Annotated in this window: 44 protein-coding genes (1 of these 44 running past the window's edge); 33 read left to right on the top strand and 11 right to left on the bottom strand. The window is 37.2% G+C overall.

Going from position 1 to position 57671, the window contains the following annotated elements; translation table 11 throughout:
- The 17 genes from K5G00_RS22925 to cbiD form a co-directional block, all read left to right on the top strand.
- Window positions 1-919, top strand: the 3' portion of a protein-coding gene (locus tag K5G00_RS22925; protein WP_238768803.1) for an ABC transporter ATP-binding protein. It extends 119 nt beyond the left edge of the window; the window shows 919 of its 1038 coding nt (coding positions 120-1038); its start codon lies off the left edge, out of view; the stop codon is at window positions 917-919.
- Window positions 920-1028: 109 nt separating this feature from the next.
- Window positions 1029-1847 carry a nitrilase-related carbon-nitrogen hydrolase gene (locus K5G00_RS22920; RefSeq protein ID WP_238768802.1) on the top strand — a complete coding sequence of 273 codons (819 nt, stop codon included), beginning with the start codon at window positions 1029-1031 and terminating at the stop codon, window positions 1845-1847.
- 120 nt (window positions 1848-1967) lie between these two features.
- Window positions 1968-3443 (top strand): cobyric acid synthase, encoded by a 1476-nt coding sequence (locus K5G00_RS22915; RefSeq protein WP_238768801.1) that lies wholly within the window; start codon window positions 1968-1970, stop codon window positions 3441-3443.
- Window positions 3440-4453 carry a threonine-phosphate decarboxylase gene (locus K5G00_RS22910; protein ID WP_238768800.1) on the top strand — a complete coding sequence of 338 codons (1014 nt, stop codon included), beginning with the start codon at window positions 3440-3442 and terminating at the stop codon, window positions 4451-4453. The genes K5G00_RS22915 and K5G00_RS22910 overlap by 4 nt, the downstream gene beginning before the upstream one ends.
- On the top strand, window positions 4441-5379 hold the full coding sequence (cbiB, locus tag K5G00_RS22905) for an adenosylcobinamide-phosphate synthase CbiB (protein ID WP_238768799.1): 939 nt from the start codon (window positions 4441-4443) through the stop codon (window positions 5377-5379). Before K5G00_RS22910 ends, cbiB begins: the two co-directional genes overlap by 13 nt.
- A gap of 98 nt (window positions 5380-5477) precedes the next feature.
- Window positions 5478-6530: a nicotinate-nucleotide--dimethylbenzimidazole phosphoribosyltransferase gene (gene cobT / locus K5G00_RS22900; protein WP_238768798.1), complete on the top strand. Its 1053-nt coding sequence runs from the start codon at window positions 5478-5480 to the stop codon at window positions 6528-6530.
- Between the two features lies 1 nt (window position 6531).
- Window positions 6532-7302 (top strand): adenosylcobinamide-GDP ribazoletransferase, encoded by a 771-nt coding sequence (locus tag K5G00_RS22895; RefSeq protein ID WP_238768797.1) that lies wholly within the window; start codon window positions 6532-6534, stop codon window positions 7300-7302.
- A complete protein-coding gene (gene cobC / locus K5G00_RS22890; RefSeq protein WP_238768796.1) occupies window positions 7302-7889 on the top strand; it encodes an alpha-ribazole phosphatase in 588 nt (195 codons plus the stop codon). The genes K5G00_RS22895 and cobC overlap by 1 nt, the downstream gene beginning before the upstream one ends.
- A 90-nt stretch (window positions 7890-7979) precedes the next feature.
- Complete coding sequence (locus K5G00_RS22885) at window positions 7980-8498, top strand: bifunctional adenosylcobinamide kinase/adenosylcobinamide-phosphate guanylyltransferase (protein WP_238768795.1); 519 nt, start codon at window positions 7980-7982, stop codon at window positions 8496-8498.
- Window positions 8499-8565: 67 nt separating this feature from the next.
- On the top strand, window positions 8566-9147 hold the full coding sequence (locus K5G00_RS22880) for a cob(I)yrinic acid a,c-diamide adenosyltransferase (RefSeq protein WP_238768794.1): 582 nt from the start codon (window positions 8566-8568) through the stop codon (window positions 9145-9147).
- Window positions 9134-10474 carry a cobyrinate a,c-diamide synthase gene (locus tag K5G00_RS22875; protein WP_238768793.1) on the top strand — a complete coding sequence of 447 codons (1341 nt, stop codon included), beginning with the start codon at window positions 9134-9136 and terminating at the stop codon, window positions 10472-10474. Before K5G00_RS22880 ends, K5G00_RS22875 begins: the two co-directional genes overlap by 14 nt.
- Window positions 10475-10497: 23 nt before the next feature.
- Entirely contained in the window at window positions 10498-11196 is a 699-nt protein-coding gene (locus K5G00_RS22870; RefSeq protein WP_238768792.1) for a precorrin-2 C(20)-methyltransferase, read from the top strand.
- A 63-nt stretch (window positions 11197-11259) separates the two neighbouring features.
- Window positions 11260-12663 carry a precorrin-3B C(17)-methyltransferase gene (gene cobJ, locus K5G00_RS22865; protein ID WP_238768791.1) on the top strand — a complete coding sequence of 468 codons (1404 nt, stop codon included), beginning with the start codon at window positions 11260-11262 and terminating at the stop codon, window positions 12661-12663.
- 210 nt (window positions 12664-12873) lie between these two features.
- Window positions 12874-13329 carry a transposase gene (locus K5G00_RS22860; RefSeq protein ID WP_238768790.1) on the top strand — a complete coding sequence of 152 codons (456 nt, stop codon included), beginning with the start codon at window positions 12874-12876 and terminating at the stop codon, window positions 13327-13329.
- Between the two features lie 137 nt (window positions 13330-13466).
- Window positions 13467-14648: a precorrin-6y C5,15-methyltransferase (decarboxylating) subunit CbiE gene (cbiE, locus tag K5G00_RS22855; protein WP_238768789.1), complete on the top strand. Its 1182-nt coding sequence runs from the start codon at window positions 13467-13469 to the stop codon at window positions 14646-14648.
- Window positions 14649-14702: 54 nt separating this feature from the next.
- On the top strand, window positions 14703-16472 hold the full coding sequence (cobM, locus tag K5G00_RS22850; RefSeq protein WP_238768788.1) for a precorrin-4 C(11)-methyltransferase: 1770 nt from the start codon (window positions 14703-14705) through the stop codon (window positions 16470-16472).
- Between the two features lie 81 nt (window positions 16473-16553).
- Complete coding sequence (gene cbiD, locus K5G00_RS22845; protein WP_238768787.1) at window positions 16554-18404, top strand: cobalt-precorrin-5B (C(1))-methyltransferase CbiD; 1851 nt, start codon at window positions 16554-16556, stop codon at window positions 18402-18404.
- A 158-nt stretch (window positions 18405-18562) separates the two neighbouring features.
- Here the strand turns inward: cbiD and K5G00_RS29855 are convergent, their stop codons facing one another.
- Window positions 18563-18694 carry a hypothetical protein gene (locus tag K5G00_RS29855; RefSeq protein WP_262921424.1) on the bottom strand — a complete coding sequence of 44 codons (132 nt, stop codon included), beginning with the start codon at window positions 18692-18694 and terminating at the stop codon, window positions 18563-18565.
- A 533-nt stretch (window positions 18695-19227) separates the two neighbouring features.
- Here K5G00_RS29855 and K5G00_RS22840 point away from each other — a divergent pair.
- Window positions 19228-20517, top strand: a complete 1290-nt coding sequence (locus K5G00_RS22840; protein WP_238768786.1) for a lactate racemase domain-containing protein — start codon at window positions 19228-19230, stop codon at window positions 20515-20517.
- Between the two features lie 10 nt (window positions 20518-20527).
- Here the strand turns inward: K5G00_RS22840 and K5G00_RS22835 are convergent, their stop codons facing one another.
- The 5 genes from K5G00_RS22835 to K5G00_RS22815 form a co-directional block, all read right to left on the bottom strand.
- On the bottom strand, window positions 20528-21130 hold the full coding sequence (locus K5G00_RS22835) for a hypothetical protein (protein ID WP_238768785.1): 603 nt from the start codon (window positions 21128-21130) through the stop codon (window positions 20528-20530).
- Between the two features lie 222 nt (window positions 21131-21352).
- Entirely contained in the window at window positions 21353-22462 is a 1110-nt protein-coding gene (locus tag K5G00_RS22830) for a GTP-binding protein (RefSeq protein WP_238768784.1), read from the bottom strand.
- Window positions 22463-22577: 115 nt separating this feature from the next.
- On the bottom strand, window positions 22578-23507 hold the full coding sequence (locus tag K5G00_RS22825; protein WP_238768783.1) for a biotin synthase BioB: 930 nt from the start codon (window positions 23505-23507) through the stop codon (window positions 22578-22580).
- 36 nt (window positions 23508-23543) lie between these two features.
- The gene (locus tag K5G00_RS22820; protein ID WP_238768782.1) at window positions 23544-23882 is read right to left on the bottom strand and encodes an ArsR/SmtB family transcription factor; all 339 of its coding nucleotides are present in this window, start codon (window positions 23880-23882) and stop codon (window positions 23544-23546) included.
- A gap of 114 nt (window positions 23883-23996) precedes the next feature.
- Window positions 23997-24983 carry an AraC family transcriptional regulator gene (locus K5G00_RS22815; RefSeq protein ID WP_238768781.1) on the bottom strand — a complete coding sequence of 329 codons (987 nt, stop codon included), beginning with the start codon at window positions 24981-24983 and terminating at the stop codon, window positions 23997-23999.
- A gap of 458 nt (window positions 24984-25441) precedes the next feature.
- On the opposite strand from K5G00_RS22815, the gene K5G00_RS22810 reads away from it, so the two are divergent.
- The 13 genes from K5G00_RS22810 (at window position 25442) to K5G00_RS22750 (ending at window position 46659) form a co-directional block, all read left to right on the top strand.
- On the top strand, window positions 25442-27796 hold the full coding sequence (locus tag K5G00_RS22810) for a TonB-dependent receptor (protein WP_238768780.1): 2355 nt from the start codon (window positions 25442-25444) through the stop codon (window positions 27794-27796).
- Between the two features lie 26 nt (window positions 27797-27822).
- Window positions 27823-29028: a hypothetical protein gene (locus K5G00_RS22805; protein ID WP_238768779.1), complete on the top strand. Its 1206-nt coding sequence runs from the start codon at window positions 27823-27825 to the stop codon at window positions 29026-29028.
- A gap of 41 nt (window positions 29029-29069) precedes the next feature.
- On the top strand, window positions 29070-29411 hold the full coding sequence (locus tag K5G00_RS22800; RefSeq protein ID WP_238768778.1) for a DUF6686 family protein: 342 nt from the start codon (window positions 29070-29072) through the stop codon (window positions 29409-29411).
- A gap of 1 nt (window position 29412) precedes the next feature.
- Complete coding sequence (locus tag K5G00_RS22795) at window positions 29413-29910, top strand: flavodoxin (protein ID WP_238768777.1); 498 nt, start codon at window positions 29413-29415, stop codon at window positions 29908-29910.
- 33 nt (window positions 29911-29943) lie between these two features.
- Window positions 29944-30297, top strand: a complete 354-nt coding sequence (locus K5G00_RS22790) for a carboxymuconolactone decarboxylase family protein (protein ID WP_238768776.1) — start codon at window positions 29944-29946, stop codon at window positions 30295-30297.
- Window positions 30298-30409: 112 nt separating this feature from the next.
- The gene (locus K5G00_RS22785) at window positions 30410-31045 is read left to right on the top strand and encodes a TetR/AcrR family transcriptional regulator (RefSeq protein ID WP_238768775.1); all 636 of its coding nucleotides are present in this window, start codon (window positions 30410-30412) and stop codon (window positions 31043-31045) included.
- Window positions 31046-31090: 45 nt separating this feature from the next.
- Window positions 31091-32863, top strand: a complete 1773-nt coding sequence (locus K5G00_RS22780) for an ABC transporter ATP-binding protein (RefSeq protein ID WP_238768774.1) — start codon at window positions 31091-31093, stop codon at window positions 32861-32863.
- A complete protein-coding gene (locus K5G00_RS22775) occupies window positions 32856-34598 on the top strand; it encodes an ABC transporter ATP-binding protein (RefSeq protein WP_238768773.1) in 1743 nt (580 codons plus the stop codon). Before K5G00_RS22780 ends, K5G00_RS22775 begins: the two co-directional genes overlap by 8 nt.
- A 674-nt stretch (window positions 34599-35272) precedes the next feature.
- Complete coding sequence (locus tag K5G00_RS22770; RefSeq protein WP_158871784.1) at window positions 35273-35545, top strand: HU family DNA-binding protein; 273 nt, start codon at window positions 35273-35275, stop codon at window positions 35543-35545.
- Window positions 35546-36156: 611 nt separating this feature from the next.
- Window positions 36157-40581: a chemotaxis protein CheB gene (locus K5G00_RS22765; RefSeq protein ID WP_238768772.1), complete on the top strand. Its 4425-nt coding sequence runs from the start codon at window positions 36157-36159 to the stop codon at window positions 40579-40581.
- A 269-nt stretch (window positions 40582-40850) separates the two neighbouring features.
- Window positions 40851-41150 (top strand): ABC transporter permease, encoded by a 300-nt coding sequence (locus K5G00_RS22760; protein ID WP_238768771.1) that lies wholly within the window; start codon window positions 40851-40853, stop codon window positions 41148-41150.
- Window positions 41151-41719: 569 nt separating this feature from the next.
- Window positions 41720-45565 carry a CHASE domain-containing protein gene (locus tag K5G00_RS22755; protein ID WP_238768770.1) on the top strand — a complete coding sequence of 1282 codons (3846 nt, stop codon included), beginning with the start codon at window positions 41720-41722 and terminating at the stop codon, window positions 45563-45565.
- The gene (locus tag K5G00_RS22750) at window positions 45562-46659 is read left to right on the top strand and encodes a hybrid sensor histidine kinase/response regulator (RefSeq protein WP_238768769.1); all 1098 of its coding nucleotides are present in this window, start codon (window positions 45562-45564) and stop codon (window positions 46657-46659) included. Before K5G00_RS22755 ends, K5G00_RS22750 begins: the two co-directional genes overlap by 4 nt.
- A 188-nt stretch (window positions 46660-46847) precedes the next feature.
- Here the strand turns inward: K5G00_RS22750 and K5G00_RS22745 are convergent, their stop codons facing one another.
- The 5 genes from K5G00_RS22745 to K5G00_RS22725 form a co-directional block, all read right to left on the bottom strand.
- Window positions 46848-46985 carry a transposase domain-containing protein gene (locus K5G00_RS22745; RefSeq protein ID WP_394800876.1) on the bottom strand — a complete coding sequence of 46 codons (138 nt, stop codon included), beginning with the start codon at window positions 46983-46985 and terminating at the stop codon, window positions 46848-46850.
- A 173-nt stretch (window positions 46986-47158) separates the two neighbouring features.
- Window positions 47159-48358, bottom strand: coding sequence for a hybrid sensor histidine kinase/response regulator (locus tag K5G00_RS22740; protein ID WP_238768768.1), 1200 nt, complete (start codon window positions 48356-48358; stop codon window positions 47159-47161).
- An 11-nt stretch (window positions 48359-48369) separates the two neighbouring features.
- Entirely contained in the window at window positions 48370-52089 is a 3720-nt protein-coding gene (locus K5G00_RS22735; RefSeq protein WP_238768767.1) for a PAS domain S-box protein, read from the bottom strand.
- A gap of 114 nt (window positions 52090-52203) precedes the next feature.
- Window positions 52204-53274: a histidine kinase dimerization/phospho-acceptor domain-containing protein gene (locus K5G00_RS22730; protein WP_238768766.1), complete on the bottom strand. Its 1071-nt coding sequence runs from the start codon at window positions 53272-53274 to the stop codon at window positions 52204-52206.
- Window positions 53271-53618 (bottom strand): hypothetical protein, encoded by a 348-nt coding sequence (locus K5G00_RS22725; RefSeq protein WP_158871671.1) that lies wholly within the window; start codon window positions 53616-53618, stop codon window positions 53271-53273. Before K5G00_RS22725 ends, K5G00_RS22730 begins: the two co-directional genes overlap by 4 nt.
- Window positions 53619-54753: 1135 nt before the next feature.
- Here K5G00_RS22725 and K5G00_RS22720 point away from each other — a divergent pair.
- Together K5G00_RS22720 and K5G00_RS22715 are read left to right on the top strand one after the other, a co-directional pair.
- Window positions 54754-55875 (top strand): PAS domain-containing sensor histidine kinase, encoded by a 1122-nt coding sequence (locus K5G00_RS22720; RefSeq protein WP_238768765.1) that lies wholly within the window; start codon window positions 54754-54756, stop codon window positions 55873-55875.
- Window positions 55876-56713: 838 nt separating this feature from the next.
- The gene (locus tag K5G00_RS22715) at window positions 56714-57040 is read left to right on the top strand and encodes a transposase (protein ID WP_238768764.1); all 327 of its coding nucleotides are present in this window, start codon (window positions 56714-56716) and stop codon (window positions 57038-57040) included.
- Window positions 57041-57671 lie beyond the last annotated feature (631 nt).

Here is a 57671-nt window from a genome sequence, read left to right as displayed (position 1 = left end):
TCTGCTCGGCTCAAACGGAGCAGGTAAAAGTACGCTGATGCGCACGCTTTGTGGTTTTCAACCTTTTTTTGATGGGCAAATCAGCATTCTCGGAAAAACCATTGGCATCCTTACTGAAAGAGAAATTTCCCGCCTGGTGAGTGTTGTCCTTACCGACCGCATTGTGGTTCCAAATGCAACTGTTTCAGAATTGGTATCGTACGGAAGAAGTCCTTATACCGGAATTTTGGGGCGCACGAATAAAAAGGATCTGCAATTTATAGAACGCGCTATTGAACAATGCGGAATTGCGCACAAAAAAGATGCGCTACTTTCGTCAATTAGTGATGGTGAACGGCAAAAAGCTTTTATTGCCAAAGCTCTGGCACAGGACACTCCTGTTATTTTACTGGATGAACCTACTGCTTTCTTGGATTTGCCCGCGCGCGTTGAAATTATCCAGCTATTGCGACGGATTTCCTCCGAATCGGGAAAGTCGGTTTTGTTGTCAACACACGACCTCGACCTGGCTTTACAAATGGCCGACCGCCTCTGGCTTTTGCACAACAACGGGCCGCTAATTACCGGAAGCCCGGAAGATTTGTTATTGCAAAATGCATTTCAACGACTGTTTCAAAATAAAGGAATTGAATTCGACACAAAAACCGGATTGTTCCGGGTGGAATACGAACATTTTCACGAATTACCTATAAAAGGCCATGGTTTTGAATATGTATTGCTTCGCCGTGCTTTTGCCCGAAGAGGCATAAAAACCACCGGAATGCGAGAGAACCCGGAATGGTGGATTGAGATCGGGAAAAACGGGCAAAGCACTTTTCATCTGTATAAAAATGAAAAACAATTAATATCTGAGAGCTCGGTGGAAATGATAGTAAAACAAACGATGAATTGTATGGATTTGAAAATTAATAACAAATAAATATTTCACGCAGATACAGCAGATGTAAGATCGCAGATTTACGCAGAATCATCTGTGCAAATCCGTGAAAAAATCAGCGTCAATATGCGAGAAAACGAAATAAGATAAAATGAAAATAGCAGCCGCATATCATAACACAGAACCGGGCAATATTTCCGCCAACCTTCAGGAAACGTTGAAAATGCTTTCTTGTTTGGAGAAAGAACAGGTTCGTTTTGCCTTGTTTCCCGAGTTGAATTTGTCTGGGTATATTACTTCAAAACAAGAAATTAAAGAGTTGCTAAAATACCAAACTGAAGCTTTTGACGAGTTGCGACAATTTTCAAAAAGCACACAAATCGCTTTTGCTGTTGGCTTCCCTGAAGAGGAAAACGAAAAATATTACATAACTCATTTCATTTTTGAAGGAGGTGAAATAATGGGGAAACATAGAAAAACGCATCTTGGGCCGACAGAAAAAAGTGTGTTTACAGCAGGAGATCAAATACAGATCTTCAAGGTTGGGGGATTAGCAATTGGAATGCAACTGTGTTTTGAAACGCATTTTCCCGAAATTAGTTATGCGCAGGCCAAACAAGGTGTAAATTTACTGGCTTTGGGATTTGCCTCACCCAAAGAAACGGCAGACGAAAAACTCGAACGCTTCAAACGCTATTTGTGCGCTCGGGCATACGACAATGCGTGTTATGCAATGGTTTGTAACCAAAACGGAACAACTTCGCGCGGATCTGTTCTCCCCGGACTGGCAATGATTCTTGATCCAAAAGGGAAAGTACTGGCAGAAGAAACCCAAACAGGTAGCGGCTACTGTATTGCCAATTTTGATTCCGAAACAATTACGCGAATTCACCAATCAAAAATGGCGTGGTTTAACCATTTCAAACGAAATGAAATGTTGAGACAGTTTTATGAAAAAGGTAATGTATGAGAAGAGATAAAAATATATTTAGCAGATATTTTTATGTTGTTTTTCTGCATATATCCGCGAAAAAATCAGCGCAAATCTGCGAGAAAGAAACAAAAGCAATGAAAAAATACAGTTGTTTTTATGAATAGAAAAATAAACCGCCCAATTATGTTTGTGGGCACAGGATCCGATGTGGGGAAAAGTGTGCTGGCTGCTGCTTTTTGCCGTATTTTTAGGGAGGATGGATTTTTTCCCGCGCCGTTTAAATCGCAGAACATGTCGCTTAATAGTTTTGTGACAGCCAACGGCGGCGAAATTGGTCGTGCTCAGGCAGTTCAGGCAGAAGCTTGTGGAATTGACTGTCATACCGATATGAACCCGGTGTTGCTAAAACCCAGCTCCGATAAAACTGCTCAAGTCATCCTTAACGGGAAAGTATTTGGTAACTATTCAGCCGGCAGTTATTTCCGGGGCGAAATAAAAGAACAACTTTTTGCAGAAGCAATAAAAGCGTTTCAGCGGCTCTCTAAAAAATATAATCCAATGGTATTGGAAGGGGCCGGAAGTATTTCAGAGTTAAACCTGAAAGAAAATGACATTGCCAATATGCGCGTGGCGGTTGCCACTAACGCCGCAACAATTCTGGTGGCAGACATTGAACGCGGTGGTGTTTTTGCCAGTGTTTACGGCTCCATCCAATTGCTTTTGCCCGAAGAGCGGAAACAGATAAAAGGCATCATAATCAATAAATTTCGTGGCGATATTAGTTTGTTTGACGAAGGGCGGAAAATCATAAAAGAAATTACCGGTGTTCCGGTTCTGGGTGTTATCCCGGCATTTAATCATATTCAAATTGAAGAAGAAGATTCGGTGTCGCTCGAACGAAAAGCTACTTTTGCCAACGACAATAAAATTAATGTCGCGGTGGTTTTGCTGCGCCGGATTTCCAACTTCACTGATTTTAACCGGCTGGAACACGATGAGCGTGTGCATTTGTATTACACAAACAATCAGGCGGAGCTTCAAAAGGCGGATATTATCATTTTGCCCGGTTCAAAAAATACCATTGCCGATATTATCGAACTCCGGCGAAACGGAGTGGCTGCTGAAGTTTCAAAATTAGCACGCGCCGGAAAAACGGTTATCGGAATTTGCGGCGGCTACCAAATGATGGGACAACGCATTAAAGATCCGCACGGCGTGGAAGGCGATGTGGTAGCAGTACCAGGACTCAATATTTTGCCAACTACAACCATTTTAGAGGCGGAAAAGCAAACCATTCGCAGTTCGTTCTATTTCAAAAATTACGAAACACGGTGTTCGGGCTACGAAATTCACATGGGGAAAACAACTTTTGCCGAAAATGCAAAACCTTTGAACCGCTTGACTGAAGGAAAAAACGAAGGTTGCTGCACAAATGAAAATTGTTGGGGAACTTACATGCACGGCATTCTTGATAATCCGGTGGTGATAGATGATTTGCTGGCACCTTTTGCAAAAGAACAACGCGCCACCGAAGATTACAACGAATTTAAACAAAAACAATACGATTTACTGGCTGCGCATGTTCGCGAAAATATGGATATGGATGCGGTGTATAAAATGCTACAGGAATGATTCACGGGCACGGCGACGATACATATAACTTCAAAACTATTCGGATAAATTTTAGTTCGAATGTAAATCCGCAGGGAATCAATCCAGGTTTGCAGGAACATCTGAAATCCTGCATCAACAAATTGGATGCTTACCCGGAACCATTGGCTGAAAATCTGGCTCGTCGAATCGAGCAACAAAAGAATCTGGTTCCCGGAAGTGTATTGATTACCAACGGCGCTGTGGAAGCTTTTTATTTGCTGGCATCGTTGTTTCAAAATAAAAAGTCGCTGATTTACACGCCTTCATTTTCTGAATACGAAGATGCCTGCAAAATGTACAGCCACAATATTGAGTTTTGCAGTAACTCACTTTTTTCAGAAAAAGATGAAAAGCAGTTTGATATCGTATGGATTTGTAATCCGAATAATCCGGACGGGAAAATTTTTGATAAAGAAATTATAAAGGAAAAAATTCAGCGAAACCCCGGTACTTTATTCGTTTTAGATGAAGCTTATATTGAATTTCTAAACAAAGACATTTCGTTGGAAAATGAAGCTGCAAATTTTCAGAATTTGGTTGTTGTCCGATCGCTTACCAAACGATTTTCCATCCCCGGATTGCGTTTGGGATATCTGGTTTGTACTCCGCAGTTGATATCAAAATTAAAAGAAAAATTAATGCCGTGGCGAATCAATACTCTGGCTTTGGAAGCCGGATTATATTGTTTTTCGAAAGAATATACCGACAAATTTAATGTAGCTGAAATATTAGCGGAATCTCAACGGTTTCAAATAGAAATTGCCAAGATAAAGGGGTTTGAAGTTGTACCTTCCAAAACTTCATTTTTTCTGGTGAAAGCTCCTGAAAATGCAGACGAAATTAAAAAACAACTAGCTGAAAAATACGGAATACTCATTCGGGATGCCTCAAATTTCAGAGGTTTGTCTGAATTTCATTTTCGGCTCTCCACGCAATCAATCGATAAAAACAACGAGTTAATAAAAGTGCTGATAACATGGAGTTTCTAGTTTACCATAGTATTGCATTGTGGGCAGGTTTTCTGCTTGATAAACTACTGGGAGACCCGCTGTGGTTGCCCCATCCGATTGTAATTTTCGGAAGAAGTATTTCATTTTTTACGAAAAAATTTAATCACGGAAATTACAGGATTTTGAAAGGCGCTGTAATTGCAATAGTGCTAATCGCCACAACTTTTATTTTCTTTTTCTTTCTGATAAAATATTCTTATCAGGTTTCGTCAATTTTGGGAGTTGTAGTGGAAGCCCTGTTTGTGTTTTTTGGATTGGCAGGAACGACATTGGTAAAAGAAGGGAAAGCTGTTTTTCGGGCTTTAGAAGAAAGTCTGGAAGCCGGAAGAAAACAAGTTGGAAGAATTGTAGGGCGCGATACCAGAGAACTCAGTGAAAATGAAATAAGAGCAGCAACCCTTGAAACCCTGGCGGAAAACCTCAGCGATGGTGTTATTGCCCCGCTTTTCTGGTTTGCGTTGGCCGGAGTTCCGGGAATGATGACCTATAAAATGATCAACACGCTCGACTCAATGATTGGCTACAAAAATGAAAAGTATTTGTTGTTTGGTCGTGTCGCTGCCCGTATCGATGATTTTGTCAATTTTATTCCCGCGCGAATAACGGCGTTTCTAATGGCGGCTTGCAGCCAAAGTAAACGTGCTTTTCATTTTATATTCAAATTTGGAAATGCACATAGCAGCCCCAATGCAGGATACCCGGAAGCTGCGTTGGCCGGGGCGTTGAATGTTACTTTTGGCGGCGCCCATCTTTATTTTGGAGAATGGGTTCCGAAGCCTGCAATTGGAGAAACAAAAAGAGATTTTAATAAAAACGATTTAATCAATACGATAAAAATAGTGCAGCGAACGGAAGCTTTTTTTGTGCTTTTGCTTACGCTGATTTTTGTCGTTTTAAACTTATGATGAAGGTTATTGATATGAAAAAGTTTTCGCAGAGAAATATTTCAGCGGACATCAGCGAAAAAATCCGCAAGAATCTGCGAGAAAGAACATAATAAATTATGAAAGCATTAGAAAATTTAGAAATCGTCCCCATCAAAAATGAAGAGTTGCAACAACTGCTTCAGTATAACATCGACCAAAAAACAAAACCGCTGGGTTCGCTCGGGCAATTGGAGGAACTGGCTATGCAAATTGGGTTAGTACAACAAACAACGCAACCGTCGCTTAATAAACCGGTGATGCTGACAGTTGCTTCTGACCATGAAATTACAGATGAAAAAGTGAGTCCGGTGCCAACGGAAATTACCTGGCAGCAATGCCTGAATTTTTTGAATGGCGGTGGCGGAATTGGTTTTTTATGTAACCATTTTGGTTTTGATCTGTATGTGGTGGATGCAGGTGTAAATTATGATTTTGAAACGCATCCCAAACTTATCCAAAAGAAAGTACGCAAAGCCAGCCGCAACTTTCTTTACGAACCGGCCATGACACTGGAAGAGTGTAATCAGGCACTGCAAAATGGCCGTGACGTTGTAGCTGATTTTGCAGAAAAAGGAACCAATGTTATTGGCTTTGGAGAAATGGGAATTGGTAATTCTTCTCCGGCAACAGCACTGCTTTCGGTTTACGCAGGAATTCCGGTTGAGACTTGCACCGGCCCGGGTTGTGGATTGGAACCGGACGGAGTTAGTCACAAAGCACAGGTATTAAAACAAGCCATCGAAAAAATGGGAGTTGCCGATACCCCGGAAGAAAATTTGGCGCGTTTTGGCGGACTGGAAATTGCAACTATTGCAGGAGGAATGCTGGAAGCAGCCCGCCGGAGAATGTTGATTTTAGTGGATGGTTTTATTACGACTTCCGGATTTTTAGCTGCTTATGCAATTAATCCTACAGTAAAAGATTATGCCATCTTTTCACATTGTTCGCACGAACCGGGACACATTAAAATGCTCGATTCTGTTGGGGGAAAACCGGTGCTCGATTTGCAACTCCGGCTGGGAGAAGGAACCGGCTCGGTTTTGGCTTACCCAATTGTTGAGGCGAGCGTGGCTATGCTTAATAAAATGACTTCATTTACAGAAGCAAAAGTGTATAACGTAGTACAGTAAAATGGTTAAACGCGAACTAAATATTATTTTGTCAGCTTTTCTGTTTTTTACGCGGGTGCGTCTGCCGTTTCATGTAGATTATAAAAAGGAAAATCAGCAGTTCATTTTAACGTGGTTCCCGTTGATTGGAATTTTTGTTGGCGGTGTTGGCGCCTTGAGTTACTATTTGTCAGCTTTTGTTTTTCCGCAGTTGGTTTGTGTTGTTCTGGCACTTGGAGCAATGGTTTTAACCACTGGCGCGTTGCACGAAGACGGCTGGGGTGATGTGTGCGATGCTTTTGGCGGTGGCTACAGCAAGGAACAGATTCTGAATATCATGAAAGATTCGCGGGTGGGAGCTTATGCAGCTATTGGGTTGATTTTTTTGTTTGCCATAAAAATAGCGGCGTTAAATGGCGTAACAGAAAGCAAAATTCCGACACTGTTTATTGCGGCTCAGTCACTTAGCAGGTGGCCGGTTTTATTGTTACCGAAATTTTGGGAAAATGCGCGGCAAACAGGCGCTTCCAAATCGCGTGATTCCAGTAGTCCGCTTTCATGGGCACGTATTTTACTCGCCCTACTAATTACACTTTTACCATTGTTGCTTTTCCCGTGGATCGTGTTTGCCATTGTTCCGGTGACAGTTATAGCAACTTTACTTGCAGGAAAATATTTTGAAAAACACATTGGCGGCTACACTGGCGATTGTTTGGGCGTGGCACAGCAAATCAACGAAGTACTGATTTTTCTTTTTTTCTGTTTCTTAAGTTTTAAAGGATTTTTACTCTGATGACAACAAACAGCTCTTATAAAAATATTTATCTGATCCGGCACCCTAAAACAGAAGCTCCGGATGGAGTATGTTATGGAAATTCGGATGTTTTTCCAGGTGAAAGTTCATTGATGGAAGCGACAGAAAAAGTGAGGTCAAAATTAAACGAAGTTGATTTGGATGCGTGCTATTCGAGTCCTTTATCACGCTGCCGCTTGCTTGCTGAAAGATTGGTTGGAGCAAAAAATGTAGATACAAATGAATTACTCCGGGAAATTGATTTTGCATCGTGGGAAATGAAACCCTGGAGCGAGATTCCGCAGGAACAGCAAAAAGAATGGGGCGATGATTTTATCAATTGCAAAATACATGGTGGCGAGAATTTTTTTGATGTACAAAAGCGGATTGTTGAATTTTGGGAGCAGGTCACTCGAACTGCAACCAGGGAAATTCTGGTGGTTTCTCATGCTGGATTATTGCGGGCTTTGCTGGCTCATTTACTGGACGCATCGCCACGAAAAATATTTGCCATTGAAGTTGATTACGGGGATGTCATTCAAGTAAAATGGAGCAACAAAAGTTATTATAAAATAAAGTTTTTATGAGGAATCGTTTCTCGCAGATTTACACAGAAAATATTCAGCGCTCATCAGCGAATAAATCCGCGCCAATCAGCGAGAAAAAAATAAGGATAAATGAAAAACACAACCATCCACTTTATTACAGGAGGACAACGCTCAGGGAAAAGCCGTTTTGCGCAGGAACTGGCGTTTTCAAAAAGTGACACTCCGGTTTACCTGGCCACTGCACGTATCTGGGACGATGATTTTAAAGAACGTGTGCAGCGCCACCAAAATGATCGGGGCAATAACTGGACAACGTTGGAAATTCCGGTAAAAATTTCTCAGGCAGAAGTAGAAGGAAAAGTAGTGGTACTCGACTGTATAACCTTGTGGCTGACCAATCTTTATTTTGATAATCAGAATTTACATATTGATGAAATACTGGAATTGGCAAAAAAGGAGCTAAATGAGTTGTTTGAGAAAAACTGCACTTTGTTTATCATCTCCAACGAAATAGGAATGGGCGGGCATGCTGAAAATGCGTTGGCTCGGAAATTTGCCGATTTACAGGGCTGGGTAAATCAGTTCATAGCAAGCGTTGCCAACGAGGTAACTTTAATGGTTTCAGGGCTTCCACTAAAAATAAAATAACAAAACCATCTGCGAAAATTAGCGAAAAAAATCCGCGTAAATCTGCGAGAAACAAAAGCAAATAATTATGGCAATAACAACAAAAACAGGAGACACCGGGCAAACTTCCCTTTTCGGGGGAAGCAGGGTAAACAAAAACCACATTCGTATTCGTTGCAACGGATTGATTGATGAAGTGAATGTTCGGATTGGAATGTTGCTGTCCGAATTGTCCGACAACCATAAATGGGAAAGTCGTTTATTGAGCATTCAGCGCGATATTATGCTGATGATGTCGCACATTGCAACACCGGCAAATTCTTCAAAACCAAATAAAAAACCACATGCCGAAAAAGGCTTGGTTGCTTGTGAAACATGGATTGAAGAGTTAAACGATTTTCTAAAAGATGAAAAGCTGGCGTTTGTTCTGCCAGGCGGAAATAAAGTGGCCTCGTTGTGCCATTTTGCGCGCACCGGAATACGCACCGCCGAACGGGAATTGGTGGAGTTAAATCAGACAGAGCCGGTTGCTGATTATATCCTGCAATATTTTAACCGGATGAGCGATTTATTCTATTTGCTGGCCATTGTTGAATTAAAACAAAGCAAGGTGAAAGTGGAGAAATTTATGCTCTTACCTTCCCAAAAATCAAAAGATGGGAAACAATAAAACATCAGCATTTTTAATTGCTGCGCCCAAAAGTAATTCAGGCAAAACCATGGTTTCCCTGGCATTGATGAAAGCCCTAGTAAATCGGGGAATAACCGTGCAACCCTTTAAATGCGGCCCCGATTATATCGACCCGATGTACCATACAAAAATCGCAGGTCGTACTTCGTATAATTTAGATTCGTGGATGGCGTCGGATGAGCATGTTCGTACCGTTTTTGAAAGGAATTTACCACAATCCGGAGTGGCAGTTGTTGAAGGTGTTATGGGCTTGTTTGATGGCGCTCAAAAAGACAAAGGAAGTTCAGCTGAAATTGCCAGATTATTAAATATTCCGGTAATTCTGGTAGTTGATGCAGCGAGCATGGCATATTCAGCGGCCCCGCTTCTGTTTGGGTTTAAAAACTTCAATAAAGCAATAACCATTGCCGGAGTTATTTTTAACAAAGTCAGTGGCGAGTCGCATTACCGTTTTTTAAAAGAAGCAGCTAAAGATGCCGGTGTTGAACCGCTGGGCTATCTTCCTGACGACGGACGTTTGGCGGTAAAATCGCGTCACCTCGGATTGCACCTTCCGGGAGAAAACAAACAGGAAATATTTGATATTGCGGCAGAATTGATTGAGCAAAATATTGATATTGACTTTTTACTGGAGTTGACAAAAAGACCTGAAAAAACAAAATATACAAAGCCGCCAAAGTCTGAAAAAAAGCTCAAAATTGCATTGGCATACGACGAAGCTTTTAACTTTTCCTACGCCGCCAATTTAGATGCAATGCAGCGTGTGGGAACGGTTGTTCGTTTTAGTCCGATTCATGATAAAGAGGTGCCTGCTGCCGATTTGCTCTGGCTTCCCGGCGGTTATCCTGAGCTTTTTGCACGGCAACTGGCTGAGAATAAAACCTTGCAAGAATCGATAAAAACATTTATTGAGAACGAGAAGATGGTGATTGCTGAATGCGGTGGAATGATGTATCTCGGAAAGGAGATTATTGACGAAAATGGTGAAAGCAGTTCAATGTGTGGCGTTTTCAATATCTGCACCAGTTTTGAAAATAAAAAATTGCATTTGGGTTATCGGCAAATCAAACACAAGGAATTTGAATTAAAAGGGCACGAATTTCATTATTCAAATTTAATTCAACATGAACCCGAAACAACGAATATTGAAGTAAAAAATGCACGTGGAATTCCGGTTGAAATGCCAGTGCTTCGTTATAAAAATTGCTGGGCATCGTATATGCATCTATACTTGGGCGAAGAAGGAAAGTTAGAAGAATTTCTCTCTGGAAAATTCAGCGAAAATCTGCGAAAAAATCCACGTTAATCTGCGAGAAAAAGAAAGAAAATATGAATAAAGGAACATTTACAGGAGTTGGATTAGGTCCCGGAGAACCGGAGCTGATAACCTTAAAAGGCTTTCGGGCATTGCAGGCCGCCGACATCATTTTTTATCCTGTCTCTTCATTGGAAAACGGGCAACATCGTTCGTTTTCAGCAAACATTTTAGACGGCCTGGAAATTAATAAGCCTTGCGAGCCACTTCTGTTTCCTATGAAAGGAAAGGAGACCCAGAAATTTTACAACGAAGCTTTTCTTCGAATAAAAGACGAATACGAAAACGGGAAAAATGTGGTGTTGGTAAGCGAAGGCGATTTATTTTTTTACAGCACCTTTGGTTATGTTTTTAAACTGGCAAAAGAGGCAAAAATCCCCTGCCGGTTAATTCCCGGGATTCCGGCTTTTATTGCCGCTTCTGCTTTGGGAGAACAACCGCTGGTAGAAAAAACAACCGGGCTGGAAGTGATGGCCAAACCCGAAAGTTTTGATGCAATTTCAGAAGCTCTGAAACGGCAGTCAACCTTCGTTATTATGAAAATGAGTGTGTTGGATGGATGGCATTCATTTCTGAAAAATTGTGGCCGTTCATTTTTATATGCCGAGCGCGTGGGAACCGGAAATGAGTTTTTTACCAGCAATGCCGATGAGTTGGAATTCCGACGGATTCCTTATTTCTCATTGCTTATTGTTTATCCTGAAAATGAATGAATTTGGTAATTATGATTTTATTTGCGTCATCTGCGAAAAAATCAGTATAAATCAGCGAGAAAAATGAAAATTTACTGTATCGGAATAGGCCCCGGCGATGAAAAATATTTGACACCGGAGGCCACACAAGCCATCAAAAACTCGGATGTTTTGGTAGGCTACAAATATTATATGAGCTATGTTGAGCATCTGACCGAGGGAAAAGAGCAAATTAGCACGGGCATGAAAAAAGAACAGGAACGTGCCGAAGCCGCTTTTTCTGAAGCTGAAAAAGGAAAGACGGTAGCTGTAATAAGCAGTGGTGATGCCGGTGTGTATGGAATGGCTCCCTTGCTTTGGGAATTAAAGCAGAAAAATAATTCGGCGGTTGAGATTGAAGTAGTTCCCGGAATAAGTGCGATGTTTGCCGCAGCTGCAAAATTAGGAGCGCCACTGGGACATGATTTTTGTTCCATTTCCATGTCGGATTTACTTACCCCCTGGGAAAAAATTGAAAAGCGGATTAAAGCTGCTGCCGAAGCCGATTTTATCACTGCCATTTATAATCCGGTAAGTCGTGGCCGTTTTTGGCAACTAATGCGGCTAAAGGAATTGTTTCTGAAAGTCCGTTCCCCGGAAACGCCTGTTGGGATTGCTCGTCAGGTTGGACGGGAAGAGGAAAGCACAGAAGTAATTTACCTAAAAGATTTGGATGCTTCCATGGCCGACATGTTTACGGTGATTATCATTGGGAACAGTCAAACACGGAAATTTGGCGACCAAATGATAACGCCACGTGGTTATTTGTCGCGGCAAACCGAAAATAAATCTAACGATAAAGTGGGGCGGCAAATTATGAATGAGAGTTTTCGCACCATTTTGCAGGAAGTTAATTTTGCAGGGAAGTCGTTGGAACATATTTGGGTTGCTTTGCACTGTATTCACACCACAGCCGATTTTCAATTAAATGATTTTATCGAATTAAAAAACAATGTGGTTTCTGCGCTGTACGAAAAATTTCATTCAGGAAAACCACCGGTAATTGTCACTGATGTATCAATGGTTACCCGTGGAATTCGCAGTGCTGTTGCTGAGAAATTAGGTTTGAAAATTAAATGTTATTTGGATGACGAGCGTGTTAAAACATTGGCAGAAGAAAAAGGAATAACGCGAACTCAGGCCGGAATTCGTTTGGCGGTAGAAGAGCACCCCGATGCCGTTTTTGCTTTTGGAAATGCTCCAACAGCATTAATTGAATTGGTTAAACTGGTGCGTAATGGAAAGGCAAATCCAGCCGGAGTAATTGCGGCTCCTGTGGGTTTTGTGAATGTTCAGGAAAGCAAGTGGCAGCTAAAATACGGGTGTCCCCATATTCCTGCAGTGTTTGTAAATGGTCGGCGCGGGGGCAGCAATGTGGCAGCTACCATCATCAATGCCATTTTAAGCTGGAACGAGGCCAAGGCAATGCATCCGGGAGAGGGACTATGAATTATTTCTCCTGATTTATGATAAAATGTTTGTAAAGATATGATACTGGTAAAATGTAGAATATTTATAAATTGAAGGATGGTAATTTGGAATTTTAAATTTGTGATGAACGTCCTGAAAGGACAAATTATTTTAGCCCAAGGCAACGCCTTCGGGTATAATATAAAATATTAACCCCGCCCTGAAAGGGCAACTTAATACAACTTAATTATGTCACAATCATTATCTCAACTATTTGTACATATTATTTTTCATGTTAAGAGAAATTCGTGCTTGATTCGCCCCCGAGAAAAGGATGAATTATATGCGTATATGGGAAGTATAATAAAGGATAATGATTCAATCCCAATCATTATTAATGGCGTGGGAGACCATATTCATATTTTGTGCGTAATGTCTAAAAATATAACGTTGGCTAAATTGGTTGAAGAGATAAAACGTCACAGCAGTCGATGGATAAAAACGAAAGACACTTATTATTTGAATTTTGCCTGGCAGGCAGGTTATGGAGCTTTTTCTATTAGTCCGTCGCTACACGAAAAAACAAAGCGTTACATCGAAAATCAGGAACAACATCATACAAAGATGACATTTGAGGAAGAATATTTATTGTTTTTAAAAGAATATGGCATCGACTATAATGAAAAATATTTGTGGACAGATTAAGCTGCCCTTTCAGGGCGAACAAAATTCGAGTTTTTATTCCCGAGGCGTTGCCGTCGGATTAAAGTAATCAAGGCTTTCAGCCTAAAGTATTTCAAATAGAGAAAAACATTCACCTGCGAGAAAAAATTAGAAACAAATTGAAAATAACAATAATAGGAATATACGATAAACAACCGGAGTTTACGGAGGAGCAACAAAAAACAATTTCGGAATCACAATATTTTGCAGGAGGGAAACGGCACTATGAATTGGTAAGAAAGCAACTTCCTAAAAATGCGAAATGGACGTTTATTACTGCTCCGTTAACAACTTTGTTTGATGAGATAAAAAATACACAAACAAACTGGCTGATTTTTGCCTCGGGCGACCCCTTGTTTTTTGGAATTGGAAATACTTTAAAACGCGAATTCCCCAATGCAGAATTTAAAATATTTCCTGTTTTTAATTCGCTACAACTGCTGGCTCACCGCTTTCGAATAAATTATGGCGAGTTCAAAACCGTTTCGCTTACCGGCCGCGATTGGCACGAGTTTGATAAAGCGCTCCTTCAGGACGAAAAACGTTTGGCCATTTTAACCGATCGCAAAAATACACCAGCTACCATTGTTGCCCGAATGTTGGATTTCGGCTACAATAATTATCATATGTTATACGGCGAATGTTTGGGTGGCAATGACGAACGAACAGCAGAATTTTCAATTCAAAAGGCAGCTGATTTTAAATTTTCTCATCCCAACTGTTTTTTTCTGGAAATGACTGATGAACGAGTTCCACGTAAAGGAATTCCGGAAACTGAATTTGAAATTCTGGAAGGCCGCCCTAAAATGATTACCAAAATGGCTGCGCGTTTAACTACGATTGCGGCCTTGGAATTACACACTAAAAAAGTGTTCTGGGACATTGGCGCCTGCACCGGAAGTGTTTCTATTGAGGTGCGTTTGCAATATCCACACTTAAAAGTGACTGCTTTTGAAAGACGGGAAGAGTCGCGGGTACTTATTGAAAAAAACACAAAGAAATTTCAAACGCCCGGAATTGAGCTTTTTATTGGCGACTACATGGAAGTTGAGAAAGAAAACATGGAACAACCCGATGCTGTATTTTTAGGCGGTTACGGTGGAAAAATGGACGTTATTCTTGATGATGTACACCAACATTTAACGGATGAAGGAATTATCGTTTTTAATTCTGTAAGCGAAAAAAGTGAAAATAACTTCCTAAACTGGGGCGAACGAAATAATTACAAACTTCAATTAAAACAAAAACTGGCGGTTGACGAACATAATCCAATTACCATATTGGCAATTAAAAAACAATAGAATAAGCGATAATCTGCGTAATAAATCAGCGAACATCAGCGAGAAAAATAAGATATGATTTCAATAATAACACATTCAGAAAAAGGGAAAATACTGGCCGAAAAATTACTGGCAAAAGAATCCGAAGCAGAACTGGTTCAAAAACCTATTGACTATAAAAAATTATGGCAGTCGGGCAATGCACTGGTTTTTATTGGCGCGCTCGGAATTTGTGTCCGCGAGATTGCTCCGTTTCTAAAAAATAAGAAAACCGACCCGGCGGTAATTAACATTGATGCCAATGGTCAATTTGTACAGCCGGTGGTTTCCGGGCATGTTGGCGGTGCAAACGAGTTGGCTAAAAAACTGGCCAACTTACTAGGCGCTGTTCCGATAATTACAACTGTTAGCGATACTTCAAAACTCTGGCCGCTGGATGTTTTGCCGCGGCAATTTAACTGGAAAATGGAATGTGCCGGGAATCTCACCCGTTTGATGGGACGTTTTGTAAACCGAAAAAAAACTGCTTTGCTGCTGGAAGCCCGTGATAAAGGAACCTTGTTTCTTGAATCTGATTGTCCCGATTTTGTTGATGTGTTTTTCGCAGCAAAAGATATTGGAATAGAAAATTACGAACTGATTTTGGCAGTCACTCCATTTTTATATGATTTTGATGAAAAAGCTATTTTTTACCGTCCGCCAATGGTGCATTTAGGATTGGGATGTCAGCGGGGAATTCCGTCCAACGAATTTCAAGAAATGCTGGAAATAAGTTTAAAAGAGCAGCGTATTTCGCAATTATCAATTACTTCTTTGGGGACAGCCGAACTCAAAAAAGATGAAGATGCTTTTCTGCATCTAGGCGAAAAATGGAATCTTCCGTTGCAGAATTTTGCCGGAGATGTTCTTTCAAAATATGAAGTTCCGAATCCTTCTGAAAAAGTGGAAACGGTTACTGGGAGCGCTGGTGTGGCCGAAGCAGCAGCCATGCACTTGTCGCAAAATAATTTATTGGTTGAAAAAACAAAACTGAAAGCAGGCGATAAATATTTTACCTGGGCAGCTGCCCTGGATGCTCAAAAAGAACGCAAAGGGTTTGTGGAATTTGTAGGAGCCGGTCCCGGCGACCCGGAATTGGTTTCGGTAAAGGGAAAACGTTTGTTGCAAACGGCTGACTATATTTTGTATGCCGGAAGCCTTGTTCCGCGAGAGCTAACTGAATACGCAAAATCGGGTTGTGTGGTAGAAAGTTCTGCCGGAATGGATTTACAAACTCAACTTGATAGTATGAAACGCTTTTACGATCGCGGATTGTCCATTGTGCGACTTCACACGGGCGACCCATGTATTTACGGCGCTATTCAGGAACAAATGGCGATTATGGATGAGTGGGGCTGGAATTATCATATTACGCCGGGCATTTCTTCTTTTCAGGCAGCGGCGGCAGCTTTGCGCTCACAGTTCACCATTCCGGAAGAAGTACAAACCATCATTCTTACCCGTGGCGAAGGACGCACTCCCATGCCCGAAAAAGAGCAACTGCATAAACTGGCGCAGTCGCAAAGTACCATGTGTATTTATTTGAGTGCGGCAATTGCAGAAAAAGTACAAAGCGAATTAATGGCGCATTATCCGGCGGAAACGCCGGTGGCTGTGTGCTACAAATTAACCTGGCAGGATGAGAAAATTTATCGGTGTACCCTGGAAACGCTTGCGCAAACCGTAAAAGAAAACAAGCTAAAAATGACAACGCTGATTGTGGTTGGAAAAGCTATTGATAACCGCTCGGGCGAATCAAAATTATACGGCCGAAAGTTTGCCCATGCTTTTCGGAAAGGGAAGTAAATATTTTTTTCTCGCTGATATTCGCAGATTTCTGCGAATATCAGCGAGAACATCAGCAAAAATCAGCGGGAAAAGATTGATATGGTTTTAGTTTTCGGCGGCACAACAGAAGGGAAAAAAACAGCAGAAATTCTCGATTTTATTGAGGAACCCTATTTTTATTCTACAAAAACTGACGTTCATTCTGAATGGAAAGGAAAATCAATTTCAGGCGAAATGGACGTAATGAAAATAGTGGAATTTTCCCTTCAAAATAAAATTCGCTTGCTAATTGATGCTGCTCATCCTTTTGCACTTCAACTGCACAGAAATATTTATGAAGCTGCCAAACAATTAGATGTTCCGATTTTGCGGTACGAAAGGGAATATGAAGAATTACAAAAAATAAAAAACGTTACTTTTTTTGATTCTTACGAACATCTTTCCATTGAAATTCTCAAAAGTAATTTCCAACGAATATTATCATTAACTGGAGTTCAGACAATTCTGTTATTGAAAAAAATATGGGAAAACCGAACCTGTTTTTTTCGTATTCTGGATACGGAGCTAAGCCTGCAAAAAGCAGCACAAACAGGTATTCCTGAAGAATGGATTATTCCGATGACTCCATCCGACAATGCAGATGAGTTACTTCAATTGGCAAAAAGAACAGGAGCCGAGATTTTGCTGAGTAAAGAAAGCGGGGCTTCCGGTTTTATGGATAGTAAAATAGTGGTTGCAAATCAGTTAAATATTCCGCTGTGGATTGTAAAACGGCCTGCGTTGCCCAACTTCGATTTTACTGTGTATTCAGAAAAACAACTGCTTCAGCAAATTTATGTTTTACGAAAAAGCGTTTTAAAAAAGGAAGGCGAATTGCGCTCCGGTTTTACCACCGGAACTTGTGTTACGGCAGCAGTAAAAGCCTGTTTTATGGCTTTGGCAGAAGGAGCTTTCCCAAAATCAGTAGAAGTTTTTTTGCCCGATGGAGAGCAAACAAGTTTTTTAGTCTTCCCGGAATCGCTGTCTGAAAAGTCTGCCACCTGCACTGTTATTAAAAATGGCGGCGACGACCCCGATGTAACCCATGGAAAAGAAATTGGTTGTGAATTGATTTTATCGGAACAACAGGGCATCCGTTTTTTGCAGGGCAAAGGCGTTGGAAAAGTTACTTTACCTGGTTTGCAGCTTCCTGTGGGTGAGCCGGCAATTAATCCGGTTCCTCGAAAGATGATTACGGAAGCACTGGAAACATTGGCCGATGAATATGATATGGATGCTGGTTTTGATGTAAAACCATTTGTGCCGGAAGGAGAGGAGTTGGCCAAACAGACTTTTAATCCGCGAGTGGGTGTTGTGGGCGGAGTTTCAATTATTGGGACTACCGGCAAAGTAAAACCATATTCAAACGAAGCTTTTTTAGCGACCATTAAATATCAACTGTCGGTAGCATATAAGTTAGGACTTGACGAGGTTGTTTTTACCTCGGGAAAACGAAGTGAAAATCAGCTTCGTTCTGAGTTCCCACACTTGCCAGACACGGCTTTTATCCATTTTGGCAATCTGGTGGGCGATTCAATAAAATTAGCTGTTCAGCAAAACATAAAAAAAATTAATCTGGCTCTTATGTTTGGGAAAGCTATAAAACTTGCTGGAGGCAACTTGGATACACACAGTAAAAACGTTCGTTTCAATCCGACTTTTCTTGCGGGAATTGCGCGAGATTGTGGATATCAGGATAATGTTATTCTTCAAATTGAAAATTTACAAATAGCTAATGCTATTTTTTCTATTTTACCTATCGGTGAGAATAAAAGTTTTTATAAAAAAATAGCAAAAAAATGTTTTGGTGTGTGCAATTCTGCACTCCCTCAAGGCTACTTACTTGGTTTTATTCTTCTTTTAAGCGGAGAAAACAACATAGAAGTAAATAGTTTTTGCAAGAAAACATGATTAATACATTACTCCCGTTTTAAAGCAGTCCCTAACGATTTTTATCAGAATTTCTTAATTCTTAAAACTTCGAAAATTTAATCTTCTCATGCTTTTATCAAAAAAGCAAATATTTTTAATGAAATAATCCGGCATTTTTTTGGAGATAGTTTCTTAAATCAGTTTAGCATATTCCCAACTTTTATCCCAAGATAAACAGTACGAGGCAACGTCGATCCGTATATATATCCCGGATCACGGTCAATTCCTTCATCGAAGTCATTTTGATAGGAATTGAATATGTTTTTCATTCTACCAAAAATCCGTAAAGTAGCACCATTAAGTTTAAAATCCGGATCGTTTGTACGGACAACCTGTTGGGAACCGGAAGTTTCAATATTAAGGTCCTCATCAAAAATTTGAGTGGCCTTATATCACTGTGAATAGCTTAAGCGCCCTTGAAAATTGCTTTAGCTGATTTTATTAATTTATTCATCTTGCATTTTATTGATCTGCAAAACAAAGCAATATTTTTGTTAAATAGAATCCATGCTTATGAGGTTTTTGAAACAAATCTGGATAAAAATGAGATCCAATACTATACCTTTTTTGATGATAAATAGGGATATTATGCAATGAACGTTGCCAAAAAGATTGAACTCAAAAGTGCTATTAACAATTAGTTTTTTGTATTTGATCGAGGAATAAAATTACATTTCATTCTTTATTTTTGCATCATTCAATTTTATTATGAAAAGTACATACCCTGAATCCATAATTTAATATCTTTACAGGGTGTTACGTTTTTGTAAAAAAGTGTTACTATTGTTATAAAAATAAAAATATGGCCTGGTTTTTTGAAAGAAAAGATGAAATTCCCCCTGAGCAGCTTGAATTGCTGGTAAAAAAAAGTGCCCAAGAATGTTTGGCTCGTATTAATTCATCACCGAAAAAAATTTTATTACTACCTCCTGATATTACTCGCAGGCATTCGGGGGCTGGAAAAATAACCAACCTCTTGTATCATTTTTTTGCTTCATCGGCTGACGTGTATGTGATGCCTACACTGGGACAACACCTTCCCCATACACCTGAACAAAACCGGTGGATGTTTGGCGATATTCCTGAAAAAAAAATAATAAAACACGACTGGATAAAAGATGGGAAGCATTTGGGATTTATTTCTGCTGCATATGTTGAAAAAATAACCGATGGAAAAGCCAACTGGGAAATCCCGGTTAATATTAACCGACTTATTATAGAAGAAAAATGGGACATCATTCTTAATATTGGCCATGTTGTGCCCCACGAAGTGCTGGGCTTTGCCAATCACAACAAAAACTATTTTATCGGTCTGGGCGGAAAAGAGATGATCTGTGCCTCTCACATGGCCGCGGCCTGTTATGGCATTGAAAACAATCTGGGCAATCTGGTAACTCCATTGCGCCATTGTTTTAACAAAGCGGAATCGGAATATTTCAGTGAACTTCCTGATGCTTATATTCAGGTGGTAATGAAATATAATCAGCAGGGGAAACTGGTTCACAGTGGTTTTTATTGTGGCGACGATGTTGATACCTATTTGATGGCTGCCGAGCAATCGAAGGCTGAAAATATTACCATTGTGCCCCCGCTGAAAAAAGTTGTAGCCGTTATGCAGGGCGACGAATTTTTTAGCACATGGGTGGCCAACAAAGCTATTTACCGCACCAGAAAGGCGATGGCCGACGGCGGTGAACTGATTATAATTGCTCCCGGGCTGAAACGATTTGGCGAGCAGGATGAGGTAGACCAGATTATCCGCAAATATGGCTATTCGGGAACACCTGCAGTTATGAAAGCCTGGAATGAAAATTACGAGTTACAGGATCTTACCCATGCAACTGCTCACTTAATCCATGGTTCGTCGGAAGGACGGTTTAAAATTACCTATGCACCGGGTCATCTTTCGAAAGATGAAATAGAAAGTGTAAATTTCAATTATCTCCACTATCAAAAGGCAATGGAACTTTATGACCCGGCAAAAATGAAGGATGGCTTTAACACCCTTCCCAATGGTGAAGAAATTTATTTTATCAGCACACCATCGGCCGGATTATGGACAACAAAGGATAAACTAAATGATAAGAATTAATATATAGAAATCATTTCAAATATTTCCCTATCCATCGTTCAAAAACAGAACGGTGAACAATGCGGTAATGTGGATGATAAGTTTCCTCGTAATATTTACTATGGTGCATAACTACATCGCCTTTTGAGAATAACTGGTCTATGAGTTTTTCATCGGATTCTATTCCGGGAACATTGGGTTTTACTTTTTTGATAATAGCAAGAACTTCGTTCCACTCTTTTTCCCAGCTTTCCAAATCAGGGTTCCGGGCTAGTATTGCGCTTTCAATCATTGCCAGTAGCAATGTATCGCGTGGAATAGTTCCGTTTTTTACCAACTGAAGATTAATGCGGTAATAATCGTGGTTAATTCCCAATGCCTGATATGGTAAGGTATCTGTCCATCCAGGCTGTTTTAGTTCCCAATCGAGATATTTTCCGGCTTGTGTCGTGTCTGGTATCAGGTGTCCAGAGCCATAAGCATCCTGAAAATAATTTTTGTATAAATCGGCCAATCGTGCACCGGGATAATATTTCAGCTCATCATTAATAAACTGTTTAATTCTTTTCTCTCGGTCATCTGCAAATATGGTCATTGATAAAAACAAAAGAATAAATACAAGTGAGATCTTCATAGTAGCGATTTTAAAAAATCAAAAATAATGATTTAAAAATCAATAGATTTAAAAATATTACACCTATGTTTAAACAGAACCTTAAAAATCAAGTCAGATTTTCCACAAATTTTCTTTGGCTAAAAAGGTTTTGTCCCATGTCTACAAATCTTTTTCCCAAAGCTTTTTATATGATGAAAGAAAGATGAAATTCGGGCTTGAAATATATGCAATTATTAACAACTAAAAATTTCCTCCACTTGCAACCACATAATCAAAACGATAGGTTGGATTAGGGCGTCCTGGACTGAAGCTCTTCATTACGATAATCCGGGACTTTAAATTATCATTTGTGTGGAAAGAAAGCGTATCCCGTACTATTCTTTCCAAGGTTTCCGGGCTCATTTCAACACGGGCATTTAATGTCAATCTTGCCTGTTCGCTTTCTCCTGCTGAACCTTTGAAACTCAAAGTTTCTTCTTTTCCTGTGAGGTTTCCGGTAACAAAACGATTTCCAGACTCCAAAATAAGTTTAACATGGCCTACCGATGTATCTAGGTTGTCAAATTTTTTACTTAAACCGCATAAAAGATTTCGCGCAAAAATATCCCAGTCAATAGATTTCCCGCTTAACTCAATGGTGCTGTTTAGCCAGCCCAGGACAGCTTCGCCTTCGGCATAAACATTGTAATCTACTTCTATCAGCCGTTTCCCTGCATCACTGCGGCTCAATACTTCGTTTAACCAGCTTTCTATTCCATCTCCTGTAACAACACCGATAGTTTTAACCTCAGCACCGGGATAACTGATTTTTGTCTTTTCTGTTAACAGGGTCAGTTCATCTGCAGACAATAAATCTGTTTTACTGATGAGAATAATGTCGCTTTCTTCCAGTTGTTTTTTGAAAATGTAAGCCGCACTTGGGTGCAGGCCTGCATGTCCGCCATTCAGGATATCAGCCAGACGAACAGGATCTGCCAGAACCGTAAGCGGACTAACCAGCAGTTCACCTTTCAGGTTTTGTTTAAGTGGTTGTAAAATTGTAGCCGACAGGTCGGTACAACTTCCCACCGGTTCAGCAATAATTACATCTGCTTCGGCTTCTTTTTTCAATTTCTTTGTGGCATCAATCAGACTGGGAAAATTGCAGCAGAAGCAACTCCCATTCACTTCAGCAACTTTTACTTCATCGCGCAATAAAATGGCTGTATCAACCAGTTCGGAAGCCTGGTCGTTGGTTATCAGACCAACACGTTGTCCCTTTTTCATAAGGATTTGGGCTGCCTCCCATAATAGTGTTGTTTTCCCTGCCCCCAGAAAGCCTCCTATCAATATCAATCTTGTTGTTTTCACCGATGAAATTTAATTATTATATTATCAACCGCTATTATTTCTAACCAAATAAAACCAGTAAAAAAGTGCCAGGCACATCTCCTTTAAATTCTTTTGTTAGCTGCATGCGCCACATTTAGTTACTATTTCCCGGAAAATAACCTGCTTCTTCCAGCATTTGCCAGGCCATTGTTGGTGTAAATCCCCGCCCATCTTTTGTATCTGGGTTGGTATCCCTTGGATTGGCGCCTACTTCGGCATACAATTGATTGACACCTGCCAGCAGGCTCATCTGGGTAGGTTCGTGAACATTCATAGAACGGGAAGGTTTGATGACCAGGTTTGTCACAGCAACTATTTTTGTCAATTCCATAGCGTTGATTTGCCCGTGGTTAAACAGTGGGGTTCCCTGTACTGGAATTCTTCTCATGACAGCCATTGCATCTATGGGGAACTGACTGGCAAAATAAATTGAGTCCAGAATTTCTTCGTAGCTGTGTTCCGGCCCTATCGGCTCAATGCAATAATAAAGTTCAAGTCCTGCTTTAACAATGTTCTCAATTGTTTTTTCCCTGAGCTGAGGCTCAATTAGAGTATCAATACCTTCTCTTAATCGCTTAATATGATAAGCTCCCGTTATTCCAATGGCTTTTAATTCTTTGGCTGTTTCAAGGTCAAAATCACCCACGTTGGCAACAAAGCGCACCTCTTCCGGGAGTAACGTTCGAACTTCGGTAGCAATTTTGATAAACTTTTTAATGGAATAGTCGGCTGTTGCCATCAGGAAAAAATCGTCCATCCCTTCGCTTAAAAGTTGTTGAATTTCAGGTTTTAAATCCTCAACCCCTTTTTGCCACCTTTCACCAATAGAATAATGGCTCATTCCCAGGGAACAGAATTTACAATCTTTGGAACACGGTTCTGCATTCATCCCGATTTGTGCAAAAACATATCCCCTGTTTCCGAATTGTTTCCGACTTTGTTGGTTCGATAAGTCAATCATCTGATAGAATTCACTGGATTTGTTATCCACGTTTAGCCAGTATAATGCTGCATCTCTATTCATGATATTTTGATTAGTTGATTTGATAATTATTTTGAATTATAAATTACAACAGAAATCAGCAGGCAAGTGCATTTCTTCGAGAAAGTTGCCCAGAATTTCTTCCAGTTCATTTATTTTTTCAAGGTCAAGACAATAGACAATTTTAGCACCTTCCATATGTCCGTATATCAGTCCTGCATTTTTTAATTCCTTCATGTGTTGGTTTACCGTTGCTCGGGTGAGAGGAAAATTTTCCGAGATATCCCCGGTGAGACATTTCCTTGTTTGGGCAAGAAATTGAAGAATTTGCAATCGTGCCGGGTGCGAGAGCGCTTTGAACAGATTGGCTCTTTTTTGGAGTTCTTCACCAAATTGGTCAGTTTTAGCAGCTACCATTTTTCTATTATTTTAGTTTTGATGTAAACATACATCAAAATAATGTACCAGTAGATATTTATTTTGTTAATAATAAGTTAAGAGTAAAGACATATCTACTTGCAGTTATACTTTCTAAAAACACGCTTTTCTTCTATATTCTAAGGGCGTTACACCAAACTTCCGTTTAAAAGCGGTACAAAAATGTGTATGGTGTTCATAGCCGATTTGTTCAGCTATTTCCGAAATATTTAGATTCTTATTATGTATTAAAAGATTAGAGGCTTTATTCATCCGAAATTCAAAAAGATAGCCAAACACAGTGTTATCAAACATTTTCTTGAAATAATGCTTTAAGGCAGTATCGCATATTCCAATTTGAAGTGCCAACTCGTGAATACCTGGAGGATTAACATAACTGTTTTCCAAAATAAATTTAGCTTCAATAATCTTATTTCTTAAATTTTCAGGGATATAATTATAAGGAACATTTGATTTTTGACTTAACAGTCGTGCAAAAAGTTCCAGCGTTTTTGATTCAATATACAGTTCGGCCGTATTACCCAAAAGGTGAGCTTCGTTTATTTGTTGTAATATTGACAAAATCTCCTGGCTAAAAAAAGGACTGTTTTCGTACAACATAAAGTTTTTTTTCATCGAATATTGCCGGTGTAAATTTTCAAAAATGTGCGGATATTTGTTTGTCAGGGTATCAAAATAAGTTTTGGATATTATTATATCAGTAGATTCATTTTGTTTGCCTTTACTTAAAAAGTTGGTGTAATTATTAATACCTGAAAAACAGAAAAGATTGAAAGAATTTTGTTTTAGTTCATAATTGTCTCCTCTGTTATACGAAAAGTGTGAATTCCCTTTTTTCATAAAAGTCAGGCATAACATTTCGCCGCAGGTTTCCCCAATTAGTTTAACGTCTTTGAGAATATTATACCTGCAGTTGCTAATACAAATATTCGGCAGATGAGTTTCGGTCAATCTGAAGTTTCCAAAATGCTCATTAATCTTCTTTTCGTTTCCCAGATAATTTGCGGTTTTGTCCAACTTATGAAAATTTTCGGTCCGGATAATTTCATTTAATTCACCATCATACATCGCGTAAATCATTTCAATTTGTCTTTAGGTTAAAGAAATTTGTCTTTTCACGTAAGCCCCGCCAAAAGTTACCGTGTATTTTTGCTATGACTTTATTTAGACTTATTTAAAACAAGAGTGTAAAAATAAGGTAATACGGGATGGATCACAATCCCTAAATATTAGGATATGAAGCATCGTTTGGTTTTAACAATAGTTCATTTGAAATTAGTTGATACAGAAAATAGAAAGATGCAGATGTTAAATGTGTATTGATGAAAAAATAGTATGGATAAAAACTTTTATGTCTGCCTGTTAGCCATTTTGTGGTAGTAATAACAAAGTGTTTTTTCTAAAAAGGCCATGTTATTTATTAAAAACTGCGGCTTTATTTCACTGTAATTCATCTGTTTTATTTATCGACGAATTAAATAAAATTAAAAACATCATATTACCATGCTTCCAATCCATTAGTTAATAAAAGGATTAAAATGCAAAATAAACAAATGAATAAATACAATTTATTCCTACCGCTTATAACAATCCTGTCGTTATTTCCAGCGATGATTTCGGCTCAAACTATATTTACAGGTATTGTTCGCGATGCACGAACAAAGGAACCGCTCCCGGGGGTAAATATTGTTGTAAAAGAATCGTGGCAAGGAACGGTAACAGACCAGGAAGGGCAATATCAAATTACCTTTTCCGGCGAAACCTGTACAATCCTGTTTTCTTCTATTGGCTATGAAAGTGTTAGTAAAGAGGTAAGTGACACACAAGATAAAACTACGCTCAATGTTTTATTGAAAGAGTTAGTTACAGAGATTAACGAAGTGAAAGTAACCGGGAAATCCAAGGCACGCGAAATTAGGGAACAGGCTATGCCAATTTCGGTAATAACGATGCACGAACTGCAAGGTACGGTTAGTGATGTTAGCGATGTACTTTCAAAAACATCAGGAGTTCAAATTCGCTCTTCGGGAGGAGAAGGAAGTACCTCTCGAATATCTGTTCGTGGCTTAGAAGGAAAACGCATAGGATTTTTTATCGATGAAACTCCTTTAAACGACCAAACAGATTTTCTTGACCTGAATGATATCCCCATTGACCTTATTGACAGGGTAGAAATTTACAAGGGTATTGTACCGGCAAAATTTGGCGGTTCTGCCGTTGGGGGCGCTGTAAACATTGTCCTGAAAGAATATCCGCCAAGTTATCTTGATGCCAGTTATTCCCTTCAATCCTTTAATACACACAAAGCGAGTACCATTTTTAAACGAAATAAGAACGGTTACGAATTTGGCCTCGGCGGGTTTTATACCTATTCCGACAACAACTATGAAATGGAACTTCCTTTACAGCCGGGCAAATATGTAACCAGGGACCACGATAAATTTAGAAAATTAACTATTGGAGGAGGTTTTACTTCCAGAAGGTGGTGGTTTGATGAAGTGGTATTCGAACCGGCCGTGATTTTTACAAAAAAAGAAATTCAGGGTATTGAATATAATATCCAGGAGGCAACAAGTTTTGCAGATGCCTATGTACTTGCAAACCATAGCGAGAAGACAAATTTTTTTATCGAAGGATTGGATTTGGATTTTAGCAATGCTTATGCTTACACAATTTATTGCTTTCAGGACAAAGCCAAGCAACGTTATTCATGGGATGGAGAAATCAGGCCGCCAGTTACTGATTATGGTGGTGAAATCGGGGTTCAACCTAATGATGTTTATAACCAGAAACATACATTCTTGCAAAAAACGAACCTGAACTACCTTATGGACGGGCGTAATTCCATCAACTTTAATTCACAGTATAATTTTGCCAGGGGGATTCCCAGCGATACACTTCTGGACAAGGTTATCGGTTATAAAACACTTTTTAACAGCAGCATGAATAGTTGGGTAACCGGGTTATCTCATGAATTCAATTCAACAAACAAAAAGTTTACCAATGCTTTTACCATTAAATACTACTACTATTCCATGCAAACCAGATTGGTTGATTTGTATAGGGCGAGCACTACAACGGTTCCCGAAGATATTGATATGAAAAATCATGACTTTGGAATCAGTAATGCGATAAGATACAGAATTAGCCCGGATTTTTTGGTAAAATCCTCTATGGCTCATGATGTGAGGCTACCTGCCGAAAATGAACTGTTAGGCGATGGTTTTATAATTGCCCCTTCCGGTAATCTCGAACCCGAACGTAATACAAGTTTCAACCTTGGTTTTATGTACGATTTAACCGGGATAAATAGCAATCGTTTCCAGGTTGAATTAAACGGATTTTACATGCATTTGGAGGATATGATACGTTTTACCGGCGGCCCGTTACAAAGTAAATATGAGAATTTTGGAGAGATGAGGACTTTGGGGGCTGAAATTGAAGCGAAATGGGATGTCACGAACTGGTTATACATTTGGGGCAACACAACATACCAGGATTTAAGGGATACCCGCGAATACGAACCTGGTTCATCGGTACCAAACCCTACAAAAGGCGACCGCATTCCTAATATACCTTATTTCTTTGCCAATGCGGGTATCGAATTACATGCAGCTAATTTGTTTGGAGGCACAGGGCAAAATACCCGTTGGTTTACCGATGGTTCTTTTGTCGAGGAATATTTTTACGATTTTGAACAAAGCATCTATCAGGAACGCCGGATTCCCAGAACTTTTACCATTAATTCAGGCATAGAACACAGTCTGAAAAATCAAAGTGTTTTTATTAGCCTCCAGGCAAATAACCTGACCAATGCAAAAGTATTGTCAGAGTTTAACCGCCCCTTACCAGGCCTGAATTTTGGAATGAAAGTGCGATATGTTTGGAAATAAACATTAATAAAAAATATATGAAAATAATGAAAATCAAATCGATAGCTATTGTTTTAAGCCTTGTGGCGATTGCTTTTATATCATGCGAAAAAGATAACGATGATAAGCCGTTGGTTGAAAATGGTAAAATATTGGTATCAACGATGTTACCAAATCCTGACGGGTGGTCGGGTTCTACATATATGCAATTAATGGCAAACATGGAGCCAAAAGCTTTAACCAATGCAACTGCACTGCCTCTTTCATACAGTAGTGTGCCAATTGTATGTGGCAACGACGTCTATGCATTGCCGGGATGGGGCGGCGAAACGGATATCCTGACAAAATATTCCAGGATAGACGGTGAATTGGTAGAACAAGGAGAGTGTCCTTTACCGGAGCAATCATGGGCAACCAATGTTGTTACAAAAGGAAATTCTGCGTATATATCATGCCCCGGTAACGGAAAAATCCTGGTTTTAAACCACCAAACCATGGAGTTAATAACAGAGATTGACCTAAGTTCTTATGGAGCAGGAGACCAGAATCCTGACCCATCATCAATGCTTATCAGGGATAATCTTTTGTTTGTGGGGTTAATACAAATGGTTGGAGGATATTATCCTGCCCCTGAACGCCCTTATTCTGACATATTGATTATTAATACCGATGACAATGAGATTGTTAAAATGATAACACAAAGCACAGCCGGAATTTCATACCCGACAAGGGCAATTGACCCATTTTCAATATTTATGGACGAAAACAATGATATTTATATTGTAGGGCTTGGTTGTTTTGGCGCAATGCACAATTCCGGTGTGCTCAGGATTAAAGCCGGTGAAACCGAATTTGATGATAGCTACCAGTTTATTTTTAACACAACTGCTATTGAAGGAGAAAGTAATCCGACAGATTATATGCATGCGGTAAATTATTATGGAAATGGAAAAATGTATGCAACAGCCGACATCCCGGCATATTATAGCGACCCGATGAATTACATTGAAGACAGGGCTGTTGTTCCTGTTGAAATTGATTTGAACGCAAGAACCATTAAAGCTCTTGGATTTCCACGGAGCAATGCTTTTGGTGTTTCAGTTGGAATTTTCGAGGACCAGGTTGTTTTTGGCCTTGCTACTGAATCATCCAACGGGTTCTTTACTTACAATCCGTCAACCGGTACAACAAGTACTTCGGCGGTTATCACTACAGAGGGTTATCCTTATTCATTTGTCGCATTTGAAGACTAAAAACTTTAAACAGTGAATTCATAAGGTTTAAGCTCAGTAACATGAAACTGATAAACAAAACATTAAACGGCCAAATAACATTCTGTCCCGAGAGTGATGTATTTCATCTGGAATTTGGCAATGTTCTTTTGACCCTCACATTAGATGAACTGCGTAGTTTTAAAGAATATGTTTATTCAATTGATCCACATTATTACTTGCATCATAACAGAAACGCTTTTAATAACCGCAAGTTGCTGTTAAAAGTTGATAATAGTAGAATCATGTTTTGTGTTTACAAAAGCGAATTTTTTGAATTAAAACTTTTACTGTCGATGCAAAAAGAGACCTGGATGTTAAATCCGGGGAAAGTATATTTTAATAACATATTAATATTTAATTAAGATGAAAAATACAGTAGTTCTTTATGGTTCAACAACCGGAAATACTGAAACAATTGCCAAAACAATTGCCAGAGAATTGGATGCAGCTATTTTTGATGTAGCTACACAACCCACCTCCGAAATACATAAATATCAAAATTTAGTATTGGGAACATCAACGCTTGGGATAGGCGATTTGCAGGATGACTGGGATGCTTTTCTTCCAGCTTTCAAAAAAACAGAACTGGCAGGGAAGAAAATTGCTCTTTTCGGACTTGGTGACGCTGATATGTACCCCGACTCATTTGTTGATGGCATGGGGATAATTTACAAAGCAATTAGAGATAAAGGCTGCATTATAATTGGCCAGACGGACATTGATGGCTATGATTTTGACGATTCGTCTGCTTTAGTTGACGGTAAATTTGTCGGCCTACCACTGGATGAAGACAACCAGAGCGATTTAACAGATGAACGTATTGAATCATGGGTGGAGCAAATTAAAAGGGAATTTGATTAAAAAAACAGGGTGTTAAATTTTAAATAAACAAAAATGGAAACACATTATTATGACATTTATAAAAAAGTTTATTCAGGGATGGGTGAATTGGCCAAAGAGAACCCTGAACTAATGAAAGGATTTGGGATGCTTCATAAAACCAATTCTTCAGATGGAGCTTTAACTAAGAAAGAGAAAGAATTACTGGCTGTTGCCATTGCTATAGTCGTGCATTGCGAAGGATGTATAGCCTGTCATGTTAAAGATGCTCTTCAGTCCGGTGCAACTCACAACCAGATAGTGGAGGCTATTGGGGTAGCTATCCTCATGGGTGGTGGCCCGGCGTTGGTTTACGGAACAATGGCACTGGATGCCTTAAAAGAATTTGAAGGAATGGAGAATAATTAACTTGTTTTAAAAAGGGCAAAGCAAATTACAATTTCCATCTCTCTAATTTATCACAAATTGGAGTTACAAAAGACACTTTTATGTTTCCCATGTAAACGACCAGGCTTCATTTATGCAAATACAAAAAGAAGATATTCGAAAAATTATTCTGAAGGCAGCACGCAAAGAATTCATAGAAAATGGATTTAAAGATGCTTCCATGAGGAGTATTGCAAAAAATGCGGGAGTAGGACTAAGTAATATTTATAACTACTTCAGAAATAAAGATGAAATATTCCGTGAAGTTCTATCCGGATTACTACATGCGATAGATTCTGCAATGAAAGAACATAACAATCCTGATTATATCAGCATTGATATTTTCAGCTCAGAAGAATATATGCGTAGACAGATTGATATGTTCGTTGAATTGATTGAAAATCATAAAGAAGATTTCAACCTGTTACTGTTTAAAGCGTCAGGTTCTTCGCTTGAAAATTTTCGTAATGAGATAATTGATACTCATACCGAGACCGGAATTGAATATATCGCCCTGATGAAACAAAAGTATCCGGAAATTAACAGTAGAGTATCGAACTTTTTTATTCATATCATGAGTTCTTGGTGGATAAGCATAGTAGCCGAACTGGTAATGCATGATTTGTCTCATAATGAATTAGAAGAATTCATTCGTGAATACATGGAATTTGGCACTGCTGGATGGAAAAAAGTAATGCGGGTAGAAAATTATTTTTTTGAACAAATATGAACATTGTTCTTTTTTGAACGGGTTTAGTAAAAATAAAAATCAAAAATGAGTACATTATCAAAATTACAAAGATACATGACGGGGAGGAAAGCGCTCCTGCCTGTATCGTTATTCTTATCAGCGATGAGTGCGCTTGCAGGAATGGCGCCCTATATACTTGTGTGGTTTATCATCCGCGAGTTTATTACAACAGGGGCAGGTTCCTCTCCCGCAATTGTTCAAAAATATGCCTGGTGGGCAGCGGCCTTGGCGATAGGAAGTATTGCTATTTACTTTTTGGCCTTATCAGCATCTCACCTTGCAGCATTTCGTGTCGAATGCAATATGCGCCGTTCTGCCATGAACAAATTAGTGCGTTTGCCCCTCGGCTTTTTCGACAATAACACCACAGGTCGTATCCGTAAAATTATTGACGAGAATGCTGGCATTACTCATGGTTTCCTGGCACACCAAATGCCCGACCTTGCCGGAAGTGTGGTAATGCCTTTTGCTGCCATCGTTCTAATATTTGTTTTTGATTGGCGGTTGGGGCTTGCCTGTATTATCCCACTTATTATTTCCATGCTTTTAATGGGTTATATGATGGGGACAAGCAGCCGTACTTTTATGCAAGCCTATATGAATTCGTTGGAAGAAATGAATTCAGAAGCCGTAGAATATGTGCGTGGAATTCCCGTAGTTAAGGTCTTCCAACAAACCGTTTTTTCATTTAAAAATTTTCACGACAGTATTGTGAAATACCGGGAAATGGTAATAAAATACACCAAAATATGGAAGATACCAATGTCTGTCTATACAGTTGTTATTAATGGGTTTACTTTCTTTTTAGTACCCGCTGCCATTTTATTGACTGGAAATAGCGGGAATTATGCTATGCCCATCCTCAACATGTTTTTATACATTCTTATCACACCGGTTTTCTCGCAAAGCATCATGAAAAGTATGTATATAACCCAGGCGCTCGGGCAAGCAAAAGAAGCTATCGACCGGCTGGAAAATCTTACCTCGGCCGGACAATTGGCTGAACCTGCCAATCCGCAAAAAATTAAAAGCCATGATATTCAATTTAAAAATGTTTCGTTCAGTTACCCCGGGGCGAATAAAAAAGCGGTTGATAATGTCAGTTTTACCATTCCGGGAGGAAAAACAGTTGCTTTGGTTGGCGCATCCGGCGGAGGAAAAACAACCATTGCCCGCCTTGTCCCACGTTTTTGGGATGTTGATGAAGGTGAGGTTTGTATTGGCAACGTTAATGTTAAAGATATTGCCCACGAGGATTTGATGAATCATGTTTCGTTTGTTTTTCAGAATACCAGGTTATTCAAAACAACCTTGCTTGAAAATATCAAATACGGTAATCCCAATGCCACGATGGAAGAAGTAAACCGTGCCGTTGATTTAGCCCAATGCCGCGAAATAATAAATAGTCTGCCGGATGGTTTAAATACGAAAATCGGTACGGAAGGAACCTATTTATCCGGCGGTGAGCAACAACGTATCGCTTTGGCAAGGGCTTTTCTTAAAAATGCCCCCATTGTGCTGCTCGACGAGGCAACTGCTTTTACTGACCCTGAAAACGAACATCTTATCCAACAGGCATTGAAAAAACTTGCCAAAGGCAAAACTGTACTGATGATTGCCCACCGCCTTACCAGCGTGATGAATGCAGACAATATCCTCGTCATCAGCGAAGGAAAAATTGCAGAACAGGGTACGCATCAGAAATTATTGCAAAAACAGGGAATCTACACAAATATGTGGAATGAATATCAACAATCGGTGAACTGGACAATAGGAAAGGAGGTTAACCATGCTTAATACAATTCAAGAACATTTAGCACTTTCAGAAAAAGGGGCAAAAGACTTTATAAAAGGTACAATTTTCACCACCTTGCTTGACATTTCATTGATGTTGCCAGCCGTTTTTATGTTCTTCTTTTTGAACGAATACTTAAACAAAGTACTTAATCCCGCATCATCAATTGAGCATGCCATCTGGTACTACATTTTGCTTGCAATAGGCTTTATGCTTATAATGTTTGTCATTGCGGTTCTCCAATACAAAAGCACGTATGAGACCATCTACGACGAAAGCGCCAACCGCCGCATTTCTCTTGCTGAGAAACTCCGTAAACTGCCGCTGGCTTTCTTTGGCGAGAAAAACCTTTCCGACCTTACTGCTACCATTATGGAAGATAATACAGCATTAGAACATACTTTTTCGCACGCCGTACCACAATTGTTTGCTTCGGTAATCAGTATTTCCATGATAGCCATAGGTTTGTTTACCTACAACTGGCAATTGTCGCTGGCATTGTTCTGGGTCGTACCTTTTGCTGCTACAATATTGCTTATTGCTAAAAGAAAAATTGACAAGGAAAACAAAATCGGCTATCAAAACAAGCGGGATGTAACAGAGAAAATTCAGGAGGGGCTTGATACTGTTCAGGAAATAAAATCATACAACCAGGAAGATGCCTATGTTAAGGAGCTAAATGCAACGGTCAACGAGTATGAGAAACATTTAATTAGTGGCGAATTATTAACTGGTATATTTGTTAATTCTTCCGCAGCCTTTCTAAAACTTGGGTTGGCAAGTGTCATTATTGTTGGGGCAGGAATGGTTGCTGCCGGGACAACAAATTTGTTTGTTTATTTTATCTATTTGATGATATCAGCAAGTATTTATAACCCTCTCAATGAAGTATTCAATAACCTTGCAGCCCTGCTATATCTCAATGTCCGCATCAACCGGATGAACGAAATGCAGGCAATGCCTGTTCAACAGGGAAAAGCAGAATCTACACCGGTAAACTATGATATCGAATTCAGAAATGTTGACTTCTCGTATGAAGAAGGAAAACAAGTATTACATAATGTTTCTTTTATTGCAAAACAAGGCGAAATAACCGCTTTGGTTGGTCCGTCTGGTGGAGGGAAAAGTACATCGGCTAAACTGGCGGCCCGTTTCTGGGATGTTCAAAACGGGAAAATTACGCTGGGCAGCAAGGACATCAGCAAAATAGAACCGGAAACCCTTTTGAGAAACTATTCCATTGTTTTCCAGGATGTGGTTCTGTTTAACACTTCGATAATAGATAACATCCGTATTGGCAAACGTGGCGCGACTGACAAGGAGGTACTACATGTAGCAAAACTGGCGCAATGCGATGATTTTGTCAGTAAAATGTCCGACGGCTATAAAACGATTATTGGCGAAAACGGCGAAACCCTCTCCGGCGGTGAACGCCAACGCATCTCCATTGCCCGTGCTTTATTGAAAGATGCGCCTATCGTTTTACTTGACGAAGCTACCGCCTCGCTCGATGTAGAAAATGAAACCAAAATACAGGCAGGTATCTCAGCATTAATCCGGAACAAAACCGTATTAATCATTGCCCACCGGATGCGCACCGTTGCTAATGCAGATAAAATTGTAGTGCTGGAAAATGGCCGGGTTGCAGAAAGTGGTTCACCTGAAGAATTAAAAGCGAAAAAAGGAATTTTTGCAAAAATGGTGGAGCGGCAGATGCAACAACCAACTTTGAATTAATAAAAAGAAACTGAATAAAATTTTAAAAATAACCTACTAAAGCTCTAATACAAGGTGTTGAGAAAACCAATAACCACAGAGACACGAAAACGCAAAGAAGAAACTTAGTGTCTTTGCGCTTTTACGGTGAAAAAACGAGCAACTTATAAACTTTTTTTAAAGATTACAGAATAAGAATTTCTACCATGAAGACCTTTAACCGGAATTGTAGCTTTTGTTATCGTATTGAGACGGACGTTTCCGACAGTCTGTTGGTGGTGGTATGAGGTCGTGGCAGTCAGACGAGAGTCTGAACAGTCCGACCGAAACTGAGATTTGGACGAGATTCGACAAGTCGAATCCGCACAAACCAAGACACAAGAATTATTTTTTGGCTGAAAACAAACGAATTGCATTAATATTTCTCTTGACAGGTAACGATTTAGAAACGAGTGAACTTCCGTTTTTTTCTTCTTTTTGCACAAAAATACAAAGTGCGATTTTTATTAGAAGTGAAGATACAATTTTTTTGTTTCTTTTTCTGTTTTTTGCAAATGCTGACAAGTTAGTTCAACATTGCAAAATATTAGTCGTTTGCAAAATATGTTATTAAAATTATTTGGTATATTTGAAACATAAGAAGACGCTTAAATAAAAATAACATCAAAGAATTTTTTACTACTAAAAAGACCATTATGACAAAAGCAGATATTGTAAATCAAATTGCTATAAGAACTCATATTGATAAAAGAATAGTTTTGGAAACCGTAGAATCTTTTATGGAGGTTGTAAAAGATTCATTAGCTAATGGTGAAAATGTTTATCTGAGAGGATTTGGAAGTATTATCATTAAGGAAAGAGCTGAAAAGAAAGCGAGGAACATTTCAAAAAATACAATTATTACCATTCCAGCCCATAAAATCCCATTCTTCAAACCTGCGAAAGAATTTCTTACAAAGGTTAAATAATTTCAAGTAAATAAAATAGATTACAAAATAGGCTACATTTGAATCGCAGTCCACAGGAAACTCTTTTATCAATGCTCTCCTGATAAAAATTAATTTTAGTTTAAATTAATTTAAACTAAAATTAATTTTTACTTATATATCTTTATAATATAAAATTGCCTCTTGCCCCACATCAGTAATTGAATTGAAAAATACTGTAACCCCTTGTTTAGCTTACCGGCTGTTGCTGGAACACCAAAAAGGGTTACCCCCAGGGTTAGCCCTTTTTTCATTCAATGAATACATTTTTTTGAATATGCAAATCGATATCTATAATGTACTGAATGCTTAAACAAATTTCTATCTCTCTTTATTGTTTTAGATAAAAGTATTTTTATATCTTTTAAATTTTTAATAAATTAGTAATTGTTTGTAACCATTTTTGAAATGCTTACAAGCGAACTTAAACCTGATAGTAAAATCTTTGACCCTGAAATAGACAAAATTATAAGTACTCATTTACCGATCATAAAGAAAATAAAAAACAGGTTTTAATATACCCAGTCTTCTTTTTCATCTAAAGAGTCAAGACATGTATTAATTTAATAATTGGATTATAGAAATTAATGATTATGAGTAATAAAAAAAATCTCTGGGTAGTAGGGATAGGTGCTTCAGCTGGGGGACTTGATGCCATCCAACAACTTTTCGATAAAATACCCAACGATACTGGAAGTGCATTTATAATTATTCAACATCTTTCTCCCGATTTTAAAAGTTTGATGCCTGAGTTACTGGCCAAACATACAAAAATGAAAATTTTTACCGCTGAAGACAAACAGACCATAGCTGCCAATTGTATTTATTTTAACCGGCGTGGTAAAAATCTTCAAATAAAAGGCAATAAACTGTATCTGTTTGACAAGGAACCCAAAAAAAATCTCAATCTGCCGATAGACATTTTTTTTCACTCGTTGGGGGAAGAATACAGAGAAAAGTCAATTGGAGTAATCCTTTCCGGAACCGGTTCTGATGGGTCACGCGGTATAAAAACCATAAAGGAGAGAGGAGGGACCGTAATTGTTCAGGAACCGGAATCTGCCCAATTCAATGGAATGCCCAATTCTGCAATTGAGACGAATTTGGTTGACCACATACTACCTCCTGGCGAGATTGCAAATATTTTAATAAGATTCCCCGGACAATACCTGGCACTATCGGAAAAAGAAACAAAATCAAATGATGTTGTTTTTTATCGTATCATCAATGAAGTTTATAAAAACTCCGGCATCGATTTTAAACAATATAAAAAAAATACACTGCTTCGGCGCCTTAAAAAACGGATGAGCATAAATAACTTTGAACAATGTGCTGATTATTATGCTTTTTTAAAGGGTAATTCCAAAGAAAAGGATATTTTGAAGCAGGATTTTCTGATTGGTGTAACCAGCTTTTTCCGAGATATTGAAGCTTTTGAAGTATTGAAAACGAAGATAATCCCGGAATTAATAAAACAGAAAAAAAATACTGATACTATTCGTATATGGATTCCTGGATGTTCCACAGGAGAGGAAGCATACTCCATTGCCATTTTGTTCGATGATTATATCCGTACACACAAATTGAATAACGATTTTAAAATCTTTGCCACCGACGTTAATAGCCAGGCTTTAAATATTGCCGGACTTGGTCAATACCACTTTGAAAACGAACTTGATGACTTTTATCTCGAAAATTATTTTGTAAAATCAGGAGAAGAAATCGAAATCATTAAACGTATACGTGACAGGATTGTATTTTCAAACCACAACATACTAAAAGATCCTCCCTTTATCCGTATGGATTTTATTTCATGTCGGAATTTACTTATTTATTTAGAGAATAATATCCAGCACAAAATAATTTTAAATTTCCAGTTTGCTTTAAATACAGGGGGATACTTATTTCTTGGAAACAGCGAATCACTGGGGAAAGCCTCTGTTTTTTTTAAAGTTATTGATAATAAATGGAAAATATTTCAAAATATTACCGATGCCAAACAAATTCCCGGACAGTCCAATCCTGAAGAAAGAATTAGTAGCTTAACCTACAAAAGTCAGAGAGATAAGGTCATACAGCATGAATACCGGTATAAAGAAAATCCTGAATCTGCCTTTCATAGGTACCTGAGTAAAAAATATAGCCCGGCTGTTATTTTTATAAACAGGGAATTTGATATCCTTTATATTCAGGGTGACGCAGGTAAAAAATTAAGTTACAACGAAGGAATATTTCAAAACAACCTGTTAAAAGCAGTGAGTCCTGAGATAGCAACCAGTCTTCGAAGCGGAATGCGCCGGTTAATTCTGGAAAATAAGGATATTTTCATAAAAGACGTTCAAAGCAACTCTGAAAAGAAAAGATTTACTTTTGATATCGGGTTACATAAAGCTGAAGAGCTGGCTAATTATAACGATGTTTATGTTGTCAGCTTTGGCCGGGATAAAGAAATATCAAAAAATGAGACAATCGAAATTGACAGTGTACCTCTGGATATTGCTTCCAGGCAAAGGCTTGAAGATGCTGAAAATGAACTTAAAGCCACAAAATCAGAATTGCAGAATGTGGTGGAAGAATTGGAAACCAGCAATGAGGAATTGCAGTCGTCAAACGAAGAACTAATGGCTTCCAACGAAGAGCTTCAGAGTACCAATGAAGAATTACAATCAGTCAATGAAGAATTATATACCGTAAATGCTGAATTACAGGAGAAAAACAAAGAATTACAAACGTTGAACGACGATGTCAATAATCTGCTGGACAGTACCGAAATTGGTACCTTGTTCTTAGATACTGAACTACGGATTCGTAAGTTTACCGCTCCCTTAAAAAAACATTTCAAATTACAGAATAGTGACATTGGCAGGCCCATCGCCGGTTTTGCTTCCAATTTCAGAGATAATATAATAAACGATGTTCTCGGTGATTCCAAAACGTCACTTGAAAAACTGACGACCATTGAAAAAGAAATCGTTGATTTAGACGGGAAAAATTATCTCATGAGGGTCGGTCCGTATATTACAATCCAGAAAAAAATTGAAGGGGTAGTAATAACTTTTGTCGATATTAATGAATTAAAGAAAAAAGAGGCCGCTCTTCAGACTAAAACAGACGAGCTTATCAAAGCCGAGGAGATTGCAAAAATGGGCAGTTGGGTGTTGAATATTCAAACAAATGAAGTTTTCTGGACAAAGGAGTTATACAAAATGTATGGTTTTGATCCTTCTCTTCCGCCGCCGCCTTATTCCGAACACGGGAAACTTTTTACTCCTGAATCATGGAAGATACTGAGTAAATCGTTGGATAAAGCTATAAAAGAAGGGATAGCCTATGAATTGGAGTTGCAAACAATCAAAAAGAATGGTTCAAACGGATGGATGTGGGTTACCGGAGACGTTAGCCGAGATCAAAACGGGAAGATCACCCATCTGCGGGGCGTAGCACAGGATATAACGATTAGAAGAAATCTGCATGAGGAACTAATGCGTGAACAGAAGTTCTCAAAAAAAATAACAGAATTATCGCCTTCCGCTAAATACATTTATAATTTTAAAAAAGGCACCAACACTTATATGAATCCTCAGTTTGAAAGAATATTAGGTTATAGTTCGGAGGAAATAAAAACCATGACTGAAAATGAATTTATGTCTCTTTACCATCCGGATGATAAAGGAAAAATTCAGAAGCATATGTCTGAAATTGCGGAGGGACTTGAATTTTGCAAAATAGAATATCGCTTCAGAAACAAAAAGGGAGACTGGGTTTGGTGTTATTCCATTAATTCTCCTTTCGAAAAAGATGTTGACGGTAAAGTTATTAGTTTTATTGGTGTTTTTATGGATATTACGGAGAAAAAGAAAAACGAAGAAATTTTAAAGCAGGCAATAATAAAAGCCAACTCTGCAAATATTTACAAAGACCAGTTTCTGGCCAATATGAGTCATGAGATCCGCACACCTATGAATGGGTTGCTAGGTTTTGCAGGTTTATTGAGGGAAGACGGGATAGATGATAAAACAAAAAATGAATATGTTGACATTATTGAAAAAAATTCAAAACAGCTTTTGAACTTGATTGATGATATTATTGATGTTTCAAAAATTGAAGCTGGAGAGTTAAAACTGAATAAAGAAGTTTGCTACCTGCAAAAAATATTTACGGATACCGAGGCGACATTCAACGAAATAAAAAAGCAAAAACAAAAAGAACACATCACGATTAAAGCGATTATTCCTGAAAAGTATTCTAAATTGACTATTGAAACGGATCCTCTCAGGTTACAGCAGGTTCTCACTAATTTGGTTAGTAATGCATTAAAGTTTTCAAGAAAAGGCACGATAAAGTTTGGATATATAATTAAGAACGACAGAGTGGAGATTTTTGTAAAAGACCAGGGTATAGGAATACCAAAAAACAAACTTGACACTATATTTGAGCGATTTGAGCGAATTGAAAACATAAATCATAAATCTGATGGTACTGGTTTGGGCTTGTCAATATCAAGAGGAATAGTAAGGTTGCTGGAAGGCAAAATGTCAGTCAAATCAACTCATGGCAAGGGTTCAATATTCCGATTCGAGATTCCTTATAAAGCAGTGGAAGACCAGTCTGAAAATACAGAAAAGGAGGCTTTAATAAATAAAAATAATCTTCAAAACAAGACAATTCTTATTGCAGAAGACGAAGAGTCAAATATTTATTATCTCTCTGCATTATTTAGAGATAAAGCGGTAAAACTATTTTGGGCCCAAAACGGTAAAGAAGCTGTTGAGATGGTTAAATCACATCCTGAAATCAACATTATTTTAATGGATATTCGTATGCCAGTAATGAATGGAGACATAGCTGCAGAAAAGATCCTAAAACTAAACAAAGACATAAAGATTATTGCTCAAACTGCTTACACAATGAGTGGAGACAAAGAAAAATACTTACAAAAGGGGTTTGTCGATTACATTTCTAAGCCTATAAGGAAAAATGAATTATTGGATAAAATATCAAAATGGGCTATTGATTAAGTCTCTATTTCCGGCAAATATCCAAGAAATGTAACAATTTTTGAAATATATTTTAATTGTGGTTTCGCTCGATTCAATTCCCAATTGGTAATACAGTCCTGTATAACATTAATTATTTTTGCAATATCTGATTGGAATAGATTCAAATCAAGTCATTTTTTTCTAATGTAAGCTCTGAAAATATAAATACTGTATTCAAAAAAGCAGATGATATATGGAAACAATTTGCTCGTGACTGGCCCTTTGAATGTTATTTCCTTAACCAAGCCTTGGCTAAGCTGTATGAAAAAGACCAAAGCTTTGCGAGGATTTCATTTGTCCTCACAATTCTGGCAGTTTTTATAGCCTGTTTGGGACTATTTGGAATAACAATGTTTTTGAATGAATCAAAGATTAAAGAAATTGGAATCCGCAAAGTGAATGGGGCCAAAATCTCCGAAATATTGACCATGCTCAATAAAGACTTTGTAAAATGGGTAGTTATAGCTTTTGTAATTGCATCCCCTGTTGCCTACTACACCATGGACAAATGGCTCGAAAATTTTACCTACAAAACCACTTTAAGCTAGTGGATTTTTGCACTTGTCGGACTATTGGCACTTGGAATTGCACTGTTGACAGTTAGCTGGCAAGCGGCTACGAAAAATCCTGTTAAAGCATTGAGGTATGAGTAATTAATAAAAAAACGCTCCTATTTGTTAGCACATTGGCAAACCTCAAAAGCCAAGCTCAACTTAAAGTTTGCCAAAGAGCTAACACCCCCTAAGTACCGCTTTAAAGTCGGTATTGGAATTTCCCCACCCACAAAAACAAAATAAATTCGTGCACCTTATCAAGGTCTGTGCAAATTGATAAGAAAACTGTTAAATTTGTTGAAGCTTGTAACGGTTTGATTTTGAATAATAAAAACCGGCGTACAACGAATGTAATCGTTATTTTTTTATCTTTTTAGAACAATCTATTTAAGATTAGGAGCCCATTTATCTCGATAAGTTCTTGCTTTGTTTAGTCCGTGTAAATCTTTTTAGAAATTTCGCAACAAAAATTTGCCGCTAATAAAAAAGATAGTAAATTAATTACGTAACAATAAAAGTTCCAAGTAAATCTATTTTTTTAGTATTGGAAAAAAATAAAAAGAATGAATCTATTCTCAAATATGCGTTCAAGTATTTTATTAAAAGCCTTATTTGTGCTCCTTATCGGTTTACTATTAACAATTTTTTCAACCCTATATGTTAAAAACGATTTGGAGAAAATGGCATTGAATGATCTGCAAAGAATAAATTCAGACATTGAAACCCGGATAGAATATCGCTTAACTGCGCATGCTCAGTTATTAAGAGGAGGAGCTGCTTTTATTTCTTCTTCAAATAACGTAACCCGTGATGACTGGTATACATTTTATCGCCGATCAGATGTTGAAAATAACCTTCCGGGAATTTTAGGCTTTGGTTTTGCAGAAGCAATTTCTCCAGAACAATTGGACAAACATGTTCAAAGAATCAGAGAAGAAGGGTTTCCAGAATACACTGTTTGGCCGGAGGGAGAAAGGGAAACTTATTCTGCAATTGTTTATTTGGAGCCTTTTAATTGGAGAAACAAAAGAGCATTTGGCTTTGATATGTTGTCGGAGCCAGTAAGGTGTAAAGCGATGGAAACTGCCCGAGATTCTAACATGGCTATACTCTCGGGGAAAGTTACACTTGTGCAAGAAACGAATGAAGATATTCAGGCCGGTACTTTAATGTACATCCCCGTTTACAAAAAAAATATGCCGGTAGAAACCGTTACACAAAGAGGTACGGCATTTTTAGGTTGGGTTTACAGCCCATACCGAATGAATGATCTGATGAACGGAATCCTGGGACATTGGGAATCGGCAAGAGAAGGATATGTCGATTTACGTATTTATGATGATGATACGACAGATGCACAGGCATTGCTTTATGATAGTGAACAACAGAGAATAGGTCAAAAAAAGATGAGTTCTTCAAGGAGTATGTCCAGCACCATTGATTTTCATGGAAAACGGTGGACAATTGTCCTTTCTCAAACCGATGCTACACCTTTAATATTCCAAAGCAAGGTCCTTATTTTATTTATATCGGGAACAGTTATAAGTTTTCTTGTCTTTTTTTTAATATTATCATTGCTCTCAGCCAGTAATAGGGCACGCCAAATTGCTGAAAAGCTTACTGCTAAATTGAAGGACAGCGAACAGAAATTCAACAGGTTTTTCGAAAATAATCCCGCGCTTATATCAGTCGTTTCGATTCCTGACGGAATATTCCTTGAAGTAAACGAAGCGTTTGTTAAAAGTACAGGGTATACGCGAAAAGAGGTGATCGGAAAATCTTCATCGCAATTGAATCTATTTGTTGATGATGAAAAACAGAAGGTGATAAATAAAACGCTTGGTTTAGATGATGTTATTCGTAATATGGAAATAACAATAAGGACCAAAGATAATTTAATGATTGACGGGTTAATCTCCGGCAGTGTAGTTGAAAGCCAGGGGAAAAATTACTTCCTTATTGTAATGACGGATGTTACCAGTCAAAAACAAGCAGAGGACGAAATACGATATCAGACCAAAAGATTAACCACGCTTATTTCCCATTTACCGGGTGGAATATTAATGGAAACATCTGACCGGAAGGTGCAGCAAACCAATAAACGGTTTTGTGAAATTTTCGCAATTCCAGTCCCTCCAGAAGCAATGATAAGTGCAGACTGTAAAGCTGCTTCAGAGCAGGTAAAAGAATTGTTTGTTGAAAGCAGGATTTTTATTGAACGGATAGATCAAATTATTGAAAGTAGAAAAGTAGTGTTGAACGAAGAACTCCGGTTAGTAGACGGACGGATTCTTTTGCGCGATTATGTCCCAATTTTTACTTCAGAAAACGAAGTTGAACACTTGTGGTATTATCGTGACATTACTGAGCTCAAAAAAGTAGAAGAAGCTTTGGCTAGTCAATCGGCCTTACAAAAAATATTGATGGATATATCATCAGAATATATTAATATATCTCCGTCAGAGGTTGAGAATGCCATTGCCCATTCACTTGAAGAGTTGGGGCGTTTTGTTGAAGCGGATCGTGCATACATTTTTGACTACGACTGGAAAAAAAATGTGTGTAACAATACGTATGAGTGGTGTAATGAGGGAATAAGTCCTCAAATAAAGGAGTTGCAAAATATTCCTTTGGACGCATTACCACAGTGGGTTGAGGCTCATTTAAAAGGAATAACCATGAATATCCCTGATGTATTTGCCATGCATGAAGATGATCCAGTAAGGGCAATTCTGGAGCCTCAGGAAATAAAAAGTCTGATAACCATCCCGATGATGTTTGAAGGGACGTGCACCGGCTTTCTTGGTTTCGATTCGGTAAAAATGCATCATCTATATTCTGAAAAGGAAGAGGCTTTGCTTTTGGTTTTTTCACAAATGTTGGTCAATGTAAAGAAACGAACAGAATTAGAAAACAAGCTTGTTGAAGAACGTTACAAAGCAGAAATGGCCAACAAATTAAAGTCTGAGTTTCTGGCTAACATGAGCCATGAAATCCGTACTCCGATGAATGCTATTCTTGGATTTAGTGAAGCGATGTTCCACCAGCTTGATTCTGTACGACATCAAAAAATGCTTAAATCAATCTTGAACAGCGGGAACTTACTAATGACATTACTAAATGATATTCTGGATCTTTCGAAAATAGAAGCGGGAAAGCTTGATATTGTATATAACCCGTTAGATTTAAATGCACAGCTTCAGGAAATAATCCTTCTGTTTCAACATAAAGCCCAAAAAAAAGGTCTTGATTTTAAGATACAAATTAGCCCTGATTTTCCTGAAACAATTATCCATGACGAGGTAAGAATAAAGCAAATACTTTTTAACCTGGTGGGGAATGCTATCAAATTTACACATAATGGTTCAGTTACAATTAAAGCAAACTTTAATAGACATAGTGAAAATTACGGGAATTTAGAAATTGCAGTGGTAGATACGGGTGTAGGAATACGTGAATCACAACAGAAAATTATTTTTGATGCATTCCGCCAGCAGGAAGGGCAATCGAATCGGGATTATGGCGGGACAGGGCTTGGTCTCGCCATCTCAAAACGCTTAGTAGAAAAGATGAAGGGCACTATCAAAGTGAGTAGCAAAGAAGGTCAGGGGTCTATATTTACATTTATTCTTTTTGATGTGGAAATAAAAAAAGGAATTCGAAAAAAGGAATTAACTACAATTGACACTTCCGATATCCATTTTGAATCAGCTAACATTCTGGTTGTTGATGATTTTATTTCTAACATTGAAGCAGTTGAAAGTTTGCTGCTTTCTACTGGAATAACAGTCACTGCCGCTGAAAATGGAGAAATGGCTCTTGACATTCTTAAGTACCTTAATCCCGATTTAATTCTATTGGACATGCGTATGCCCGGCATTGATGGATATGAAGTGGCTGGCAGGCTCAAGGCTGACCCAAATAAGAAACATATTCCCATAGTTGCTTTTACTGCCTCTGTTTTTAGTTCTGAAAGAATCGAAAACACCTCTGTTTTTGATGGCTTTTTATATAAACCGGTTCAGCGCGCTGAATTATTTCAAGAATTGGCGAAATTTTTAAAACACTCTATCTCTAACCGTAGTGACAGTATAGTAAAAGAAAGGTCTACTGATATTGTTGTTCCCCAGGATATTTTGCCTAACTTACCGGATATACTAATGGTTCTTGAAAAAAAGTTTCTTCCAAAATGGGAAGTAATAAAGGATTCTTTAGTGCTTTTTAAAATAGAAGCTTTTGCTGATGAACTTTTGAATTTTGCTGACGAATGTAATTTTGAATCTTTAATACACTATGCGAAAATATTAAAAGAAGACATTGAACAAATCGACCTTTATTTATTGAAAGATAATTTAGAAAAATTTCCTCTAATAGTAGAGGAGCTCAATAATCAAATGAAAACGGAATGATAATGGACAATCCCATCTATATTTTAGTTGTTGACGACAATCTTGAAAACTTAAAAGTAGTGAGCAATTTTCTAAAAGAAGAAGATTATAAAATCGCCTTGGCGATAGATGGGGAGAGTGCATTAGAGGTGCTTAGAAATACTCAAATCGACCTTATTTTGCTTGACGTAATGATGCCTGGGAAAGACGGATTTGAAGTATGTGAGGAAATAAAATCAGATAAAGAATTAGCTGAAATTCCCGTAATTTTTCTTACTGCTAAGACCGCTCCTGAAGATATTATTAAAGGATTTAAAACCGGTGCGATTGATTATTTGACAAAACCATTTATTCGCGACGAACTGTTGATAAGAGTGAAAACTCATCTTGAACATAACAAGTCGAAGAAGAAACTACTTGAAACCATCAAAACACGTGATAAATTATTTTCAATTATTGCACATGACATCAGGGCTCCGTTCTCTTCTATATCAATGCTTATATCTTTACTTAATCTTGATGAAGAAGAAAACAGTGGCGATACAAAAAAACGGGTTATGCCTCTTTTGGAAAGAACGGCTAAGGATACCACAATATTGCTAGACAACTTGTTGGAATGGACCCGGCTTCAGACAGACACCATTACACTTAAGCCACAATATTTAGATGTTTCAACAATTATTAAAGACTGTATTAATTTATTAAAAGGGAACGCGAAAGCAAAAAATATTGTTATCGAACTTAAGTTAGAAAAAGAAATTATTGCTTTTTTTGATGAAGTAACGATGCATACTGTTTTTCGAAATTTAATATCAAATGCAATTAAATTTACACCAGATAAAGGGTTAATTATCATAAATGTAAGAGATGAAGGGAATTATGCTTCAATAGGGGTAACAGATTCCGGGGTGGGGATGTCCGATGAACTTCAAAGAAAGATATTTGAAGATGATAATATTTATACGAGTCAGGGCACGAACCAGGAAAAAGGAAGCGGCTTGGGGCTTAAAATTGTAAAAGACATGGTTGCTCAAAATAAAGGGCTTATTTCGGTTAAAAGCGAAATAAACCTCGGAACTCAAATAGTAGTAAGGATACCGACTGGGAGACTCTAAAAAGCAATACAATTTAGCACTATTCCTTTTTAAAAGACCTGCACACAACGACTCCGCCATTGTTCGTAATTTTGAGTTTTAACACCAAGAAAATCCATAATCGATTTAACTAAAGTATCGGTACTACCAACCAGGTCTCCTATTTCAGTTTGATTTGTGCCAGTTATCAATCAAGGGACATCAGTTTTCTAAAGCTTCAGGTTCTGAGGCAGGAGTTCGTGTAGTTTGCTGACCTTGTGTTCCGGGATTGCCTCCAGTACTTTTTTGAGCAACTCAAACGGGTTCATATCGTTCTTCTTACATGTAGCAAAGAAGGAATAAAACATGGCGGCCCGTTCTGCTCTACACTCGCTTCCTGCAAACAGGTAGTTCTTCCTTCTCAAAGCGATGTGGAGTCCCAAGAACTATTTTGAGACAGCCTCCCTTAAAAACCTGGGGAGCAAAACTCGCTATAGATTTGCGAATAACTGGGATATATTATCAATCAAAAATAATTCGTTTAAGGTTCAATTTGAACAGAATCCATAACTTCTTTATTTGGAAAAAAAAGACAAACTTTCGCACCTTTGGGATTTTTATTATTTCCAATTTCGATTTTCCCATTGTGTGCATCCATAATTAGCTTTGTTAAAGCAAGACTAATTCCCTTATCTTCATCCAAGTGTTCCAAACCAACATTAAATAATCTAAAAGGGTTTTCAAGTATTTTAGATGGAAAGCCAATCCCCTCGTCAATAAATTGAAGAAGAACAGAATTATCCATCTGTTCTGCCAAAATAGTAACAGTAGACCCGGAGAAAGTATAGCGAACCGCATTCGTTATCATCCTTTCGATGCACAGTTTTATTAAAGAAGGATCTGCATAAAAATGAGTTGCGTATAATTTCTTTACTATCCGAATATTTTTGTCTTCTATATTTTTTTTTAACAAATCTAATATCTCATTAACAATAGGTAATGTTTCAACTAAAGCAGGTAAAACTGTCCTCTTATTAGTTCTGAATTCTGTGACCAATAAACTTAAACGACTGAATCGCTCAAGTCGTTTTGCAGAAGAATCAAGATAGTCTAACATTTTATAGAATTTATGATCGACTAACTCTTCTTTCAAAATGTTTGTAAATCCAATGATGCCGTTCAATGGCGTATTAATCTCATGACTTATTAACTTTAAGAAATCAGCTTTCACCTGATCCAAATTTTGGAGTTCTTCATTTGCCCGCTGCAATTCATTGTTTGCTTTCTGCAATTGTTCTGTTCTTTTCTCAACTCTTTTCTCCAATATCTTATTGGCATCTTTTAGTTGTTCTTTGCTGTATTTCAGTTCAATATGTGTTTGTACTCGGGCCATTAATTCTTGCGCATTAAATGGTTTTGTAATATAATCTTGTCCTCCCGCCTCAAAGCCTCTAACAAGGTTTTCTGTTTCACTTAGCGCCGTTAGGAAAATAATAGGAACATCTTTGTAATCTTTTATTTTTCTTATTTCTTTACAGGTATCATATCCATTAAGTCCCGGCATATTTATATCCAACAGTATTAAATCATAATCAGAAGAATTATTAAGAAGATTAATCGCCTGATTTCCGTCAAAAGCAAAACCAACGATATGGTTTGATTCTTTTAATATCGAACCAACAACTTGGATATTTTTGATATTGTCATCAACTGCCAATATTTTAAATGTTTTTCCGTCCATATTATACAACTTTAAGGGATTTTTTTTAATTGTCTAATTGTATCCTGAAAGATATACAATTTATCGAAGAGATTTTCAACTTCAAACTTTTCGCAAAGGTCAAGAATTTCTTTTCCTAAATTAATTAAAGATGGGAGCTCTTTTTCTTTACCAAAACGAATTAGAGTTTCACCAAATAACTCAATGTCATTTATTACCTGGCTCTTCTGCGCCTGTTTGAGAATTGGTAAAAGCTCAGTCTCAATTTCTTTAATGACCGTTGGAAATTTAAGCTTTTGCTGTTCATTTAAATTCAAGATAAATTTGGTTTCTTCCTTAATTTTTTTTCTTTCAACAGCTGGGTTTTCAGTATGCTCCAGATATTTTTTTAAGCTTTCACTAAGTTCTTCAAAAACGACAGGTTTTAGTATAAAATCATCAAATATGCTTAAATCATCAAAATTCATATCTAAAGACGATGCAGAAATTGCAACTATTGGAATTTTTGCAGTATTACTATTACTTTTAATAATTCTTGCTGCCTGAAGTCCATTTAAAACCGGCATTTTTAGATCCATTAATATCAAATCGGGAGCATAAGTTGTTGCTAATTCCACAGCCTCAGCACCATTCTTAGCTTCAATAATTTCTATTGGAGAATGGGACAAAAAGTCAATAAGTAAATCCCGGTTGTATTTATTATCATCAACGACTAACAAAATTGCTTCTGTAAAAATTAGCGAAGAGGGATTGATATCATCCTGTGATAGATTATTATCATTACGGGCTTCCACAATTAAAATATCCGGTAGAAGAACGCTGAAGATACTACCTCTTCCAATTTTACTTTTTAACCGAATTTCCCCTCTCATCATATCGACAATCTGGCGGGTAATTGATAATCCCAAACCAGTTCCTCCATAAACTTTTTCTGACTGTCCATTCTGTTGAACAAAGGGTTCAAATATTGTCGTAAATTCACTTTCGGGAATCCCAACTCCTGTATCCTCAACCTCCAGAAGAATATCAACTTTTTTATCGGATTTTGGGACAACGTTTACATGTAATTCAACATGTCCTTTTTCAGTAAATTTTATCGCATTATTTATTAAATTGAAAAGTATTTGTCTAATTCGAACTTCATCGAGAAGCAAGTAGTAATCTATATTTCTTTCAATCTTCAGATTAAAAGGAATACTCTTCTCGTTAGCAATAGGAATCATTAGAAGCTCAATGTCTTTCACCAAACTATAGAGACTAACTGGCTCTAAATTTAAATTTAATTTTCCGGCCTCTATTTTCGAAAGATCTAAAATATCGTTTATAATATTTAGCAAACTTTTACCGCTAGAGCGAATTGAATTTACTCGTGCTTTCTGTTTTGAATCATTAAGAGATGAATATAACAAGTTGGAGAATCCTATTATTGAATTTAGTGGTGTTCTAATTTCATGAGATACATTGGCGAGGAAGGTACTTTTTGTTCGGTTGGCTTCTTCTGCAGCACGACGGGCAATTCTTTCTTTTTCTGCTCGTTTTTTTTCTGAAATATCTTCTACAGTGGCATCATAGTAGTGCTCGCCAGTTTGTTTGTCAATTATTAACTTCACATTTTCTCTGATATAAACTTCTTTGCCATCCTTTGTTGTCCATATTGACTCATAGTCAGTTAGCTTTTTTTCTGCTTCAACTAGACGGATGAATTCTTCACGCGAGGAGGCATGAGCAAATCCTTCTTTGTTTAAATCTCTTTGTTGTAATTCCTCAAGGCTATTAAATCCAAGCAGCCGAATCAATGCAGGATTAGCCAGAATGATCTTTCCATCTTTGGACGTACGATATATTCCAAAAATTGAATTTTCATAAATCTCTCGATATCGCTCCTCACTTAAACGTAATGCCTTTTGAGCCTGCTTCCGCTCTGTAATATCTCTTACTACTGCAACAATAATCTTTTGTTTCTCTTCAAATGTTGCCAATTTAAAAATAATTTCTACATCAAATAAATTACCATTTTTATGTTTATGTTTGGTCTCTATTGTTAATGAACTCCTTTTCCTGGAAATCAAGGGTTGCAAAAGTTGTCGATAACTTTTCTCTGAATATTCAATTTTAAAATCAAGAGGAGTGATCTTTAGAAGTTCAGATTCAGAATATCCTAACTGTATCGATGCTCCTTTATTAACATAAACATGTTTTAAGCTATCAGGTAAAAACATAAAAATCCCATCGCTGGTAGCATTTAATGCTGTAAGTATACGTTTCCTTTCGGCATCATCTGAAAGCCTTTTTCGGATATCCCTAATAGTCAATAAAAAAAGCTTTTGCTTTCCGGTTTCTATTGCTTTTACTGTTACTTCTACTGGTAACAAATCGCCATTACTTCGAGTAATATATAACTCGGAATTTATATCGCCCCATTTATCTCCTTCAAAAAATGAATTTTTAAAATATCCATCCTTTTCGAATAAATTAGGGAAAAATAGCTGCGCAGAGTTACCTACCAGCTCACTGTTCTTTTTATCCACTATGACCTCCAGGCCATTATTAACTAAAAGAATTTCAAATTTGTTATTTAAAATAACTATTCCATCAGGAGAAGAATTAAATAAACTTTCAAACTGAATCTCTGTTTGTTTTTTTTCTTCAATATCTTCCAAGTAGCCAATTATTCTGAAAGGTTCGCTATTATTATCTAACTCAGCTCTGCCAGCCGCTAAAAACCACCGATATTTACCACTCTTTTTCTTAAATAGAAATTCAATTTTAAAAGGTATATTCTCTTGATAACTAATTCGGAGTTTCTTTCTAAACAGTTTTTGATGTTTAGGATGAACATTGTTTAATATATTAATCTTTCCAAAAGTTAATTCATCCTTCGTGTAACCTGTTAATTCAAGATATTTTTCTGAAAAATAAGTTTGCTTTAATTTTTTATTCCACTCCCAAATTCCAAGGTTTGTTCCAGAAACCAGTAAATGATAACGTTCCTCGCTCTTTAACAACGCCTCCTGGGTTGTCTTCCATTGAGTTATATCTTCGATTTGCGAAATAAAATACAATGGGCTTCCATCTTGTTTCTTCACTAAAGAAACACTTAGTAAAACCCATACAATATGTCCTTTTTTATGAAAATACCTCTTTTCGATTTTATAAGTCTGGATTTTACCTTTTAGCATCTTTTCCACATAACCTAAATCCAGATCCAAATCGTCAGGATGGGTTATATCCTGAAAAGTAAGATTCATTAATTCAGACTCAGAATAGCCAACGATTTCGCACACAGATTTATTTACTTTCAACCATGATCCGTTTGGAGCAACCAATGCCATTCCGATTGAAGCGTAATAAAATGCTTTTGAGAAACGTTCCTTGCTTTCATAAAAAGACAATAAATCATCAGTATTACATGATTTTGCATTTAAAGAAACAGATATCAACAAAAATCTCTCATTGGCAAACACTTCTTCTTTTATTCTTGCTATTAAACGGAATCTGTCATCATCTTTCCGCACTCCAACCGTTTCTATGAAGAAATTGTCGTTTGAAAAATTCACATTTTTAAAATTTGAAGACCACTCAGGAAAAAGTAGGTCTATCGGCTTTCCTTCTAGCTCTTGACTTACATAGCCAAAGCTTTTTTCAGCTTCGTAATTAAGTCTGATTATTTTGCAACTTGTATCAAGTAAGAATATTGCATCGAAAGAAAAATTAAGAATCCTCTCGATCTTTTCCCAATCTTCCCTTTTCATTATTACACTGTATCTGAAAATTTGACATTAAAAATAACAAAATACAAAAAAAAAGGTTCTCTTATAAAAACAAAAGAACATCTGTGTAACAATAAATTATATTAGAAAATATTCTTACTTGACAGGAATTTTCACTCTAAATATTATTTCACTTTCATATGATTCAACTTTAATAGATCCTCCCAATAGATTAACTAATTTTTTAACCAGAGAAAGCCCAATTCCTAATCCAAAATTAATTCTCTTTTCTATCCGTTCTTGTTTTTCAAAAATGTCAAACATTTGTTCGATATCTATTGAGTCTTTATACCATTTATTCCTGACAAAAAAATCAACATCCTGACTATCTTGGTTAAAGGTAAAACCATAGGTAACTCTATTTCCAGCCGAGAATTTAATCGCATTGTCGAGCAAATGATAAAGGATGTGTTTTATTCTATTTTTATCAGTATAAATACAAAAAGAAGGCTCGGGGTTTAGATAATCAATGTTTATTTTTTTGCCTTGAGAAAAAGGAAGAGACTCAAAAAAGAGCTTTAACTCCTTTAATATTTTTGCAATATCTACGTTTTCTTTTTTAATTGCTATCTCTTCTCCTGCTTCTATTAGAGATAATTCTACAAGGTCATTCAACAATATCAGAAAATTTTCTGTTGTCTTTTCCAGTAATTCGACAATGTCATTTTTATCTGTAGAACATTCAGCTGCTTCAAGCTGCTTTAAAATATCGATAAATCCGAGAATTCCATTTAAAGGGGTACGAATCTCATGTGACAGATTCGAAAGAAAATACTCTTTCGAATTTTTGGACAACAGAGACTTACTAAATAATTTTTCTACTTCTGCTTCCAGCTCTTTTAAAACATTTTGTTTTTCTATAACACCAACAAATTTTGTGTCTTCCATTACTGCCAGAACAGGTGAACGACTCAAATCAAACTTTTCTATAATAGATTTGATTGTGTCATTTTTGCACACATTTTCTTTCGGACTAACGCAATCAATTACAATTTTATGCGGACGTCTTATTATATCTTCTTCAGTCAAAATCCCATGAAATTCATTTTGTTCGTCTATAACAACAAGGTATTTATTGCTCAACAAGCGATCTTCGATTGAATTAATACCTTCAAATGGATTTGCAGAATGATAAAGCGGAGATATATATTTATCTAAATCTATCACAACTCACCTTCGATAAAATCATAAAAAATTGTCATTTTGAAATCGACCTTTATTATCTCTGATTCAGAAACATATGGGAAAACCCTTTCTTGCAGGATTTCAATAATTTTTTCATTGTTAATTTTTTTTAGGACCCTCTTGTTAATAAAAACTGCTTCTACCGACTTATCTTCTACCTCATACGATTCAAATTCATTAGGGACTAAAAAATCAAATGATCTAAATACACCAATTCTCCCTTGTGGACATTTTTTTCCTAATATTAATATGTCTTCAAAAGGTGGTAATCGAATCTCTTCAAAACTCAATTTAACAGTATATTTTCGGGCTAACCTAACGTCCATAATTCAATTTTTTATGATAAATATAGTCGTTTCTTTTATTTCAGCCTCAAAAAAAATGATTTTTAATTGCGGGTTAAATTTATTTATAATAAAAAATAAAATGCAACGGTTCTTTTTCTCTAATTGAGTTTCTTTCGTTTTCAAAGATTTTAATCAAAAGAATTCCTCAAGGCTCTGCCTCGGAGTATAGAGGAAAGTTTGAAAACCTCAAGGTTTTCATGATGTTTTGAAAAGCGTAAAAGATTACCAAGTCGTTGAAGCAATATTAAGCAGATTGAAAAGAGCTTGTCAATGGCGGCAATGACCGATAAGACAATTTCTCCGCAGCAAATGCACCTGACAAAGTATGTATTTTCATTTTTGAAAACGGTATAATGCTGGGAGTTGGCAGAAAGTCTGGCAACACATTTAAAGTAAATATAAGCATCTACTGGACTTATCAAGTACCCAACCCGATGGTACTCACACTCAAACAAAACGGGGCGGCGAAGCAGTTGCTTAGCAGGGAAGAAAGAAATCAAAGACAAGCGATATGTTGATTTTAACAAATGCCAAGGTATCCCGTTAACATGTAGCAACCCTGCCGAAGAGAACCATAATAATGCATTTAACTTAGTACCTGTAGCACAGAAAATGATTGCAGGGCTAGAATTCTCTGAAATACACACTGATTATTCTTAAATGCAAATTCATGATTTGTTACTGAGAAATTCCGTGGTCATTGTTCAAAAGTTGAAATTACAGGAAACATTGACCAAAATAAGCGAAATGGGACTTCTAAGGAATATTCATTTGATGATGTATTTATAAATTGCTGGTTTGTTGTGGAACCAATGGATGGTTTGGTGCTTTTAAAGCAATTCTGATTCGTTTTGAAACAAATGCAATTCATCGGGAAGTATTGAACATAATAACTCTCTCTGTTATTACTGCGTAAACTTTGAGCAGCTTCAATGATTAGAATATGATTTGCTATCGCTCTTCATTTATTTTTTCGAACGTTAATAAAATATTCATATCATTTCTGTTTCCCATAAGATAGCATTTTATAATTTAGTGGTATATTTTCATATGCTAAATATTTTTTATAGATAAATGAAGCGAATGGGTTTTAGATTAAAAAAAATTAAATTTAATGACGCAAATACAAAAAAGAAATAACAGAAGGTACTTTCACTATCAAAAAGAAATTTTAAATACAATCTCTGAACCTGCTTCTTTTATTACTAACAAATATCGCTATGTTTTTGTGAATAACGCTTTTAACGATTTTTTTAATAAACAAACAGATAAAGTTATCGGTAAAACACCGAGTGAAATTTGGGGAGATGATAATTTTAAAAAGAATATAGCTCCTCAAATGGATAGAGCACTAAATGGTGAAACCGTTTTTTTTCAGTACCGAGGAAAAATGTTAGATGGGAAGTTTAAAATATTAGAAATTAATTATTATCCTCATTATAAACCTTCAGGAAGCATTGATGGAATAATTGCCATAACAAATGATGTAACCAAACAAAAATATGCAGAAGAGGCACTAAAAGAAAGTGAAGCCCGTCTCAAGGACCTTAACGAGACAAAGGATAAACTCTTCTCCGTCATTGGACACGATCTAAAAGGACCGCTCCACAATATTGTAGCTTTCTCTGAACTTATTGAAGAGCAACATGGAGAATATTCTAGAGAAGAAATACGAAAATTCAATCAATTAATTCTTCAATCTGCCCAATCTCTTTCATCACTACTCGATAACTTATTGAGCTGGTCATATTCACAAACACAAAGTATAAAAATATTCCCACAAGCTATCCTGTTGCATTCTATTGCAGAAAAATGTTTTGATTTTTTAAAACAGAATGCTTTTCAAAAAGAAATACGACTTGTAAACGATGTATCGCCGGAAATGCAAGCTGTCGCCGATGAAAAAATGATAACTACAGTTATACGTAATCTCATATCAAATGCCATTAAATTTACCGACAGAGGAGGTAAAATAATCGTTACAGCAACAATTGTTGAAGATGAGATATTTGTTGCAATTAGAGATTCAGGAATGGGGATTTCAAAAGAGAAAAAAGAATTATTGTTTCAATCTTGTGGTATTCAGTCGAGTACTGGTACGGAAGGCGAAGGTGGAACAGGTATGGGATTAATTATTTGTAAAGATTTTATTGAAAAAAATAACGGCAGAATATGGGTCGAGAGCGAATTAAATAATGGTTCTGTTTTTAGTTTTTCTTTACCTGTTAATTTCTGAATTATCTTTTCATTTTTCAAGTAGTAGAAGAGTCATAAGTTTCTATTATGGGAATAAGATAAGCAGACTTAATGGTAAAACATTATTTATAAACTTGGGATTGGGAATATCCGTTGATGCGACTCCCATTTTCTTAATTGATTTTAAGCCTTACATAATAGTGAGGAAGGAAGTTTTATTAAGTGACGTTTTTTTTATGCAAATTCAAACGTGAGGTAGTATTTGAAAATGAACTATATATTTACTAAAGTTATGACCAAAAGCTAAAAGAATGAAAGCCCTCTTCCTTATTTAAAGAATAATTTTTTCACTTTTATGGGCTGGTAGAATATCCGGACACTACAAAACAGTATAGAAATAACTCTCTGGTTATGTTAATTTGAAAAATTGGAGTTACTTGTACTGGAGAATATAATCTTAAAAAAAACTTGCTAAAAGATACAATTATATTACTCTTATTTTCGTAAAGTGTTTAAGTATTTCTCCCTGATAATACCATCTGCAATTTAAATTAATGCGGGTAAAATAGATGCTTATTTAAACTAGTAAAAGTATAAAAGAAATAAGCAACGAACCTGGTTTCCAGGCCATCCATTATTTTAGTACATTGGTTTTTTAAAAAAAACCTAATCCTACACAATACCGAAAGAAAAATGTTTTGGAGAATAAAACTGAACTCCTATTCTCATAAAAAAAAGAAAAAGGGGCAACTCTCATCAAAGCCGCCCACAATTGTATTAAGAATGATAAAAAATAAGGGTTTGTACATTAAAAATAGAAAATTCTATCTTAAAAACAAATTATTTATAAAAAATAAAAATAACAATTGTTTTAGGATATGAGGCTATGCAAGTGGAACTTGCTCTGTTTCCTTGCTATTCTTGAATTTGAAGTTGACCACGGAATTGTTCATGTAGTTCCGCTACAGAAACCGTTGAAAGATCTTGGATTTTTAATCAAAAGAATTCCTCGAGGCTCTGCTCCCGGAGAAGCTCATTGCATGAGTGAACATATTACTAAGTGGCACAATAGAGCGTTGTTGCTATATCATGTAGTTTGTCAGATGAAATATCGTAGAAATGTAATAACAGAAGAAGTAGGAGAGAGTCTAAAGAAATATGTTTGCAAATTTCAGAACGATATAAAATATATTTTGTGGAGATAGGCTGGGAGTATGGTGAAATCAAAAAAAGAGCAGTTAAGCAAATGCTCTTTTATGTGTGTGCCGTGTATGGTCAATAACTTGGTGGTGTCATTGTCGCAATTGATGGGAACACTAAAAGGCAAGACTGCTATCAAAATCTTCAAAAGTTATCCTCAGTTAAAAATTTAGTAAAAAGCTTGCAGATATGGTTGGCAAACAAGAGAATCAATGGAACAGCTATTATATCACCATCAGTTCCTAAGAAAGAAACAACCCAATACCAAAACAAAAAGCAAGGAAACGCTTTAGGGCAGGGCAGGAATAGAACCAGTTATTACCCATATCAAACACGACAATAAATGGTAAGAATTTTTTAAAAGGTGTTATTGGTGACCAATTAAATACTATTTTGGCCGGGACCGGGTACAATTTAAAGAAAATGCTCAATCGGATTAAACAACAAATCCTTTTTATCCTTTTTCAAATATTGAAACTTTGGATACCTCGGTTATCTCAAAAATATAAGCCAGAAAAATATTGGGCTTTTTAAGGTCTAACTTGTTAAGGAACAACTTTTAAAAGATATTCCGATGCATTTAGAATGGAAATCATGTGAATTAATTGAGATGAATATTCAAATAGACCACATTCA

Source organism: Maribellus maritimus, assembly GCF_022267315.1.
In the GTDB taxonomy this organism is placed as follows: Bacteria; Bacteroidota; Bacteroidia; order Bacteroidales; family Prolixibacteraceae; genus Draconibacterium; species Draconibacterium maritimum.
The sequence above is the reverse complement of the archived record's forward strand: the minus strand, read 5'-3'. Positions and strand labels throughout refer to the sequence as shown.

Excerpts from the sequence above, each read along its gene's own strand:
- K5G00_RS22755 (WP_238768770.1), top strand. The coding sequence starts at position 41,720 with ATGAATCTATTCTCAAATATGCGTTCAAGTATTTTATTAAAAGCCTTA.
- K5G00_RS22835 (WP_238768785.1), bottom strand. The coding sequence starts at position 21,130 with ATGAAGATCTCACTTGTATTTATTCTTTTGTTTTTATCAATGACCATA.
- K5G00_RS22770 (WP_158871784.1), top strand. The coding sequence starts at position 35,273 with ATGACAAAAGCAGATATTGTAAATCAAATTGCTATAAGAACTCATATT.
- cobT (WP_238768798.1), top strand. The coding sequence starts at position 5,478 with ATGAAAGCATTAGAAAATTTAGAAATCGTCCCCATCAAAAATGAAGAG.
- K5G00_RS29855 (WP_262921424.1), bottom strand. The coding sequence starts at position 18,694 with ATGAAAAACATATTCAATTCCTATCAAAATGACTTCGATGAAGGAATT.
- K5G00_RS22825 (WP_238768783.1), bottom strand. The coding sequence starts at position 23,507 with ATGAATAGAGATGCAGCATTATACTGGCTAAACGTGGATAACAAATCC.
- cobC (WP_238768796.1), top strand. The coding sequence starts at position 7,302 with ATGACAACAAACAGCTCTTATAAAAATATTTATCTGATCCGGCACCCT.
- K5G00_RS22875 (WP_238768793.1), top strand. The coding sequence starts at position 9,134 with ATGGGAAACAATAAAACATCAGCATTTTTAATTGCTGCGCCCAAAAGT.
- K5G00_RS22745 (WP_394800876.1), bottom strand. The coding sequence starts at position 46,985 with ATGTTTTATTCCTTCTTTGCTACATGTAAGAAGAACGATATGAACCCG.
- K5G00_RS22725 (WP_158871671.1), bottom strand. The coding sequence starts at position 53,618 with ATGGACGTTAGGTTAGCCCGAAAATATACTGTTAAATTGAGTTTTGAA.
- K5G00_RS22915 (WP_238768801.1), top strand. The coding sequence starts at position 1,968 with ATGAATAGAAAAATAAACCGCCCAATTATGTTTGTGGGCACAGGATCC.
- K5G00_RS22790 (WP_238768776.1), top strand. The coding sequence starts at position 29,944 with ATGGAAACACATTATTATGACATTTATAAAAAAGTTTATTCAGGGATG.
- K5G00_RS22910 (WP_238768800.1), top strand. The coding sequence starts at position 3,440 with ATGATTCACGGGCACGGCGACGATACATATAACTTCAAAACTATTCGG.
- K5G00_RS22795 (WP_238768777.1), top strand. The coding sequence starts at position 29,413 with ATGAAAAATACAGTAGTTCTTTATGGTTCAACAACCGGAAATACTGAA.
- K5G00_RS22775 (WP_238768773.1), top strand. The coding sequence starts at position 32,856 with ATGCTTAATACAATTCAAGAACATTTAGCACTTTCAGAAAAAGGGGCA.
- K5G00_RS22715 (WP_238768764.1), top strand. The coding sequence starts at position 56,714 with ATGAGGCTATGCAAGTGGAACTTGCTCTGTTTCCTTGCTATTCTTGAA.
- K5G00_RS22920 (WP_238768802.1), top strand. The coding sequence starts at position 1,029 with ATGAAAATAGCAGCCGCATATCATAACACAGAACCGGGCAATATTTCC.
- K5G00_RS22870 (WP_238768792.1), top strand. The coding sequence starts at position 10,498 with ATGAATAAAGGAACATTTACAGGAGTTGGATTAGGTCCCGGAGAACCG.
- K5G00_RS22735 (WP_238768767.1), bottom strand. The coding sequence starts at position 52,089 with ATGAAAAGGGAAGATTGGGAAAAGATCGAGAGGATTCTTAATTTTTCT.
- K5G00_RS22785 (WP_238768775.1), top strand. The coding sequence starts at position 30,410 with ATGCAAATACAAAAAGAAGATATTCGAAAAATTATTCTGAAGGCAGCA.
- K5G00_RS22780 (WP_238768774.1), top strand. The coding sequence starts at position 31,091 with ATGAGTACATTATCAAAATTACAAAGATACATGACGGGGAGGAAAGCG.
- K5G00_RS22820 (WP_238768782.1), bottom strand. The coding sequence starts at position 23,882 with ATGGTAGCTGCTAAAACTGACCAATTTGGTGAAGAACTCCAAAAAAGA.
- K5G00_RS22750 (WP_238768769.1), top strand. The coding sequence starts at position 45,562 with ATGATAATGGACAATCCCATCTATATTTTAGTTGTTGACGACAATCTT.
- K5G00_RS22885 (WP_238768795.1), top strand. The coding sequence starts at position 7,980 with ATGAAAAACACAACCATCCACTTTATTACAGGAGGACAACGCTCAGGG.
- K5G00_RS22880 (WP_238768794.1), top strand. The coding sequence starts at position 8,566 with ATGGCAATAACAACAAAAACAGGAGACACCGGGCAAACTTCCCTTTTC.
- K5G00_RS22840 (WP_238768786.1), top strand. The coding sequence starts at position 19,228 with ATGGCCTGGTTTTTTGAAAGAAAAGATGAAATTCCCCCTGAGCAGCTT.
- K5G00_RS22800 (WP_238768778.1), top strand. The coding sequence starts at position 29,070 with ATGAAACTGATAAACAAAACATTAAACGGCCAAATAACATTCTGTCCC.
- cobM (WP_238768788.1), top strand. The coding sequence starts at position 14,703 with ATGATTTCAATAATAACACATTCAGAAAAAGGGAAAATACTGGCCGAA.
- cbiB (WP_238768799.1), top strand. The coding sequence starts at position 4,441 with ATGGAGTTTCTAGTTTACCATAGTATTGCATTGTGGGCAGGTTTTCTG.
- K5G00_RS22740 (WP_238768768.1), bottom strand. The coding sequence starts at position 48,358 with ATGGACGGAAAAACATTTAAAATATTGGCAGTTGATGACAATATCAAA.
- K5G00_RS22720 (WP_238768765.1), top strand. The coding sequence starts at position 54,754 with ATGACGCAAATACAAAAAAGAAATAACAGAAGGTACTTTCACTATCAA.
- K5G00_RS22860 (WP_238768790.1), top strand. The coding sequence starts at position 12,874 with ATGTCACAATCATTATCTCAACTATTTGTACATATTATTTTTCATGTT.
- cbiD (WP_238768787.1), top strand. The coding sequence starts at position 16,554 with ATGGTTTTAGTTTTCGGCGGCACAACAGAAGGGAAAAAAACAGCAGAA.
- K5G00_RS22810 (WP_238768780.1), top strand. The coding sequence starts at position 25,442 with ATGCAAAATAAACAAATGAATAAATACAATTTATTCCTACCGCTTATA.
- K5G00_RS22765 (WP_238768772.1), top strand. The coding sequence starts at position 36,157 with ATGAGTAATAAAAAAAATCTCTGGGTAGTAGGGATAGGTGCTTCAGCT.
- K5G00_RS22815 (WP_238768781.1), bottom strand. The coding sequence starts at position 24,983 with ATGATTTACGCGATGTATGATGGTGAATTAAATGAAATTATCCGGACC.
- cobJ (WP_238768791.1), top strand. The coding sequence starts at position 11,260 with ATGAAAATTTACTGTATCGGAATAGGCCCCGGCGATGAAAAATATTTG.
- K5G00_RS22895 (WP_238768797.1), top strand. The coding sequence starts at position 6,532 with ATGGTTAAACGCGAACTAAATATTATTTTGTCAGCTTTTCTGTTTTTT.
- K5G00_RS22805 (WP_238768779.1), top strand. The coding sequence starts at position 27,823 with ATGAAAATCAAATCGATAGCTATTGTTTTAAGCCTTGTGGCGATTGCT.